The 47,501-nt window shown below is 58.6% G+C and carries 43 protein-coding genes; 34 read left to right on the top strand and 9 right to left on the bottom strand.

The annotated features are described in order from the left end of the window. Window positions 1–130 precede the first annotated feature (130 nt). Both KGL31_01685 and KGL31_01690 read left to right on the top strand, forming a co-directional pair. Entirely contained in the window at window positions 131–346 is a 216-nt protein-coding gene (locus tag KGL31_01685) for a DUF2283 domain-containing protein (GenBank protein ID MDE2320616.1), read from the top strand. 31 nt (window positions 347–377) lie between these two features. Beyond that, window positions 378–608: a YgiT-type zinc finger protein gene (locus KGL31_01690; protein MDE2320617.1), complete on the top strand. Its 231-nt coding sequence runs from the start codon at window positions 378–380 to the stop codon at window positions 606–608. A gap of 16 nt (window positions 609–624) precedes the next feature. On the opposite strand, the gene KGL31_01695 is transcribed toward KGL31_01690, so the two are convergent. Beyond that, the gene (locus KGL31_01695; GenBank protein ID MDE2320618.1) at window positions 625–1,059 is read right to left on the bottom strand and encodes a heme-binding protein; all 435 of its coding nucleotides are present in this window, start codon (window positions 1,057–1,059) and stop codon (window positions 625–627) included. Window positions 1,060–1,332: 273 nt separating this feature from the next. On the opposite strand from KGL31_01695, the gene KGL31_01700 reads away from it, so the two are divergent. Together KGL31_01700 and KGL31_01705 are read left to right on the top strand one after the other, a co-directional pair. After that, complete coding sequence (locus tag KGL31_01700; GenBank protein ID MDE2320619.1) at window positions 1,333–1,563, top strand: AbrB/MazE/SpoVT family DNA-binding domain-containing protein; 231 nt, start codon at window positions 1,333–1,335, stop codon at window positions 1,561–1,563. Further along, window positions 1,560–1,967: a type II toxin-antitoxin system VapC family toxin gene (locus KGL31_01705; GenBank protein ID MDE2320620.1), complete on the top strand. Its 408-nt coding sequence runs from the start codon at window positions 1,560–1,562 to the stop codon at window positions 1,965–1,967. Before KGL31_01700 ends, KGL31_01705 begins: the two co-directional genes overlap by 4 nt. A 97-nt stretch (window positions 1,968–2,064) precedes the next feature. Here KGL31_01705 and KGL31_01710 read toward each other — a convergent pair whose 3' ends face one another. Then, window positions 2,065–3,231: an IS4 family transposase gene (locus KGL31_01710; GenBank protein MDE2320621.1), complete on the bottom strand. Its 1,167-nt coding sequence runs from the start codon at window positions 3,229–3,231 to the stop codon at window positions 2,065–2,067. Between the two features lie 258 nt (window positions 3,232–3,489). Here KGL31_01710 and KGL31_01715 point away from each other — a divergent pair, with 258 nt between their 5' ends. Genes KGL31_01715 through KGL31_01725 form a run of 3 tightly spaced genes read left to right on the top strand, consistent with a single transcriptional unit; the run spans window position 3,490 to window position 6,885 of the window. Beyond that, window positions 3,490–5,406, top strand: coding sequence for a hypothetical protein (locus KGL31_01715; GenBank protein MDE2320622.1), 1,917 nt, complete (start codon window positions 3,490–3,492; stop codon window positions 5,404–5,406). Then, window positions 5,387–6,157: a hypothetical protein gene (locus KGL31_01720; GenBank protein ID MDE2320623.1), complete on the top strand. Its 771-nt coding sequence runs from the start codon at window positions 5,387–5,389 to the stop codon at window positions 6,155–6,157. The genes KGL31_01715 and KGL31_01720 overlap by 20 nt, the downstream gene beginning before the upstream one ends. After that, window positions 6,154–6,885: a hypothetical protein gene (locus tag KGL31_01725; protein MDE2320624.1), complete on the top strand. Its 732-nt coding sequence runs from the start codon at window positions 6,154–6,156 to the stop codon at window positions 6,883–6,885. Before KGL31_01720 ends, KGL31_01725 begins: the two co-directional genes overlap by 4 nt. On the opposite strand, the gene vsr is transcribed toward KGL31_01725, so the two are convergent. The 5 genes from vsr to KGL31_01750 all read right to left on the bottom strand — a co-directional run bounded on the left by vsr (window position 6,834) and on the right by KGL31_01750 (window position 11,335). Then, window positions 6,834–7,298, bottom strand: coding sequence for a DNA mismatch endonuclease Vsr (gene vsr, locus KGL31_01730; GenBank protein ID MDE2320625.1), 465 nt, complete (start codon window positions 7,296–7,298; stop codon window positions 6,834–6,836). The two genes, KGL31_01725 and vsr, sit on opposite strands and share 52 nt — an antisense overlap. Then, complete coding sequence (locus tag KGL31_01735; protein MDE2320626.1) at window positions 7,299–8,879, bottom strand: DNA cytosine methyltransferase; 1,581 nt, start codon at window positions 8,877–8,879, stop codon at window positions 7,299–7,301. It lies immediately after the preceding gene. Window positions 8,880–9,141: 262 nt separating this feature from the next. Further along, on the bottom strand, window positions 9,142–9,543 hold the full coding sequence (locus KGL31_01740; GenBank protein MDE2320627.1) for a hypothetical protein: 402 nt from the start codon (window positions 9,541–9,543) through the stop codon (window positions 9,142–9,144). Next, entirely contained in the window at window positions 9,518–10,270 is a 753-nt protein-coding gene (locus tag KGL31_01745; GenBank protein ID MDE2320628.1) for a hypothetical protein, read from the bottom strand. The genes KGL31_01740 and KGL31_01745 overlap by 26 nt, the downstream gene beginning before the upstream one ends. A gap of 96 nt (window positions 10,271–10,366) precedes the next feature. Then, window positions 10,367–11,335 carry a hypothetical protein gene (locus KGL31_01750; protein MDE2320629.1) on the bottom strand — a complete coding sequence of 323 codons (969 nt, stop codon included), beginning with the start codon at window positions 11,333–11,335 and terminating at the stop codon, window positions 10,367–10,369. 185 nt (window positions 11,336–11,520) lie between these two features. Here KGL31_01750 and KGL31_01755 point away from each other — a divergent pair, with 185 nt between their 5' ends. The 16 genes from KGL31_01755 to KGL31_01830 all read left to right on the top strand — a co-directional run bounded on the left by KGL31_01755 (window position 11,521) and on the right by KGL31_01830 (window position 31,333). Beyond that, a complete protein-coding gene (locus KGL31_01755; protein ID MDE2320630.1) occupies window positions 11,521–11,736 on the top strand; it encodes a transposase in 216 nt (71 codons plus the stop codon). 461 nt (window positions 11,737–12,197) lie between these two features. After that, the gene (locus KGL31_01760; GenBank protein ID MDE2320631.1) at window positions 12,198–13,196 is read left to right on the top strand and encodes a DmsE family decaheme c-type cytochrome; all 999 of its coding nucleotides are present in this window, start codon (window positions 12,198–12,200) and stop codon (window positions 13,194–13,196) included. A gap of 34 nt (window positions 13,197–13,230) precedes the next feature. After that, window positions 13,231–15,564: an MtrB/PioB family decaheme-associated outer membrane protein gene (locus KGL31_01765; protein ID MDE2320632.1), complete on the top strand. Its 2,334-nt coding sequence runs from the start codon at window positions 13,231–13,233 to the stop codon at window positions 15,562–15,564. Between the two features lie 445 nt (window positions 15,565–16,009). Continuing rightward, a complete protein-coding gene (locus KGL31_01770; protein MDE2320633.1) occupies window positions 16,010–16,516 on the top strand; it encodes a cytochrome c3 family protein in 507 nt (168 codons plus the stop codon). Between the two features lie 43 nt (window positions 16,517–16,559). After that, on the top strand, window positions 16,560–18,998 hold the full coding sequence (locus KGL31_01775) for a molybdopterin-dependent oxidoreductase (protein ID MDE2320634.1): 2,439 nt from the start codon (window positions 16,560–16,562) through the stop codon (window positions 18,996–18,998). A 13-nt stretch (window positions 18,999–19,011) separates the two neighbouring features. After that, complete coding sequence (locus tag KGL31_01780) at window positions 19,012–19,713, top strand: 4Fe-4S dicluster domain-containing protein (GenBank protein MDE2320635.1); 702 nt, start codon at window positions 19,012–19,014, stop codon at window positions 19,711–19,713. Then, entirely contained in the window at window positions 19,694–21,037 is a 1,344-nt protein-coding gene (nrfD, locus tag KGL31_01785) for a polysulfide reductase NrfD (GenBank protein MDE2320636.1), read from the top strand. Before KGL31_01780 ends, nrfD begins: the two co-directional genes overlap by 20 nt. Continuing rightward, window positions 21,037–22,278: a c-type cytochrome gene (locus KGL31_01790; GenBank protein MDE2320637.1), complete on the top strand. Its 1,242-nt coding sequence runs from the start codon at window positions 21,037–21,039 to the stop codon at window positions 22,276–22,278. Before nrfD ends, KGL31_01790 begins: the two co-directional genes overlap by 1 nt. Before the next feature lie 78 nt (window positions 22,279–22,356). Further along, complete coding sequence (locus KGL31_01795) at window positions 22,357–22,716, top strand: cytochrome c (GenBank protein MDE2320638.1); 360 nt, start codon at window positions 22,357–22,359, stop codon at window positions 22,714–22,716. Between the two features lie 199 nt (window positions 22,717–22,915). Then, the gene (locus KGL31_01800; protein ID MDE2320639.1) at window positions 22,916–23,371 is read left to right on the top strand and encodes a Rieske 2Fe-2S domain-containing protein; all 456 of its coding nucleotides are present in this window, start codon (window positions 22,916–22,918) and stop codon (window positions 23,369–23,371) included. A 5-nt stretch (window positions 23,372–23,376) separates the two neighbouring features. Next, a complete protein-coding gene (locus tag KGL31_01805) occupies window positions 23,377–24,465 on the top strand; it encodes a cytochrome bc complex cytochrome b subunit (protein MDE2320640.1) in 1,089 nt (362 codons plus the stop codon). 7 nt (window positions 24,466–24,472) lie between these two features. Next, window positions 24,473–25,741 carry a hypothetical protein gene (locus KGL31_01810; GenBank protein MDE2320641.1) on the top strand — a complete coding sequence of 423 codons (1,269 nt, stop codon included), beginning with the start codon at window positions 24,473–24,475 and terminating at the stop codon, window positions 25,739–25,741. Between the two features lie 142 nt (window positions 25,742–25,883). Then, window positions 25,884–26,261, top strand: coding sequence for a cytochrome c3 family protein (locus tag KGL31_01815; protein ID MDE2320642.1), 378 nt, complete (start codon window positions 25,884–25,886; stop codon window positions 26,259–26,261). A gap of 10 nt (window positions 26,262–26,271) precedes the next feature. Then, complete coding sequence (locus tag KGL31_01820) at window positions 26,272–28,437, top strand: cytochrome b/b6 domain-containing protein (GenBank protein MDE2320643.1); 2,166 nt, start codon at window positions 26,272–26,274, stop codon at window positions 28,435–28,437. Between the two features lie 14 nt (window positions 28,438–28,451). After that, window positions 28,452–30,647 (top strand): NapC/NirT family cytochrome c, encoded by a 2,196-nt coding sequence (locus KGL31_01825; protein MDE2320644.1) that lies wholly within the window; start codon window positions 28,452–28,454, stop codon window positions 30,645–30,647. Between the two features lie 77 nt (window positions 30,648–30,724). Next, the gene (locus KGL31_01830) at window positions 30,725–31,333 is read left to right on the top strand and encodes a tetratricopeptide repeat protein (GenBank protein MDE2320645.1); all 609 of its coding nucleotides are present in this window, start codon (window positions 30,725–30,727) and stop codon (window positions 31,331–31,333) included. Between the two features lie 73 nt (window positions 31,334–31,406). Here the strand turns inward: KGL31_01830 and KGL31_01835 are convergent, their stop codons facing one another. Beyond that, window positions 31,407–32,618 (bottom strand): MFS transporter, encoded by a 1,212-nt coding sequence (locus KGL31_01835; GenBank protein MDE2320646.1) that lies wholly within the window; start codon window positions 32,616–32,618, stop codon window positions 31,407–31,409. Further along, entirely contained in the window at window positions 32,587–33,093 is a 507-nt protein-coding gene (locus tag KGL31_01840) for an inorganic diphosphatase (protein ID MDE2320647.1), read from the bottom strand. Before KGL31_01840 ends, KGL31_01835 begins: the two co-directional genes overlap by 32 nt. 410 nt (window positions 33,094–33,503) lie before the next feature. On the opposite strand from KGL31_01840, the gene KGL31_01845 reads away from it, so the two are divergent. The 11 genes from KGL31_01845 (at window position 33,504) to KGL31_01895 (ending at window position 46,753) form a co-directional block, all read left to right on the top strand. Then, on the top strand, window positions 33,504–34,304 hold the full coding sequence (locus KGL31_01845; protein MDE2320648.1) for a response regulator transcription factor: 801 nt from the start codon (window positions 33,504–33,506) through the stop codon (window positions 34,302–34,304). A 279-nt stretch (window positions 34,305–34,583) separates the two neighbouring features. Next, a complete protein-coding gene (locus KGL31_01850) occupies window positions 34,584–36,779 on the top strand; it encodes a GAF domain-containing protein (GenBank protein MDE2320649.1) in 2,196 nt (731 codons plus the stop codon). Next, window positions 36,776–37,147 (top strand): response regulator, encoded by a 372-nt coding sequence (locus KGL31_01855; protein MDE2320650.1) that lies wholly within the window; start codon window positions 36,776–36,778, stop codon window positions 37,145–37,147. The genes KGL31_01850 and KGL31_01855 overlap by 4 nt, the downstream gene beginning before the upstream one ends. Before the next feature lie 212 nt (window positions 37,148–37,359). Then, window positions 37,360–38,139 carry a response regulator transcription factor gene (locus tag KGL31_01860; protein ID MDE2320651.1) on the top strand — a complete coding sequence of 260 codons (780 nt, stop codon included), beginning with the start codon at window positions 37,360–37,362 and terminating at the stop codon, window positions 38,137–38,139. A 136-nt stretch (window positions 38,140–38,275) separates the two neighbouring features. Next, window positions 38,276–40,888, top strand: coding sequence for a TIGR03960 family B12-binding radical SAM protein (locus tag KGL31_01865; GenBank protein ID MDE2320652.1), 2,613 nt, complete (start codon window positions 38,276–38,278; stop codon window positions 40,886–40,888). After that, entirely contained in the window at window positions 40,885–42,417 is a 1,533-nt protein-coding gene (locus KGL31_01870) for an Rne/Rng family ribonuclease (protein ID MDE2320653.1), read from the top strand. Before KGL31_01865 ends, KGL31_01870 begins: the two co-directional genes overlap by 4 nt. A gap of 5 nt (window positions 42,418–42,422) precedes the next feature. Beyond that, window positions 42,423–43,118, top strand: coding sequence for a PD-(D/E)XK nuclease family protein (locus tag KGL31_01875; protein MDE2320654.1), 696 nt, complete (start codon window positions 42,423–42,425; stop codon window positions 43,116–43,118). 43 nt (window positions 43,119–43,161) lie between these two features. Beyond that, window positions 43,162–43,401, top strand: coding sequence for a hypothetical protein (locus tag KGL31_01880; GenBank protein MDE2320655.1), 240 nt, complete (start codon window positions 43,162–43,164; stop codon window positions 43,399–43,401). Window positions 43,402–43,723: 322 nt separating this feature from the next. Beyond that, window positions 43,724–44,692 (top strand): quinone oxidoreductase, encoded by a 969-nt coding sequence (locus KGL31_01885; GenBank protein ID MDE2320656.1) that lies wholly within the window; start codon window positions 43,724–43,726, stop codon window positions 44,690–44,692. Beyond that, a complete protein-coding gene (locus KGL31_01890) occupies window positions 44,692–45,807 on the top strand; it encodes a sorbosone dehydrogenase family protein (GenBank protein ID MDE2320657.1) in 1,116 nt (371 codons plus the stop codon). Before KGL31_01885 ends, KGL31_01890 begins: the two co-directional genes overlap by 1 nt. Window positions 45,808–46,051: 244 nt before the next feature. Beyond that, entirely contained in the window at window positions 46,052–46,753 is a 702-nt protein-coding gene (locus KGL31_01895; protein ID MDE2320658.1) for a VacJ family lipoprotein, read from the top strand. The last annotated feature ends 748 nt before the right edge of the window (window positions 46,754–47,501 follow it).

The following is a 47,501-nucleotide window of genomic DNA, read 5'->3' on the forward strand; positions in this document are numbered from 1 at the left end:
ATGCTCCGGCTCTCGCGCGCCAGACCGTGGCAGGCGACCTTCCTCGCACATCTCTCGCGCCTGCTCCCGAAGGACGCCAACTGCAATGCAGTTCCGGTGACAGAGGCTAAGATATGAGTTCAACTGCAATATTCCGGTTGAAAAAACCAAGGTGCCTTTGGATTGGGAATATGATGAGGAGGCCGACACCCTCTACTTGAGTTTCGGTCAGCCTCGCGCCGCCGTGGGATTAGACGTGGGAGAAGGCGTCATTATCCGGTATGACGAGAAGGCCAGAGAAGTAGTGGGTTTGACGATTGTCGGCGTGGGACATCGGCTGGAGGAGTATCTGCGGAAGCAGTCATGATGTGCATCGATCACCGGAGACGGAGGTAGCCATGTTTACTTGTCATGTGTGTGGCCACACCGCCGCCAGATCCGAGTTCATGAGCGAGGTGTTCATGATCGACGGTCGGCGCGTTCTCGTGGAGCATATTCCAACGCAAGTGTGCCAGCGTTGCGGGGAGGCAACCTTTTCACGCGAAACCACGGAGAAGATTCGCCAACTCGTGCGAGGAGTAGGTCAGCCGATCAAAACGGTGCCGTTGGAGGTTTTTGCCCTGGCTTGAGCCTTGCCAATACCCGCTAGGTCCGCCAGGGGTGGACCGGGAGGTCGGCGAGGCCGATCGCTTCGACCCCGGCCTTGGCCACAAGGTGGTCGTGCTCCACGGTGCTGCCGCTGACCCCGATCGCTCCGATCAGGACTCCTTCCGTATTGACGATCGGCAGCCCTCCCGGAAAGGTGATGAGCCCTTCGTTACTGTGCTCAATCCCGTAGAGCGGGCCGCCGGGCTGCGACAGCTTACCGATCTGTCCCGTCGGCATCGCGAAGAAGCAGGCGGTTTTCGCCTTCTTAAAGGCGATGTCGATGCTCCCGACCCACGCATCGTCCATCCGGACGAATGCCTTCAAGTTGGCGCCTGAGTCCACGACCGCAATATCCATACACGTCCCAAGTTCTGTGGCCTTATCGATGGCTGCTGCGATTGCCTTCTCTGCCTGTTCAAGCGTGACGTGCATCTCACACCTCCTGCCGCTGGATGGACCCCTCGGGCCCTCACCAGACAGCAATCTCCTTGCCCGATGCTTATTGTCGGAATTCAGTGGATTGGTATGGTCATTATCCTCACTTTGGCGACGATTGACAAGAGGGAGCAGGGTAGTCGTATTTCCACCCCTAGGCAACGCATCTACTATGGGTATACTACAAGTATAACGTAAGAATAATATTTCATTGACTAATTATTTTATATATGGTATACACTTAGTAAAAGTATTCTTAAAGGAGGTTCCATGGACAAAGCGGTTGTCACGGTCAAAGGTCAAGTGGTGATCCCGTCGAGGCTTCGACGGAGGTTTGGCATTAAAAAGGGCACGCAGGTGTACCTGTACGAGCGGGAGGGGGAAATCGTTCTCAAGCCGATTACTGACGAATATATCCGGACGATGGCAGGCATGACCGGTACCAAGGGCAGACTCCTGAAGGCGTTAATGGAGGAAAAAGCAAAGGAGCGGGAGCTGTGAGGGCGGCACCTCGGGTGCTGGACTCGTACAGTCTCATCGCCTATCTGGAGGGTGAAGCCGGGGCGGAGAAGATGATCGAACTGTTTCGGCTCGCGCGAGATTCCGGGCGCGATCTCCTCGTGTCAGTAATCAACTGGGGCGAGGTGTACTACGTCACGCTGAGAGAGGCGGGACGTGAGCGGGCCGATGAGGTGGCTCACCTTATTGCGACGCTGCCGATCGAGGTTGTCCTTGCCGATCTGGATCTGACCCGACAGGCGGCTGATTTCAAGTCCAGCAAGAAAATGTCTTACGCTGACTGTTTCGCCGCAGCCTTGGCAAAAGCGAGGAAGGCGGAGTTAGTGACAGGAGATAAGGAATTCAGGCAAGTTGACGGGGAAGTGAAGATTCTGTGGATTAGCTAGTCTTTCAATCTGTCGTCGGCATCTTTTCCTCCAGTCGATTCGTCTCCGTCAGGACCTGACGACTGGATATCAAATATCGAGCACTACTGTCCCAACGTTAAATACGTAAAATCAACTGGTTATCGTCATCGGTCTCCGGCTCTTCGTAATCGAGAGGCGAAAGCGCCGGTAAAATGGGCGTTTTCTCGAAGAGTGACACGCTCAAAATCTGTAGAATTGTGTAGAGACTCCGATCCAGCTTCAGCCGTTTCTTGACGATGGCGACGAGCACGTACACGGAGATCGCGATCCAGATTTGGGTCTTGACGGCGTTCTCGGTCGTGCCATAGAACGCTTTGATCCGCAGGTGTTGCTTGATCCATTTGAAGAACAGTTCCACCTGCCAGCGACATTTGTAGAGCTGTGCAATCATCAGCGCAGACAGGGTGAAGTTATTGGTGAGGAACACCAGGCGCTTCTTGGTCTCGGCATCGCGGTACCGGATGCGCCGGAGCTTCTCGGGGTAGTCTTTCTGCGTGTAAAAGCCGGTGGCGGTAATCACCTGATCGACTTGCACACCGGTCGCTTTGTCCACCGGTTGGGAGTAGAGGCGCTTGAAAACGAAATTGCGCTTGGCCCGCGTCACGAAGAACGCCAGCGACTGATGCAGCCGATAGAGACGGCCAAAATCGACATACGCGCGATCCATGATGTAGAGCGCGCCCGCCTCGATCAGGAGGTCGTCGAGGATCTTGATCTCGTGCACGGTGCCGGGCGTAATGCGGATCATCGTGGGAATGCGGCCGCGCAGGTCCAACAGCGTATGGAGCTTCACCGCCGCCTTGCCCGTGCGGAACGTGGCCCAGGGGAACACTGACAGACACAGGTCGATGATCGTGGCATCGAGGGCGTAGACGGTGTGATCCAGGTCCAGTCCGAACGCCTCGCCCGCATACAGCGCTTTGGCCGTGCGGATCAGTTCCTGGGCAAAGTCGGCATAGATCCGCCAGTCGCGGGTCTCGTTGGCATGAGCCAGGGTGTTGCGCGCGACTCTGCCCCGGATGCCCATATGGTACAGCTTGGTCGTTGCCACACGCAGGCAGGCCTCGATATCGCGCAGACTCTCTCGATAGGTGAGTTGCGCAAAGGCCATGCAGAGGAACTGATCCCAGCAGGAAAAGCTCTTCACCTTGTAGTTGCCGTGGTAGCGCTCGACGCATTGCCGAAACTCGTAGCTGGGCACAAAGTCCATCAGTTGCGCAAACACGGTTCTCCCGATATGCATCGGCCATCTCCTTTCGCTCAGACGTTGCGGAAGTATGGCCTATCGGCAGAAAATAATTCAAATCGATAAAATGCATGTGGGGCTCACAGCTCATATTTGTCGCTGCGTTAGAACGCGCAACGGATTCAACGTTGGGACAGTAGTGAATATCGAGGGTAAATCAATTTATGGGCGTTGTGCTCTGCGAGGCGGGTACGGTGCTCGTGGAGCCTTCATGGCGAGTACGGCTTGTAACACCGAAAAGGAGAACAACTGGTCATGGCTTATCGGTGGCAGTTCAACACGGCGCGTCCGGCTTACAAAGCGCGAGAGCCCATTCACGGAGAGTTCTTTGCCACAGAAGCTGTCAGCGACCCTGGTGAGGCGCTCGTGCGGGAGGGGATTCAGAACTCAATCGATGCGCGGCGCAATGGCGAAAAGGTCATGATTCGAATCCGCGTCAGCGGAACCGGTGCTGCGGTGGCAAGAGATGCTGTCGCCCCTTTCCTGAACGGCCTTGACGAACATCTCAAAGCGCCTGGAAACGGGCTGCGGGAAATTCCCAACGACTGCGACGACTGCCCTATTCTCGTGTTTGAAGACTTTGGGACAACTGGGCTTCTTGGCGATCCCACCGAGTGGAAACCGGTGTTCGGTTCATGCAACCATTTCTATCATTTCTTCCGGGCCGAAGGACGTTCCGACAAACGTGAGAAGGATATCGGGCGCTGGGGTGTCGGGAAACAGGTCTTCCCGAGAGCCAGCCGGATCAACAGCATTTTCGGGCTGACGGTTCGAGAAAATGATAAAAAGAAACTGCTGATGGGTATGGCGGTCCTGAAATCCCACGATGTCAATGGGACGCGCTACGCTCCGGATGGCTGGCTTGGTCGTGCTTCTGAGGATGGTGATAATGCTCTCACTCTTCCTATCGAAGACTCCACCTTCATTGACTCCTTTTGCAAAACCTTCGATGCTCAGCGCGGCGACGATCCGGGACTCACCATCGTCGTTCCCTGGTGCGATCTCGAACTTACGGACGAAAACCTTGTGCGCGCTGTGTTGCGCGGTTACTTTTGCCCGATCTTGCGAGGGCAGTTGGAGGTAATCGTTGAAGCCAGAAGCATCCAGACGATCCTTGACGCCTCAACTCTAGAGAACGAGATTAGAAAGATCGGCAATGACCTGGAGCGGGAAATTCTTCCACTTGTCGAATTGACGAAGTGGGCGGATTCGCTTCACGAATCCGGCTTTGTCCGGCTGTCAAGCCCGGCTCCACAGCGAGCATGGCAGTGGTCGAAAGAACTTTTTCCCGAAGAGTCGCTGAGCGATATTCGTAACCGATACGAACGTGGAGACAAGATTGCGATCCGCGTTCCGGTCAGCGTGAGAGAGAAAGATCAATCGCCACGCGAAAGTTTTTTCGATGTATTCCTTCATCGCGACGGTTCGGAGCAGAGTGGCCGTCCCGTTTTCATTCGGGAAGGCATCAGCATTCCGGACGTTCGCGCTCCACGGACCCGTGGCGTGCGTTCGCTTCTCAATGCAGAGGATGGGCCGATCGCAGCCTTCCTGGGTGATTCGGAAAATCCGGCACACACCCAGTGGCAGAAAGACGGGGCAAACTTCCGGGGCAAGTATGTTTCCGGGGCATCGGACCTGCAATTCGTCGTCCGAAGCGTCCATGAAATAGTGAATATCATCTTCGAACGGGACAAGAAGCAAGACCGCACGCTTCTGGTCGATCTGTTCTCGATCCCCGCGCCGCCGGAAGAGCAGGAAAGCCGGACCCGCGAGCAAAAGAAGCCTAAAGACGAGGGCAAGGGGCCGGATGTGCCGAATCCCCCAGTATCTCAGCCAAGGCCATTTGTTATCCAGCGCGTAGAGGGGGGCTTCGTAGTGCGCGACGGCAATATGAACGCAGCGCTGCCGACGAGTATACTGCTCGTTCGCGTCGCCTACCAGGTTCGTCGAGGCAACCCCTTCAAGAAGTACCACCCCGCCGATTTCGATTTCTCAGAGGGCATGAAAATCCAACTCAATGGTGTAACGGCTCTTGAGAAGAAGGAGAACAGGTTGCGGGTTAAGATTGACAGTAACGATTTTCGCATCGAGGTTACAGGCTTCGACCCGAAGCGCGACGTGCGCGTGGAAGTCAGACGCCAGGAGGCCGACAATGCCGGTTCGGACGCTTAACTATACCAATCGCCAGCGCATACGGCGCGAAGACGCGCGTATTACCATTCGCGAAGAAAAAAGCGAGAACTTATTCGACGCCGGTCTGAGTCTGTCGGGTTACAGTTTGCCGGGTGAAGCACGCATCTTCATCGAGGCTTATCGCCGGACTCACTACATGCGATTCGACTTTGGTCAGGTGGGTGCGATACGAATACCCGAAGACCGAACCCTGCGTGACTTTGATTCCACCGAAGGTATCCTGTTTCGTGTAAAGGTTGTCACCAGCGCCGACCCTCACGGCCTGCTCCTGGCTGAGGCTGATCAGATCAGGCCACGCAAGTTTACCGATGAGGATGAAAACCGGATTCCGCTTCTACCCGTGGTGCCCGACGATAATATGGGTGATGAAATCTGGCAACTCGAATTCGATGACCAGCAAACGCTGCTTAAGGTAAACTCCCGACTGGGTGACTGGCGGGCGCTGGCCCGCGATCCCGTCTTCCACTCCCTTGTCTATCCCTCGGTGATCCGCACAGTGCTCTGGCGTATCCTGCTGAAGGAAGAGCACTGCGACACCGAGGACATGGAGAACTGGTGCTCGCGCTGGCTTCGCTTCGCCGTCAGCCTTCCAGGCGTGGGCGATCCGCCGACTGAAGTTCACGAGTCCCGCGTAGAAGACTGGATCGACAGCGCGACGTCAGCATTTTGTCGCCGCCACAACATTAGGGCGACCTATGAACGCTATTGGACAGGAGCACAGGAACAATGAATCTCAGACGACTGAATGAACAGGGCATGTTGCGGTTCACTGAGTTCCTCGATTCTCTCACGGGCGAAACACCCCTTCCATACCCGTTAGCGCTGTTGTCCGATCTCAAGGCAACCGAAGAAGTCAGTCCACCCATCGTGATTGAGCAGCGTACGTTCGGCAGCCGTTATGCTTCCGCTGAATATCTTTACAGTCTCTTCAAGGATTCCGGTCTGAACGATATCGAGCGCGATCGTGGCCTATGGGCTTGGCTCTCGCTCTTCTACTTCGAGGAACTTTGCCCAGCGGATGGGAAAGGCCGACGCAAGCCAGGAGAACATGCGAGGTGGATACCGGAAACCGAAGTATCGTGGCGATACTACCGTCACCTCCTCGCCGGGCCATATCGCATCTACAGCGGACACAGCGACCGCCCTGATAAAGTGATGCTCGTTCTCTGCGGCGCTCTGCACCAACCGGGTGAAATTGTTGAACAGATTGTGTCTCGCCAGGAAATCATCACGAACGTTGGAGTTATGGAGGCAGCCTCAAGTCTGTACTATGATCAGTCTTCAAGCAAACCAAAGCGCGGAGCCGCTACCAAAGAAGGCAGGGGCACTATCCGACGTTTTACGGATATTCTGAACCAATTCGACGTTACGTGGGATCTGTACAGTCTGGAAGCAGTAGATGTGATTCAGATGTTGCCGGATGAGTTTTCACGGTTTCGTAAGGCGATGTCTGCCTGACGTTCTGACTCCGCGAGGAAACGGATCACTCGGTTGGCAAGGGCCTTCTTATTCGAAAGCTGGCACTCCCATGCCAGCAGGATTCGCCATCCTCGCTTCCGAAGGGATTTAAGGGCCTGCTTATCGCGCGCTACGTTATCGTCAAATTTTCGTTGCCAGAATTCGATGCGGGTTTTCGGCGTATATGCGTATCTGCAACCCTTGTGTCGATGCCAGTAACAGCCATGAACAAAGATCACTGCGCGAAGGCGTGGCAGGACGATATCCGGCTGTCCGGGCAAGTCTCTGCGGTGAAGTCGAAAGCGGTATCCAAGTCCATGAACAAGCGACCGCACGGTTTTTTCAGGTGACGTATCCTTGCCGCGAATCCGCGACATGTTCCAACCGCGACGTTCTTTTGATAGGCGGTCCATTTATTCTGCTAGCCCACATTCCTTCAGGAACCTGAACACCGACGCGGCTATCTGATTCGCCAGCAGTGGCGGTACCGCATTTCCAACCTGAATGTACTGCGCTGTCCTCGGCCCGCAAAAAAAATAATTGTCCGGGAATGTCTGCAGTCGTGCTACCTCTCGGACAGTCATGCTTCTGCACTGGCTAGGGTCAGGGTGAATAAAGTAGTGACCATCTTTCGCCAGATGGCTTGTTACAGTTGTTGAAGGGCGATCAGATATCTGCACACGGAAACGATCGTCAAACGCGCCATCTCGTATAGACTGATTTGTGTTCTTATGTTCTGGCAGCAATTCTGCCGGAAAGTCCCTCAGTTCGGGAGATCGATTCCGTATTCCGGCATAGCATGCGGCATAGAGGTAGCGGTGCAGGTCTGCCGGGATATGCAATCGGGTCGTATGATTACATACCCCCTGAAGTCTGGGGTCAACGAACCAGTCCGGGCGGTACTGCGGGTGCGGCCTGCACGTCACAAATTCCCCACCGCGAGATAACTGCTTTATAGAAAGAGATTCTACGGCCTCTTTAACTGCTTTTATGACCGAGTGCCCCTCTGCTACGGCTTGGCCGTTCATGAATGGGGAAGAGCATATTTGCCGGACGCTCTCACGCCAGCGACCAGGAGCGTCCTCCTGTCTGGACAGGCCGCTGCGAACTTGTGGTAAGTCTGAAATTACCTCCTTGACCGTGATTGGATTGCTTTCTGGCAACGCGGCGACGTTTTCTGCGTTAAGGTCGCTCCTCACCCCGAGGATTATCAATCGGTGCCTTGCTTGGGGTATTCCGTAGCGCTCCATTCGAATGATGAACCTGTGCAGATCTTCTGTGTTACCATTTCCGGATTGGACCAGTGAGAGCAGGTTGTATCGCGTTCTGTACCTGCCATCTGCAAGGCTGCGTCCTTCTCTGGCAACGGCTTCACAAGGGGACCGGAGGTCCTCCAGTATCCGCTCAAAAATGCGCTGATTCTCCAGTGTGGCAGACAGCAGGCCTTTTACATTCTCCATGATAAAGATCGCTGGATGATGATCGGCGAGTACCTGGAGGTATTCCACATAGAGCCGCTGGCGCTTATCCTCAGTTGCGTTGTACCCAGGGTTCCCACGATTACGGGACCGACCCATCACGGAATAAGCTTGGCATGGCGGTCCGCCCAGGAGAACAAAATCGGTGTAGCCGTGAAGGGAACGGTTTATACGCTCTCGAACAGCGAGCCCATCCTCTACACCCAGTTCCGCAAATAGAGCGGTATCTGCAGCTCGTCTGGCCTGTTCGGGATACGCATCAAAAAGACGGCTGCGCCGGTGCGGTTCAGGTTCATCTGCCTTTCGGAGGTACACGTAGTACTCTTCCGGCACAGCCTCTGGCGGGAAATGCCGAAAGAAAGATCGAAGAACCAGCGTCTGGTGGGCGTATGTGTCCTTTTCGATGGACAGGGCGATCTTGAAGGGCTGGCAGCCGTCAGCCGTCTGGAACGCCGCGAAGCCTTCGCCAAGCCCGCCGGGACCAGCAAACAGATCGATGATCGGAATTGTCTTCATATATGCCGTGCCCACGAGTCGGCTCAGCGTTTTCTGCAATATCTGTGCATCTGTACCCGGCTCCACTCGTGGGCCGTGTTCTAAAGTTAATTATATCCAGAATGGCATGAGCCTGAAACGGTTTTATGCCTGAAGGGCCGATGGCCGCAACGCGAAGAGCAACAGCAGGACGGAGAGGCCAGCCAAGGCCGCGCCGACAGTGAAGGCTGACCCGGCGCCGAAGGACTGATAGAAAAAGCCCATCAGTTGGCATGGGTAAGAGTCAGTCGGTTGAGTCTCGTCTTTCGACCTTCTCGAGGTGATACATCTTCATCGGCTCGTTGAGGGTGGCCTTGATCCGGTCTCCTGCCCTTAGCCTATATAGCAACTTGCTTTGCTCCCCGCCTACCTCCCTGATTGTGTAGACGCGGTCCTCTGGGGCCGTGATTTCAATTTCAACGCTGGAATCATGGGGGTTGATTGCCATGATTTTGCCCTCAAAACTGAGGAGATTCGCCAGACCTTTCGGTGGGGTCGGATCAAAAATCCAACAGCACTTAGGTCCGCTGGGGTTTGGTGGAGCAGGCTGTGGAGTAGGCGCAAGTGGAGACATTGACTGCCCATAGGAGTTAATCCCCAAACTCATCACAAAGGTAAAGCTAAGCAGGCCAGCTCTGATGTTCATGTTTTCCTCCCATCCTCATCTGGAGCTCCGGCTCCATGGCAGTTACCAAATTGGAAATACTATCCTGGAACGTTCTTACTTCCTGTTCTCCAATCCGTACCTCTCGCGGGAGGCTGTTGTATGACATTCGGAGGTTGTTAGTCGCGTCTTTCGCCTTATTTCCAAAGTAGAGCGGAATCTCACGCAACAAGCGGGCGATCTTGGGTTCAACGTCGAGGCGAGCCCTAGTCCACTCTCGACGAGCCCTTGTGGCCCCCTCAACTAAAGCATCACTGATTCCGGGTGTACCTTTGAATGTCTGCTCTTCGGCAATAGCATCTTGAAGATGAAGCATCAACTGCAAGAATTGGGTAAATAGTTGAGCTGAATCCGAATAAAGCTCTATCATCTTAGTTGTCTTAGCCTTCTCCGTTTCGAACTTCTTTTGTCTCTTCCAATATAAGTGGTTGGCATAAGGAACAGCCCCCGCCAGTATCAATATTCCAGTCAGTAAGGGTGACGTTAGTAAATCGGACCAGGAAATCCTGCCTCTCATTTTTTCGATCGCGGCAAGTAGATCGACTAACGCTTTTCGCCTATCGACTTCTTCTTTTGACTGTATTGTCACGTTCTTTAGTGACTCTATTAGAATCTCGTGCTCTAATTGTTGTGTTTGTGCCAAAGATGCGGGCGTCATTGGACCTCCCAGCAGAGCGATGATCACTACGAATACTACCTTTTTAACCATTTGCGTTCCCCTTAAATCCACGGGGGTTTCATAGTATCAGCGCAGGATACCCCCAACTTGCTGCGGGGTAATTTACTGCTCATGAGTTGTACCCGACTAGGGAAAGATCGGGAAGAACCGAATGAAAGCAAGATAGCAAAGAATGGCCGCGCTGGCAAACCCTGCGCTGATTAAGAGCTCGGGGAGGCCCAGGGGCGCGGCCGGGCCTTTCCAGAGCGCCGGGACGACGAGTACGTACCGCTCCACCCACATACCGCCAGCGATCGCCAACCCCATCGGCAGCAGGGCAAAGGGGTCCTGCTTGGCGCGGCGGCTGAAGAAGACGACCAACGGTCCTAAGAATCCCGCCATCAGCGCGACCCAGGAGAAGAGTGCCCACGGGAGCACCTGCGTTCTCAGGATCACATACTGGGTCTCCTCAGTGATGTTGCCGTACCAGATGACAATGTACTGCGCCCACACAAGGCCGATGACCAGCATATCGAAGCTAAACAGGAGCTTGCCCAGGTCATGGAAATGGACAGGGGTGATCCACTGCTCCAGTCCGAGGGTCATCCGGAGTACGATGGTAATGACAACGATCCCGGCGAGGCCCGAAAAGCGGGATCGCATGCAGAAGAGCCGAACCGGCTTTTCCTCCCCGGCCATGCGGACCCAGGCCGTGCCCCAGTCAACCTCCGCCTCCCGGGCGATCTCCGGGTCTAAGGGCAGGACTGCCGTCACCGTGTGCCATCCCCGCCGTGCCTTCTGCTCCCGCACCCATCGCCTGACCGTCGACTCCGCGCCCGTAAACCCATACTCGTCGACCAGCCGGGTCCAGATCCGGTGGGCGGTGTGGCGCTGCTTCGTGGGGGCCTCCTGATCTGTCTGGAGCCAGCCGTCGATAATGGCGGCGACTGGCGCCATGACTCGGCAGCCCGGCTCCTGTCGCCGTCGGTACTTCGGCTCCCACCCTGCCAAGACCTTGCGGACGGTTTTCCGGGTATGGCCGGTCTCCCGCGCGATCTGCCGGATACTCTTCTTGTACACCCTGGCCGCCGTCCTGATGAGTTCGTACTGATCCATCCCTAACACTCCTCTCCCTCCCTGTCTCCGGTGTGGTCTGACCTATACACACGAGCAACAGCGAGCGTATCAGGGTGGGTCCCTTTTGCTCGATCATTTCCGCCTCAGGTGGGTCCCTTTTACGTTATCGAAATCAGCCTTTCGACAGCGACCCCCCGCCGCCCGACGCGCCGGTCATCGCGCAGATGCGACACACACTGCAGACCGTTGGCGGACAGGCGATCTACGCACTGCGTAAGACGATCGTCGAACCCGTCTTCGGCCAGATCAAGGCCGAACGGGGCTTCCGGCGCTTTGCGTCTCGGGGACAGGCCAAGGTGACTGCGGAGTGGCTGCTGATCTGCCTCACGCACAACCTGCTCAAGCTGTTCCGATCGGGGTGGACCCCCCAGCGGGCGTGACGGGCATGGCCAGGGGCGCTTCACGACCGAAGCTCGTCGCGCTCCATGACTGCTGGCGTGCACCCGCAGTCGGTCGGGACCCGACGCCTTATGCTGTAACGTGAGTCGCAACGCTATTTCTCCGATAGGCTCCTGGCAGCGCCTTAATGGTGTTGAGCTGCGCGGTTCGAGTGAATATCCTATCTCTAATGACGCCGCCGATCGCATGCATCTCCCCGAAGCGACTCTTGTCGGTAAAGGCGCTCATGAAGGCGCCGTCTCAGAGCGTGGAAAGGATCTTCGACGCGATCTCTCCAGAATGTCATTGCGGGTGTAGCGCAGCAATTGAGGCTCCTGTCGGCTCGCCACCGACATGAGACAGATAAACACTTGACATTCCACATAAGCAGTCCTATAGTTCCCCCACTACTGGAAGTCAGGGTCGCGTTTCCATTTGCGTTCCATACCAAGAGGGTTCAAAGATGAAGAAGCGTGACGCTGTCACCGCCCTGTTGCCCTTACTGGCTGCGGTTCTCCTTGTTGGATGGGCTTGCAGTCGATTCAGCTCACCGCCATCCGGCCCCGAAGGTCTTCATGTCCAAACGGCATCCGCTACGGGCACCGATGCGCCTCGGCCTCAGTGGACCGGTCCCCCACCGGGCGCCAAGTATGTAGGGAGGGAGTCCTGCCTGGAGTGCCATCAGGAGTCGGACCGGCGCTTTCACAAGACGAAGATGGGGCGGATCATGTCTGTGAACCCGCGCACCCCCCAAGAGCGGCGAGACTGTGAGTCGTGCCATGGTCCGGGGGGCCCGCACGTGGACGCGGAGGGCGGCGCCGAAGACACATTGATCACGTTCAAGAAGGGGGCAGAACCGGTCGAGGTGCAAAATGCCGCCTGCGTGAATTGCCATGAAAAGGGTGAGCACACCTTCTGGAAGGGGAGCACCCACGAAGTACGGGGAGTAGCGTGCGTATCCTGCCACAAGGTGATGGAGTCGGTGTCAGACCGGTACAACCTGGCGAAGCCGACTGCGATCGAGGTCTGTTCGCAGTGTCACCAGACCCGGCGGGCCCAGCTCCAGCGCAGCTCTCACATGCCGCTCCGCGAGGGGAAGATCAGTTGTACCGACTGCCACAACCCGCATGGAACTGCGACGCAGGCGATGCTCCGCGAGGACTCCGTCAATGAGAACTGCTACAAGTGCCATGCCGAGAAACGGGGGCCGTTCCTGTGGGAGCATGCGCCCGTCGTCGAGAGCTGTACGAACTGCCACGAGCCGCATGGCTCCACCAATCCGCGGCTCCTGAAGATCAGGATTCCCCGCCTTTGTCAGCAGTGCCATATCGAGACCCGACACCCGACGAGTCCATACGATCCAAGAACCGGAACGAGATTCGTCATCAATCGGGGCTGCATTAACTGCCACCAGAAGATCCATGGGTCAAACCATCCCTCAGGGCATCTCTTCACAAACTGAGGTGACGATCTGCATCAAGCGGAGGATGTGGGCCATGGGCGCATTGCTCGGAAAAAGAAGGTTTGGTCAAGCACTGCTACTCGCCATAGCCCTGCTGCTGGCAGCCCCGGCACCAGGCCAGGCTCAACAAGCGCAGTCGGAGGAGGCTCTCCCGTGGTGGGTCAACTGGCTTAACGATCGGCTGCCGTTCAGCCTCGGCGTGACCGGAGTGGATATCGAGGGCGGCTATCGGACGATTGGCGGCAATCGGAGTTCGGCCAAGTTTCAGGAGTACCGGGTCCTTGAAGAGAGTCCCTTTATGGACCACCTTCGTCTCTCTCTGGAGACCAAGGACAAGAAGCAATACGTCGAGTTCTCGACGATAGACAGTTTTAAGCAGGATCAGAGCTACCTGTTTCGAGCAGGGCAGTACGGCGGCTATGAGGTGGAGGTCTTCTGGGATCAGGTCCCGCATCTGTTGAGCACGACGGGGCGAACCCTATTCAACACAACGCACGAAGATAGCACCGTGAGTCTGACCCTGCCACCTGGCGTCGCATCGACGGTACAGGCCGCCACGCCTGCGACCAGAGCCTCCGTACTGGCAGGTTTTCTGGCCAATGCCACGCCGGTTGATCTCAGCTTCCTGACCTCCAAAGCGGGATTTGGGCTGAAGTACAACCTGACCGATTCGCTGGATTTCGGTGTTCGGTACACGTTCACGCAGAAGGATGGGACGATCCCTTTTGGCGCGGGGTTCGGCAGCCCCGGCGGTAATGTGGTCGAGCTTCCGGCCCCCCTCTTTAACCGGACCCACCAGATTGAGGCCAAGACGCAGTATGCTCGGCCCGGCTGGAATATCGGCCTCGGTTACACTGCTTCGTTCTTCGATCAGGGCATTGATAATATCACGTTCGACAACCCCCTGTCGGCGACCAACAGTCCGACCGCTGCAGCCCGCGGCCTGACCACCATGGACCCGAGCAATCAGGCTCATAACATATTTCTGACAGGCGGCCTCTCTCTCCCCCTTCAGACTCGGATCACCGGCAAGGTGTCCTACGGGTGGCGGCTTCAGGATGAATCGTTTGTCTCTCATACTATCAACCCGGCTCTGGCCGCCGATCCGCAGTTGGCGCTCCCAAGAAACAGCCTGGATGGAGATATCAGGACGACCCTCGTAACGCTCAACGCGACGAGTCGTCCGCTTGCGGCGTTACCGCTGACGCTGAATAGTGGCTACCGCTTCTACGATTTTAATAACCGAACGCCCGAGATCGTATTCCCGGCGACCACAGTCCGGGATACGTCATTGGCGGTCGGTCCAGAGGTCAGCACGCCCTTTTCCTACAGGAAGCACAATGCCCATCTGGACGCGGGATATCCACTGCTGAGCGACCTCCATGTTAATCTGGGCTACGAGTGGGAGCGTTGGGATCGCGATCCGAACCAACGGGAGGTGCCGACCAGCGACGAGCACTTCCTGAAGACCAGCCTGGATTACACACCGATCGACTGGCTTCTGCTTCGTGCCGCCTACCGTCGAAGCTGGCGCAACATCGGCAACTACAATCCTCAGGCCCATGACGCCCACGTCACGACGAATATTGAAGGGGAAGCATTCGTGCCGGATCCGCTGGGGCAGTCGATCCTGCTCCGAAAGTTTGACGAGGCCGATCGGACCAGAGACAGGGTAGAGATTCTGGCGTCGATCACGCCGATCGAGACGCTGAGCTTTACGGCTACCTATAGCCTTATTCGAGATGATTTTGGCTTATCCCCGCTCGGGCTGCAGGACTCGAGGGGGTGGAGCCTGGGTGGCGATCTGACTTATAGCCCGCGTTCGTGGCTTTCGTTCTTCGTGAACTACGTGAGGGAGGAGTTCAACTACGATCAGCTCTCTCGCTCCAGGGCGGTGGTTGGCGACACAGTCTCTGACTTTTCCGATTTCAACTGGAGGAGCATTAACAGAGACAAGGTCGATACCTATGGGGTCGGCGCCGACGTCAGTCTGATCCCCAAACGCCTTAATTTTCGGCTGACCTACTCCTTCTCGGATGCCGACACGATCATCAACTCATTCAACCCGGTGACGCCGACCAGTGGCACCGTAGCCCAGCAAGCGACCGCGACCGCCGTTCGCTATCCCCTGTCGAACACGAATCTGCACACCCTTATCGCCGCGCTTCGCTATAACCTGACCAGGAACTGGAGCCTCAAAGGCGAATATCGATTTGAGCAGTTTCGGGAGAAGGACTGGGCGACGGATGCGATCGGGCAGTCGGGCCTGACGAACCTGTCGCCGACGACCGATACCTTTTTAGGCGCTCGGTTTCTCCAGAATTACGACGCCCATATCGGAGCGTTCACGCTTCGGTACCAGTTCTAAGCGAGCCTCACAACAGAGAGAGAAAAGAAACAAAAACCTTGTGTGCCGCATGTGAAGCGGATATAAAGGGCGTGGGTGACCACAGTCCCGTTCACCCACAAGGTGAGGCTCGTGAACGACAAACGGTGTTGCCCTTCAAGATCGAGGACCGGCGAGACGTTACCCGTCCAATAGGGGGCTCTTTGGGACGGATCCGTGTCTTGCAAGGGCAGAAGGCATCGTGTATAATGTGCAAGATTGTGAAGAATTTCTCGAACTGAGGGCACGTTCATGGCCGATGCCATGCGCGCGCAGGTTGTGTAGAAAGCTACGATTTGTTGGGGGCTCCGGGGATGATAGCGCGCCTCGGAGCCTTCACTGTGATGTGCGTGCCCAGGCGCATCCAAAGACATCTATTCGGAAGGAAAGCGGTTCTCAGCGGTAGGTGACGATACAGGGAATCTTCGTGAAGAATCTTCGGTTGATCTTGGTCACTGGAATCCTCGTCGTTGCGTCTGCTGGCGTCTATGTGCCCGGATCTGGAGCAGTAAGCCAGCCGATACAATTCAGCCACAAGGCCCACGTCAAAGAGATCAGATGTCTGGCCTGTCATCCCTACTATGAGCAACAAGCGTCCGCCGGGTTGCCGAGACTTGCAGATTGCCTCGTGTGTCACGTGGGAACGCAATCCAAGAAGCCTGAAGACTTAACGGAAGAGAAGAAGCTCGCCGAGCGCGCCGAGAAAAAAGAGGAAATCCGTTGGGTCAGGCTCTACCGGCTTCCCGATCATGCGTTCTTCTCTCATAGGCGGCACGTCGTCTTGGGGAAGCTTGAGTGCGAAACATGCCATGGTGACATTGCAGCGATGGACGTGCCGCCGGAGAAGCCTGCACAACCGATCAAGATGGGGTGGTGTGTCTCATGCCACCGGATGAAAAATGCCAGCACCGACTGCAATGCCTGTCATCACTGAGCCCGGAGCGTACGGTCGCTCTGTCGTGTAATGGATAGTTGAAATGGACTTAGATCGTCGGGATTTTCTGAAGGTCTCGACAGCGGCCTGCGCGGGATTGGGTCTGTCGGGATGCGTGCTCAAGAAGCTGATCGAGAGCGAGGAGGCCGAAGCGCCGTGGCCGCCTGGCCCCGAGAGTTGGGTTGCTTCCGTCTGCCAGCAGTGCCCTGGGGGTTGCGGTATCCAGGTACGGGTCATCGACGGAACGGCAGTTAAGATCGATGGCCTTCCGTTTCACCCGGTCAACCGTGGCCGGCTGTGTGCCGTGGGGCAGGCGGGGTTGCAGGTTTTGTACGATCCCGACCGGATCAAGGGACCGATGAGGCGGATGGGCGGGAGGGGATCCTCGAACTGGCAGAGCCTAAGCTGGGATGAAGCGATCCGATTGGTGGCCGAAAAACTTGCCGAGATCAGGAGGCGCGACGAATCGCACACCGTGGCGATCCTGGCCGGCCAACCCCGTGGTCTCATGGACAGGCTCTTGGCCAGGTTCCTGGACGCGTACGGCTCTCCGAACTACATCCGTAATAGCTGTGATGGCACCGCAAAGGCCGTGCTGCTCACACAAGGAATCGATACCCTGGTTGGCTACGATCTCGAACACTCCAACTTCATCCTGTCCTTCGGGTATAGCCTGGTAGAGGCGGGCTGGTCGCCCGTTCTGGCCCATCGGATCTATGGGTACCTGAGGCAGGAGCGGCCGGGCGTCAAAGCAAAAATCGTTCAGGTGGAGCCCCGTCTTTCCATGACGGGGGCCAGGTCGGATCAGTGGATTCCCATTACGCCTGGCACCGACGGGGCCCTGGCCCTTGGACTTGCGTATGTCATTGTCCGGGAGGGACTCTACGATAAACGATTCGTCGAAGAGCAGACATTCGGCTTCGAAGATTGGCAGGACGGCAGCGGGGCTTCTCACCTCGGCTTCAAGTCCCTTCTCCTGAAGGCGTATCAACTGGAGGAGGTCTCCACAATTACCGGCGTGCCGGTGGAAACCATCATTAGGTTGGCCAAGGAGTTCGCAAGGGAGAAGCCGGCGGTGGCGCTCGCCGAGCGCGGGGCCAGCATGCACACCAACGGCCTCTACACCAGGATGGCGATCCACTGCCTGAACGCGCTGGTCGGGAGCATTAATGTCCCCGGGGGGGTGGTGTTGTCGGAGGAGGTTCCCCTCACACCGTGGCCGCCGGTAGAGGGCGACGCGCTCGGCCTGAAGGGACGCCTGATGCCTCGAATCGACCACGCCGGCACCAGCCGGTTTCCCATCGCCTCTCATGTGTTCTCGCAGGTTCCCCGCAGCATTCTCCGGCAGGACCCCTACCCGATCAATGTCCTCTTCCTCTATTACACCAACCCGATCCACTCCGCGCCTGATGCGATGGGGTTCGCGAAGGCCTTCGAAAAGGTTCCCTTCATCGTGAGCTTCTCTCCATTCATGGATGAGAGCGCGCAGCAGGCCGATCTGATTCTTCCCGACCACACCTACCTGGAGCGATGGCAGGATGATCCGGTTAACCCGATGATGAAATATCCGGTATTGGGGATCCGGCGACCGGTTGTGAAGCCGTCGTACGACACCAGGAATACCGGCGACGTGATCATCGGGATCGCAAAGGCCATCGGCGGAAAGGTCGCCGCGGCGTTCGCCTGGGACGATTTTGAAGGGATCCTGAAGGATGCCGCGAAAGGGATCTTCCATGCTGGCGGCACCCTGTTCACCGCTCCTTTTGAGGAAGCGCAGGTCAAATCACTGGAGGAGCGCGGGTGGCGTCCCCCCAGATACAAGTCCTTCGACGAGTTCTGGGACCAGCTCGTCGAACGCGGTGGGTGGTGGGACCCGGCCTATCAATTCGTTGGCGGTCGCCGGCTCTTCAAGACCGTCTCCGGCAAGTTCGAGTTTTACTCGCAGCATCTGCGTCGAACCTTGGAGCGCGTGGCGGCCGGGAAACCGGTGAGCGAGTTGCTCAGGGAGCTGAAAGTAACCGCGCGGGAGGACCAGGCTTACCTCCCTCATTACGAGCCCGCCCGGTTCATCGGTGAGGCCAAGGACTATCCGTTCTATCTCAACACCTTCAAGTCGGCGACCTATGCCGGAAGTCGTGGTGCAAGCCAGCCGCACCTCCAGGAAATATCCCGGCTGCCTATCGGTCTGCCATGGGATTCGTGGGTCGAGATCAACCCGCAGGCTGCGAAGGGACTCGGGATCGCCGATGGCGACTGGGTCTGGGTGGAGTCGCCGCTGGGTAAGTTGAAGACTCGAGCCAGACTCTACCCGGGGGCGATGCCCGACGTCGTGAATATGCCGGTGGGCCAGGGGCATAAAGCGTATGGCCGATGGGCGAAAGGGAGAGGGGAGAACCCCAACCGGATCCTGGGCGAAGAGCGCGACTCCCTGGCCGGATTTACAGCCTGGTACGCGACTCGAGTGAAGCTTTCGAAGGCTTGAAAGAGAGGAAGGAATGGCGCGCTGGGGGATGGTGATCGATCTGGATAAATGCGATGGATGCCAGGCCTGCGTCGTCGCCTGCCGGGTGGAGAACAACGTTCCGGTTGTCGGGCCGGAACAGACAGAGATGGGTCGAGCGATCTCTTGGATCGAGGTTCTCTCTGTGATCGAAGGGGAGTACCCGCACGTGAAGATCCGTTTCATTCCTCGGCCCTGCATGCATTGCGATCGACCTCCTTGCACGGCGGTCTGCCCTACAGGGGCCACGTACAAGAACGATGAGGGACTGGTTGCGCAGATCTATCCTCGGTGCATCGGCTGCCGCTACTGCACCAATGCCTGCCCGTATACAGTGAAGTTCTTTAACTGGTTTAAACCTGAGTGGCCGCCGCAGGTGCATGGTTTCAACCCGGACGTCGCCATAAGACCGGTCGGCGTCGTGGAGAAGTGCACGTTCTGCCATCATCGCCTGCAAAAGGCCAAGGAGCAGGCGAAGATCGAAAAGCGAGAGCTGCGGGAAGAGGATTATGTTCCCGCCTGTGTACAGACCTGTCCGACCAAAGCGATGTATTTCGGCGACCTCGACGATCCCGAAAGTACCGTCTCTCGCCTGTCCAGGAGCACCAGAGCCTTCCGACTGCTGGAGGAGCTGGGAACCGAGCCGAAGGTGTACTACCTCTCGGAAGGGGAGTGGTATGGGGGACATAAGGGATAGTCACGAGTCCGATCTCGCCCTTTTCCAACCGATCCTGCAGACCGGGCGCTGGTTCACTATTACCGCGGGCGCGCTCGGGGCGGTAGTTGCCTGGGCGATCTTCGCCTGGCTGTATCAACTCACGCACGGCCTCGGCGTCACCGGTCTGAACCGGCCGATCTACTGGGGTCTCTACATTACGAACTTCGTCTTCTTCATTGGGATCAGTCACGCCGGGACACTGATCTCCGCCATCCTTCGCCTGTGCCAGGCTGAATGGCGACGCGCGATCACGCGATCGGCCGAAGTGATCACTGTCCTCGTCCTCTTTTTTGGGGTGGGGAACGTGGTCCTCGATCTCGGGAGGCCTGATCGCGCCCTCTACGTCCTCTGGTACGGCAATCCGCGGTCCCCTCTGCTCTGGGATGTCACAAGTATCGCCACCTACTTAACCGCCAGCACGATCTATCTCTATCTTCCGCTGATCCCCGATATCGCACTCCTACGGGATCGCGTCCCGAAATGGCGTGGGCTCTACCGCCTGCTGGCCCTCGGGTGGACGGGGAGCGAGCGGCAGCACCGGCGTCTTGAGACCGCTATCTCGATTATGGCGGTCATTGTGATTCCGATTGCGGTATCGGTCCATACGGTCGTGTCCTGGGTTTTCGCCATGACCATCCAACCGATGTGGCATAGCACCATCTTCGGCCCATACTTCGTCGTCGGAGCGATCTTCTCGGGGATCGCAGCCCTGATCATCGCCATGGCGATCATCAGGCGGGCCTACCATCTCGAGGACTATCTCAAGCCGGTCCATTTCAATAACCTCGGCCTGCTGCTCCTGGTCATGTCCCTCCTCTGGTTCTACTTCACGTTCGCCGAGCATCTGACCACCTATTACGGCGGCGAGCCGAGGGAGATGGCGGTCTTTTCTGCCAAGCTGTTCGGGAAGTATGCTCCGTTTTTCTGGGCTATGGTGGTGACGAACTTCGTCGTCCCGCTGGTCATCCTCAGCAACAGGAGAACGCGGACGGTTGCCGGAACCGTTGTGGCGTCGGCTTCGGTGACGGTCGGGATGTGGCTGGAGCGCCTTACGATTGTGGTTCCGTCATTAGCGAACCCTCGGCTGCCTTATGCCAGAGGGCTGTATATGCCGACATGGGTCGAATGGTCGATGATGGCCGGATTTTTTTCGATGTTCATCCTGCTGTACATGTGCTTCACGAAACTGTTCCCGATCGTTTCCATTTGGGAGATTCGCGAGGGGAGAGAGAAAGGGCTAGCGGAAACGCGCGAAAGAATCGAAAGCTATCTCCCCCCTGGCGAAGGGGTCAGCAGGGAGTGATGAAGCCGCAATATGGACACTTGGGCCTAAATCGGGTCGCTGTCGTGGTGATCCTATTGTCTTTTATCCTCATTGGGGAAGCTGCCGGCCGGGTTCCGGTCTCCTCCGGTCTGCCCGAGAACCCGCTGGCGGGGGCGGTCGTCTTCGAGCAGAAGGGGTGCGGAAGATGCCACGCCATCTGGGGTTCCGGGGGAACCCTTGGTCCGGACTTGGCGACGGTTGATCAGGGTTGGAGCGTCGTGGAGTTCGCGGGGGTCCTGTGGAACCATTCGCCGAAGATGATGGAAGCGATGAAAGAGATGAAAATCTCCAGGCCGCAGTTAACCCCGGAAGAGATGGAGGCCCTTACCGCCTACCTCTACTACCTGAATTTCTTCGACAGGCCAGGGGACGCTTCCAGGGGTGAGAGGCTCATATCGAGCAAGCGGTGCATCGAGTGTCACGCATTAGGCGGCCGGGGAGGCAAGATCGGACCCGCCCTTGACAAGTACGGCCATTATATGTCGCCAATCTTTCTTGCCACAGCTATGTGGAACCACGGTCCCAAGATAGCGGAAAAGTTGCGTGAACACCGGATGGCGATGCCTCAACTGTTCGGCTCCGATATCGCTGACCTTCTGGCCTATATCAACAGGGCGGCGAATGGGGAGGCGTGGCGCGCGACTTCCATGGTGACGGGAAGCCCGAGGCGCGGGGCGGAGCTTTTTCGTGAGAAGCGATGTGTCGCCTGCCACGCGGTGAGAGGCGAAGGCGATCATGTAGGACCCGACCTGGCTCAGAAGCGACTGCCCAAAAAGGCGAGTGCGGTCGCGGCGATTATGTGGAATCATGGGCCGCAGATGTGGGCCAAGATGGCAGAACATGACATCCCGATCCCGATCTTCGCAGACAACGAGATGGCCGACATCATCGCGTACCTTTCCTTTCTAGGCTACTCCGATGAGCCGGGCGACCCGACGCGTGGCCGGAAGGTCCTCCGTCAGAAGGGATGTGTGCGATGCCATTCGATCAGGGGAGAAGGGGGGGGTGAGGGACCGGATCTGGCGAGGTCGAAAGGACTCAATTCTTCGATCGGCCTGGTGACGGCGATCTGGAACCATGCTCCCAACATGGAGGCGGAGTTTAAGAAAAGAGGGATCGCATGGCCGGATTTTCGGAGCACCGAGATGGCTGACCTCGTAGCCTATCTCCAAAGGATGCGTAGTCAGCCTCCGAAAGAGAAACGAGTTGGGGGAGGATAACGATTCCTAGACAACACAGCGGGTTAGAAGCGCGTGATCGTGTCGCGAAATAACTCAGGCGAGAATGAGGAGGATCGAATGAGAACATCGGGCAAGGGGACCGTCTTGATCGTGTCTATCATGGCGCTGTTGTTGGTTGGAGGCACGACATGGGTCATCCCTGCGTTTGGAGCTGATGTGGCGAAAGGGAAGAAGGTCTATGCGGACAAGTGTGTCGGATGCCATGGGGAGAAGGGGAAAGGCGACGGCGTTGGCGCAAGGATGTTGTCGAAAAAGCCCATCGACTATACCGATAAGAAGGCGATGTCCAAGTTGACTGATGAGGACATGAAAAGGACCGTGAAACAGGGGAAGGCCCCGATGCCCGCGTGGGGTACGTTGCTGACAGACCAAGAGATCGACAACGTGGTCGCCTATATCCGGACGTTCAACAAGTAGCGTGAAGGTCCGGGATGTCCGCTGGAAGCAGGAGCGTAGTGCTCTAGTCCATACAGAGAGAGAAAAGAAAAAAATCTTAAAAAGCTCTGCAGGCGCCTCGCTGATGTGGTAGCATGTTGAAAGCGAAAGCGGCATATAAGCCATCCCGTTGGGGGCCGTCTAACGGGCTGGCTTTTCATGTTTAAGACTGAAGGAGGGAATGGTTGTGCAACAGCAGGATGAACAGGTCGATCGCGGGCGACGAGTAGTGAATTGGCTTTTGGGGAGTTCTCTCGCCGTACTCTTCGTATCTATTTTTTACCCGATCGTCAAATACCTGGTTCCCCCAAAACTTGCCGAGCCAATGACATTCAGCGTGACCCTTCCCTGGAAGCTCGCGGAGCTGAAGGCGAACTCGGGGCGGATCTTTCGCTTCAGGAGTCTCCCGGGCCTCTTGGTAAAGACATCGGGGGGCGAGTTGCGAGCCTTCTCTGCCGTCTGCACCCACCTGCAATGCACAGTGCAATACCGAGAAGATCGGCAGGACATCTGGTGCGCTTGTCATAATGGCGTGTACGACCTGAATGGGAAAAACATCAGCGGCCCGCCGCCGCGGCCCTTGGAGCCCCTGAAGCTGAATGTCAGGGGAGATCAGATTATCGTCATGAAAGGATAAGTCAGGTGACAGGGGTTCGAATCACAGCGTGGCTTGAAGAGCGGATCGATCTCTGGCCGCTCAGGCATTTCATCCAGAAGAAGGCCATCCCTGTCCATCGTCATACCGTCTGGTACTATTTCGGCGGAATGACGCTCTTTCTTTTCGGGATCCAAGTGGCGACCGGGATCCTGTTGACCCTTTACTACCGGCCCAGCGGTGAAGAGGCGTACGAGAGCGTTCAATTTATCATGACCGACGTCCAATTCGGTTGGCTCGTACGTTCGATCCATAGCTGGTCGGCCAATCTGATGGTGTTGACCATGATGATGCATCTGTTCAGCGTCTACCTCACCCAGGCCTACCGAAAGCCACGAGAGCTGACATGGGTGACCGGCATGTTGCTGTTCGGCATAGTGCTTTGCTTCGGATTCAGCGGGTATCTGCTGCCTTGGAATGTTCTGTCGTATTTCGCCACCAAGGTCGGCACCGAGATCGCCGGGCAGTTCCCGCTTGTGGGTCAGGTTCTGATGCGGCTTCTGCGAGGCGGCGACGAGGTCACGGGCGCGACGGTGTCTCGCTTTTACGGTTTCCACATTGCCATCCTGCCGGCGACAATTACCGTGATCCTCGGCCTCCATCTGTTCCTGGTCCAGAAGCAAGGAATGAGCATTCCTCCGGCCGTAGAGCGAGCGCACAGGGGGCAGCCGCTCAAGACCATGCCGTTTGTCCCCAATTTTCTATTACGAGACCTCTTTGGCTGGTTTGTCGCCCTCGGGCTTTTGGCCGCCTTGGCCTCCCTGTTCCCCTGGGAGCTTGGACAAAAGGCCGATCCATTCGCGCCGGCGCCTGCCGGAATTCGACCGGAATGGTACTTCGTCTTCATGTTCCAGAGCTTGAAGTATATCCCGGCCAAGATCGGTCCATTTGAGGGTGAGGTCCTGGGGGTTCTAGGTTTCAGTCTGGGCGGCCTATTCCTCCTGCTGGTCCCATTTCTGGACAAACGGTCAGCCTCGGGAGAGCCAAGTCCGCTCTTTCGATGGATCGGGATCGGCATCATTGCGTACATCGTGATATTTACCGTGTTTGGATATGTCGCGCCGGCCATGAAATGAGGACGCCGTGAGGATTGTGCTGCGCGTCGCATGCTTCGGCCTCCTCCTGGCCGCGGCTTGGCTGATCCGCGTCCCCTTCGCGATGGCGGAGAATGCCTGCATTGACTGTCACAAGGCATTAAAGGATGAGCGCCTCAACCGTCCGGCTATCAAGATTAAAGACGATTACCACCTGGCGCGGGGACTGAGCTGCCACAACTGTCATGGCGGCGACCCCACCGCGCTCGACAATAAGGCGCAGGCCCACAGTCCGGCCAAGGGGTTCCTGGGCAAACCGAAGCGGCGCGCGATCCCTGAAGCCTGCGGGAAGTGCCACAGCGATCCACGCTATATGCGGCAGTTCAATCCATCCATTCGGACCGACCAGGTCAAGGAATACTATACCAGTGTTCACGGCAAACGACTTCGCGAGGGAGATCAGAAGGTCGCCGTCTGTATCAGTTGCCATGACGTGCATGCCATCCGTGCCGTCAAGGACCAGATGGCTTGGACCTATCCTACGAACGTCGCTGAGACCTGCAGCCGATGTCACGGTAACGCTGAGTATATGAAAGCGTACAAGATCCCCACCGATCAGTTCGAGAAGTACAAACAGAGCGTTCATTACGAGATGTTGACGAAGAGGGCCGACCTCGCCTCTCCGACGTGCAGTAGCTGCCACGGCAGCCACGGCGCCGCCCCTCCCGGTGTCGATTCGGTTGCGAATGTCTGCAGTCACTGCCATGTCGCGACGGCCGAGCTCTTCGCCAAGAGCCCGCACAAATCGGCATTTGCCGATCTGGGGATGCCGGCGTGCGTGACATGCCACAGTAATCACGACATTACGAAACCGTCAGACGCGATGCTGGGCGGTGGAGAAGGCACCCCTTGCGCGACCTGCCACGAAGCTGGCTCCGCACCTCTCAAGAAGGCCGCCGAGTTGCGAACCATGATTGAGGGTCTTTCGAGCCGGATCGATCAGGCGACCACAATCCTCACCAAGGCCGAGCGCGCAGGCATGGAGATCGGCGCTCCTCGATTCGAGCTCATCGCGGCAACGGAGTCCTTAATCAAGGCCAGATCCGCAATACATTCACTCGAAGTGGGACAGATCAAAGCCGCCACGGACTCCGGATCGATCGTCGCGCAGAAGAGTCTCGAGAGCGGCCAAGGCCTCCTGGCCGAGGTGCAGTTCCGTCGTAAGGGGCTGGCGGCCTCCATGCTGGTCATTGTCGCCGTCCTGGTCGGCCTCTTCTTCAAGATCAGGGACGTTGATCGGCGGGGAGGGCCTGATTGACCACGCCGCCGGCATTGACATGCATGGGGAGAGCGACTATAGTCCGCATAACAGCCGGCTTGCATGGGCCATCGGCGTAGGACTCGATGAGACTTTTAAGATTCGGGATATCTGCCCGCAGAAAGGAGAACGTATGAAATCAGTGATCGGAAGGAGCGCAACGCTTGTGCTCGCGTGCCTCCTGCTTGTGAGCTTCACACCGTCTCGTAGCTTCGCCCAACCAAAGCCCAAGGTTCCACCTCCCTTCGCCTTCGAGCAGAAGACCAAGGATGAAGAGGGGAACTCGAGCCCCGGACGGGTGACGTTCGATCACAGCGCGCATCTGGCGAAAGGGCAGAAGTGCCTGAACTGCCACGGTAAGGATAAACCTTTTAAGACTAAGATTGGAACCTCTCCGAACCTCAACATGAAGGCCTACAATGAAGGAAAGGCGTGTGGTACATGCCATAACGGGAAGGTTGCATTCTCCACAAAGGAGATGGGCAACTGCCTGAAGTGCCATAAAGTACCATCATCATAGTTCCGTACCTGTGCAGCACCGAGACGCGGCGGCCGGAATCGTTTTCGTTGTCTGGGTGTTTCTGGCGGTAGTTCCGAATGCCTTCGCGGCCGTTTCGAGGTCGACTTCCACTTCTCAGGAGTGCCTAGCCTGCCACAACGATCCCGACCTGAAGAAGGCGACCGGCGGGGGACGATACAGATCGCTGTTCGTAAAGCCGGCCGACTTGGTTCAATCTGCGCACGAAAAGCTTGCCTGCGCCGACTGCCATAGCGATATCCCAGAAGGGCCCCATACTGAAACGCCCCGCCTGGTCCGTTGCGGCGCATGCCATCGCACGCCTCATGACAAGGTTGCGGAGAGCACTCATAATAAGCTGGGTGGCAGCGGACCCAGCGCTGATTGCATCGCCTGCCATGGCACTCACCGGATTCGGAAGATAGCCGCGGATGGCCATGTCGTCTGCGCTTCGTGTCATAGCCGTCAGGCAAAGCAGATGGCGGCCGGCATTCATGCCGACAGTCGTGAGGAGAAAACCCGGCACCTGCCTACCTGCGTGACGTGCCACGGCGCCCACGCCGTCACATCTCGCCGCGACCCCGCATCGCCTACCCATCGCTCGCACATTCATGAAACCTGTGCCCGCTGCCATGCCGATCCGAAGGTCATCGCCCGGGAGCGGATCGCCAGGCCGCGGGTCGTGGCGCTCTTCGAGCAGAGCATCCACGGCCAAGCCATCCTACAGAAAGGCAATCTTACTGCCGCAACCTGCACCGATTGCCATGGCGCCCATGAGATCCGGCGAGCTGCCGATCCCGCCTCAGCCATTTTCAAGAGGAACGTGGCGACAACCTGTAGTCACTGCCACAGCGACGAAGCGGCGCAGTTTCGGGATAGCGTCCATGGGGAAGCCGTCTCGCGCGGGATTTTTGCGGCGCCGACATGCACGGATTGCCACGGAGAGCATGGGATCACCGGCACGCGCGCGCCGGGATCGCGGGTGGCGCCGCTGACGGTCTCCAAGACCTGCGCTGCCTGTCACGAGGCGGCGCCGGTGGTCGAGGAGTTCGGCCTCGCGCCGCGCCGCGTCGGGACCTTCTTCGAGAGCTTCCATGGCCTGGCGGTGAGAGGCGGATCGCCCGTGGTGGCCAACTGTGCAAGCTGCCATGGAACCCACAACATCCGGCCATCCTCCGATCCTCGTTCGACGGTCAACCCGATGAACCTCTCGCGAACCTGCGGGCAGTGCCACCGAGGCGCCGGCATGCAATTGGCCGGTGTCAGGATCCACGTGGCCCCCGGGTTTGGCGAGCACCCATGGGTGACCCTGGTCCGACGGATCTACCTCGTGATCATCTTTGTCGTCATCGGCGGGATGAGCCTGCACAACGGCCTTGACTTCCTGGCGCAACTGCGGGAGCGTTGGCGGGCAGAGGGGCAGCGGGAAGAGCCATCCCGCGTGCCTTCCGAGGTGGCGCGCCGACTCTTTGAGCGCTTCACGCTCAACGAGCGGATTCAGCATATCGCGCTGGTGGCGACCTTCACGATCCTGGTGATCACCGGCTTTGCGCTGAAGTTTCCTGATGCGTGGTGGGCGCGGCCGCTGGTCTGGATCGAAAGAGGGTACACCGTCCGAGCCTGGCTACATCGGATCGCCGGCGCTCTGATGACGCTGGCGGCAGGGTATCATCTGGCGTATCTCTTCGGCACAGCGCGTGGTCGTACTCAGTTCCGGTTGATGCAATCCTGCCGCCGGGACGTGCGCGAGGCGTGGGACATGGTGGTCTTCAATCTGGGTCTGCGGCCGCACCGGCCCCGTTTCCACCGCTTCACGTACGTGGAGAAGCTGGAGTATTGGGCGGTCATTTGGGGAACTGTTGTGATGGCCGGCACCGGGTTTATCATGTGGTTCCAGACTGTTGTGCTGAAGCGCTGGCCCCTTTTGGTGATTGACCTGGCAACCGTTATCCATTATTACGAGGCTTGGCTTGCCACACTGGCTGTCCTGGTCTGGCACTTCTACAGCGTTATCTTCCGGCCTGATATCTATCCGATGAGCCGAGTCTGGCTGACAGGGACGCTCACGGGGGAACAGATGGCCAAGGATCATCCCGCCGAACTGGAGGAGACGCTCGCGGCGGAAACCGCGCCAAGTCCATTACCGGCGGACGAGATAACGAAACCGTCGGCGAGCTGAGGCGAGAGGATCTGATGGCCGAACAGCCGCCCATCCGACGCCGGCGCATGCGCTTCTTCCTGCTCGCCGCGGGTGCCTGCGTCGTTGTTGGAGGTCTCGCGCTGGGCGGGCTCTATCGCCTCAGCTCGAGCCCGCTTCTATGTAATTCCTGCCACATTATGAAACCGTATGTTGAGGCCTGGAGAGCCTCCAAACACAGCAACGTCACGTGTATCGATTGTCATTATCCTCCTGAGCTTCGCGGCACCATATGGGTCAAATATCAGGCGCTGGCGCAGGTGGCGAAGTGGGCGACGCAGACCTACAGCTCGAAGCCGTTCGCCGAGGTTGAGGATGCGAGTTGTCTTCGCGCGGGGTGTCACACGAGTCGGCTCTTGGAGGGGAAGGTCACCTTCAAGCGGGGGATCATCTTTGACCACGGTCCCCACCTGAAAGAGAAACGTCGGGGGCGACAGCTCCGATGCACAAGCTGTCATTCCCAGATCGTGGTGGGAACCCACATCGAGGTGACCACCACCACCTGTTACCTCTGCCACTTCAAGGGAATGAAGACCTCGCGGGAATTTCACCCCCTCGGCGGCTGTACTGTCTGCCACACGGCGCCCAAGGCGGACATTCAGATGGGGACCATCACCTTCAATCACGAGTCGATGGTGAAGCGCAATGTCGGATGCGAGAAGTGCCACCTCAACGTGGTTGAGGGGGATGGTCAGGCCCCAAGAGAGCGCTGCTACACCTGCCACAACCAGCCGGAGAAGCTTCAAAAGTACGCCGACACCTCATTCATGCACGAGTTTCACGTGACCGGTCATCATATCGAGTGTACCCGTTGCCACAGCGAGATCAGCCACAAGCTTCCGCCGCCCATCGGCCTGTCCGTGAGCCGGTTATGGCGATGGTTATCCGGACCTACCAGCGCCGAGGCTGCTGAGAATGACGCCCAAGCCCAGCCCAAGCGCCTCTTCCAGCCACCGCCAGTCACGATGCCGGAGGTGCACCCTGCTGCTCGAGATCGGGAGCTTGATTGCAAAGCCTGCCATCAGGCCACCCACCGCGGTGTCCTCGAGATGTATATCGGCATGGGAGGAAAGGGAACGCCGATGATCCCCGGCCATATGTTCCAGGTTCGGGTAGAGTGCGTGGCCTGTCATGTAGAGCCTGGGAAGGATAAGGCCCTGGAGAAATTTTCCGGTCGGACATTCAGACCCTCCGAACGCGCCTGTCTGGGCTGTCACGGTACGCGATATAAGGGCATGCTGGAACGCTGGACGAAGACCATCAATACCATGCTCACGGCGGTCAATGCCAAACTTCTGTTGGCAGAGCAGGCATTGCAGACGACTGGTCGGACTCACCCGCAGTTTACGAAGGCCAGGCAGTTGGCCGCTGATGCGCGGCACAATGTGGAATTCGTTACGCATGGAAAGGGTGTCCACAACGTCTTTTTTGCCGCCGACCTGCTGAAGGTCGCGGCCGGTTACCTGGATCAGTCGATGGCCGCTATCGGGCAGTCGCCGCCGAGCGTTGCAGACGAGACCCTCGTCCGGGGAGGCTATTGCGCGGTGCTGTGTCACAACCAGGCGGGGGTACGGGCACCGGAGGATGTGACATTTGGGGCTGAGACGATCCCGCATATCCGCCACGTGACTGATTTCGGTGTTACATGTACGGCATGCCACTCGGCAGAGCAGCACAAGGCGGTGACCGCCACAAAAGAGACCTGCTTGAGCTGTCATCACCGCGCAGGCAACAACAACGAGCGGTGCATCGCCTGCCATAAGCTCCAATACGCCTTCTTTTCTGGTACTATTGAGATTAAAGGCGTTGAGCCGGCCCCCAGCAGTCACGCGCAGCTTACCGACTGTGTGGGATGTCACAACGTTCAGGCAAAGCATTCCCGGCAGGCGGTAGCGGGGCGCTGTCTGGGCTGTCACGACACGACGTCCCTTAAAGCGTTAGCGCAGTGGCGGAAGGATATAGGTCGAGGTGTAGAAGAAGCGATGCGCCCCCTGAGGAAAGGCGAGTCCAGCCTGCGCCATGCCCCTCAAGACCCAAGAGCGCCTGAGGCGCGCCTGCTCCTTCAGGCGACAAAAAGAGACCTCGATCTGGTCGTAAAGGCCGGAGGTGTGCACAATCCCGATCTGGCAAAGGCGATCCTGGTCAAAGCGAAGGAATCGGCCGAGCGGGCCGTGAGCCTCTTGAACCGATAAGCGTCAGTGTCAACATCATGAACCGCCTGCCGACGGCAGGCCGCAAAGATTTGAAGGAGGTTGCGACTGATCGAGCTATGGCACACACTGTGAACTCAGAAAAGATCATGGAAGGAAAACGGTCGACCGGCAGGATACGTCTCGCCATCATGTTGAGCAGCACGTTGGCCGTAGGCTTTCTCCTCGGCTACCTGGCCTCAGCCTTTGTTCCGCTCGTCCGACCGCCACAATCGCCTGCCTCTTCGGTATCAACTGATTCCAGTCCCCGCCTCTCACCCTCCGAGATTGAGTCGGCCCTGAAGGCGGCCCACGCCTCGCTTGACGCCGGTGATCTCCAAGCAGCCTGGGAGAAATACCACCAGATTCTGCTAACCGATCGGAGCCAAGTCGAGGCACTGACTCACCTCGGAATCATCCTGATGGCGAGCAACCGGCCGGATGAGGCCATAAAGCTGTATGACCGCGCGCTGAGCCTGAACCCACAATACGCCCATGCCCTGTTCGACAAGGGGCAGGCCTTGAAAAAGAAGGGAGATGCGAAGGAGGCCACTGAGGCGTTCCAGCGGTTTCTCACCCTGGTGCCGCCGGACTCAGACGATGCCAAGCGGGTCAAGGGATGGATAGCGGAGTTTGGCCGCTCCGGTCGTCCCGCACAGAACAACGGTGACGGGCCTGGGAAAAAGTAGAGTTACTGCCCACCATGTTGTAGTGTTCGCGGTTCTTTTCTGCGGTGAGTCAATCGCAATCCCTGGCTGGTATTCATGTCTGGGGAGATCCGGGTCGGAGCAGGATGAGTAGCAGGAGGGCTGACAGGCCGGCCAGGGCGGCGCCGACGGTGAAGGCCGGCCCCGCGCCGAACGACTGATAGAGATAGCCCATCAGCAGACTGCTGGGCAGGGCAGCGATCCCGATGCAGGAGTGAAAGAGGCCAAAGGCGGAGGCCTGGCGATCCTGGGGAACCAGGTCGGCAATGAGCGCCCGTTCACCCCCTTCGGTCAGCCCGAAATACAGGCCATAGAAACCCATGAGCACCCAGATGTGCCAAGGCTGGCCGGCGACACCAAACCCCAGGTAGGCGAGGGCGTACACCAGCCATCCGGCGATGATGGCGCCCCGCCGCCCTCGAAGGTCCGAGAGCATCCCGCCCGGCATTCCTGTCATCGCCTTCACCAGGCTGAAGAACATCCAGAGCAGCGGCAGGTGGATGGCTGCGATCCCGATCTCCTGCGCCCGCAGCAGGAGGAAGGCGTCGCTGGAGTTGCCGAGTGTGAACAGCGTCACGACCAGCAGGAAGCGAGATAGTTGACTATCCGGACGGCCGGCGCCCGGCGTCGCTTCTGGGGCTGCCGTAGAAGTGACCTGAATGTCCCTCACCTTCAGAACAAGAATAAGGACCGAGAGGATACCAGGGATCGCGGCCAGCAGGAAGAGCGTCCGGAGCCGATCCCCCAGGAGCAGCAGGATCGCATAGGCCAAGGCCGGGCCGCCAACCGCCCCCAGGTGGTCCATCGAGCGATGGAACCCATAGGCCCGTCCGCGGATAGCTACGTCGGTGGAGCCGGCGATGAGGGCGTCCCTGGGCGGGGTCCGCAATCCTTTGCCCAGGCGGTCTGTGAACCGGATCATCAAGACATGCCAAGGCGCCAGGGCCAACGCGACGAACGGGCGACTTACGGTGGACAGGGTATACCCGGCGACCACCAGCCCCTTGCGCCGTCCAAGCCGGTCAGACAGCCACCCTGACAACAGCTTGGTCAGGCTGGCCGCGCTCTCGGCGATCCCCTCTACGAGTCCAACAAAGGTCTGGCCTGCCCCCAGCACGCTGGTCAGAAACAGCGGCAACAGCGGATAGATCATCTCTGAGCTGACATCGGTCAGCATGCTGACCAGCCCAAGAGCCACCACGTTCCCGCTGAGGCCGAACAGGCGAACCCCCCGATTATCTGACACGGTAGGTGTCGATGCGCTCATGGGCTGCGCCTCGACCCAGCCAACCGGATGTCAGGGTCGTTCGCCCTTCCAGTTCTTTGTATACGTTAAAGAAGTGTTCGATCTCTTTTAATACATGGGGCTCCACGTCGGCAAGGTCATCAATCCGCTGATAACGCGGGTCTCTGTGGGCTACGGCCAGGATCTTTTCATCGATCCCCTTGTCGTCGACCATGTCCAGCATCCCGACGGGGCGAGCTTCAACCAGGCAACCGGGGAATGTGGGCCGCGAGATCAGGATCAGGATGTCGAGCGGGTCGCCGTCCTGGCCGAGCGTACCCGGGATAAATCCGTAGTCGGCCGGATAATGCACCGGCGAGTACAGCACGCGGTCCAGCTTGAATACGCCCAGGTTGACGTCGTACTCATACTTATTGCTCGATCCCGAGGGGATCTCCACAACCGTATTCACGATGGCCGGCGCCCCTTCGCCGATCGGTAAGCCCTTGTAATTCATCGTTGCGCCCTCCTTTGAATTCGTTTCATTATCGCACGGTGAGACTTGTCGCGAAAGCCAATTTGACGTTGCCGTGCGCCCGGATGAGAGAGTGGGGGAATGGGTGACGTGTGAAAGTGTTCTGTTAAGTACTTGGAACCTTCCGCCCTTCCAGATGCTTCTGGTAATAGGGGAGTCAGGCGACGTGTGGTGGGAGATTCCTATCTCTAGTATACTAATACTCAAAAGCTATAAGTACTTATACGCTTGCATTTGGAAGATACAAACCCCCAAGATAGCACGCGGTCCATGACTGTTCCATCCAGTTCGGGCCAGCTTGTGTCTTCGATTCGATCCATTCGATCCATTCCACACGGTGCAATCGCAAGAGCGATTCTTGGGGGAGTCGGTCTGCTGGAACGAGTTCAAGAATGAGAGACGGCAAGAAGCGTGTGATTCTGATGCCTAGTGTTCGCGGCAAGAACAGCCAGCGATCGATTTGTCCGCAGGCGCTACTGACCAGAGGGCTGGCGGGCGTGATCCATGCAGTCACAAGACAGATCCACCCTTCGGTTTTTCAAGACATCGTCCGCGGCGTAGGGGCGGAGCACGGCGGACTCGCAGCGTCCGAGTGGCGGCTGACGCATGGCACAGTAAGACTGTATGACAGCCATACCGGCGTTCAATGCCTGAAGGCGGTAGCGCAGCAGTGTGGGTGGAAGCTTCAGGTAGCGGTGGAGTCCGCTGACGTGCTGCGTATTACCATACTGGAGTGCCGGTACACGGAGCCGCGTGAATCCGGATGGTACCTGTGCGAGCTTGCTGCAGGGCTCTTTGCCGGGGTTGTGGCGGAGACGATCGGTTATGCAAAGGTCTCTGTCGGCCCATGTTCAGAGACGCCGCCGCTCGACTGCGCTTTTACGATCTATCTCCGGGAGTCCGAGGAGCATCCGGAGATACCCGACATCGTCCATCCGTACATCGAAAAAAAGTCGGTCCTGTTTAAGGAAAGAGCACTGAACGGCGTCCTGGATGAGCGTCTGACGCCGTGCGAGTTGCAGGTCCTCCGGCTCATTGCTCAGGGTCTTTCCGACAAGCAGATCGCCGCATCCCTTCAACGATCCGTTCGGACCGTCGAGAACCATGCCGCGCGAATCCGCCAGAAACTTCGCATCGGCAGCCGTACCGGGCTGGTCCGATTTGCGTTTCGCACTCGTCTGATCGAGCTATAAGGCCGCAGAGGGGGCTGTAGCCGCTCCGTGCGCAGTCCTGCTATATACCCCGCGCCTCTCCCATCACCCCACACGACCCCTCCTGTTACCGCCATCTTTGCGAGGCGAAACTGAAGCCATCGCACAGTCTTTCGGAACGTTCCTACGCATGGGTGCGCCGTATAAATAAGTAATTGCATACGCATTATAGGTGGTAGTACTCTTGCATTGGATTCAGAAATGTTATAGAAATAATAACGGGAGCATAGAATGTCAAGTAAACACGTGTGACAGCAGGCCATGCGCGATCAAATCGACACTCGTCAGCTCACATCGCAATTGCGGTGGATTCCACAAGCTGCAAGCGCGGGTGCGGTCGTAGTCGGCGGTCTGGTCCTGGTCGGCTGGTGGCTTGACGTTGCTACCCTCAAGAGCCCGATGCTAGGGTTTCACGCCATAAAGGCAAATACGGCGCTCGCCTTCGTTCTGATCGGCCTCTCTCTCTGGTGGTCGCAAGCAGAGTTTACCAGTAGGTGGAAGCGGGGAGTCTCCCAGGTCTGCGCAGCGATCGTCGCCCTCGTCGGTCTGCTCACGCTCAGCGAATATCTATTTGGGTGGGATGTGGGGATCGACCAACTGATGGCCAAAGATCTCCAAGAGATCACTGAACCTTATCATGTGTCGGGCCGGATGGCGTTTGTGAGTGGGCTGAACTTTCTTCTGCTCGGCAGCGCCCTTCTGCTGCTGGAAGTCGAGACACGCCGCAGCTATCAGTACGCTCCGGTCCTTGCGGTTGTGGCGGCCGCATCCGCTGTCTTGAGCCTTGTGGCGTACCTCTACGGCGGGGCCGCGGTGCATCAGGTCTATCCTCGGGAAACAGTCGCTCCCCACACGGCCCTGCTGTTCCTCGTGCTTGCCGTCGGCATCCTGTTCGCTCGATCGCAGCATGGGATCGTGAGTTTCGTAATGAGCGATACTGCCGCTGCCTCCGCCGCGCGGCGCCTGATGCTCATCGTGATCGTGCTCTCGGTTTTCCTCGGCTGGATGAGACTCATGGGCGAACGGCTGAACCTCTTCGGCACGGAGTTCGGGCTGGCGCTCATCGTGGTGTTCGGTATCCTCGGGTTGACAGGGAGCATCTACTGGCAGGCGAAGTCGCTGATGCGGGCGGAACTGTATCAGCGCGGGATCAATGAGATGTCCGCGGTGTTGGGGCGGTCGCTGCAGCTTGAGGAGATCTATCCCGCCTTTGCCGAGGCGGTCAAGGCGGTCCTTCCCTACCATCGGATCTCTGTCGTGGTGCCGGATGGGGAGTCGCTGGTCGCAGTGCTCTCGGTCGCCGAGTCGCCCCTGCAAGCCTATCAGCGAAAGGTGTGGCGTCGGCGGTCGGATACCGCCGTCGAGTGGGTCATCGCCCACAAAACCCCTCGTCTGATCCGGGACCTGACGCGGGAGCAAGGTTTTGCCGATGAAGCGTTCGTCGCGCAGGAGGGGGTGCGCGCGACCCTGATACTGCCCCTTGTCGCGGGGGGCGAGACGGTAGGAGTCTTCGTGATAGACAGCCGGACTCCGGGTGTGTATTCAGAAGGCCACGAGGATCTGGTGGGCCTCATTGGGAAGCAGCTTGCGCTCGCCATCCAAAATGCCAACCTCTACGCTCAGGTCAAGCGCCACGCCGTAGAGCTGCAGCAGCAGGTCGATGAGCGGACGCAGCAACTCCAGGAGGCCACTCGCCGGGCAGAGGAAGCCTCCCGCCACAAGTCTGTCTTCCTGGCCAACATGTCCCACGAACTGCGGACGCCCCTGAACGCGATCCTCGGTTTTTCCGACCTGCTGCGCGACCAGGCCTTTGGGTCGCTCTCCGCTAAGCAGGCTCGCTACGCGCACCATATCCACACCAGCGGCCGCCACCTGCTGACCCTGATTAACGACCTACTGGATCTGTCCAAAGTCGAGGCGGGTAAACTGACCCTGCGTCCCGAGCCCTTTGCCCTCTCTGAAGCGCTGACCGCCGCGCTGCAAGAGATCCACCCCCTAGCCGACCCGAAACGGCTTACCCTGACGCTGGACACCGACACGGTGCCGGCCGTCCTCACCGCCGACCCGATCCGCTTCAAGCAGATCGTCTACAACCTGTTGTCGAATGCTGTCAAGTTCACCCCAGAGGACGGTCGGATCACGGTCACTGTACGGATTGTGTCAGACGCCGGGCATCAGGAGGCAGGAGGTGGGTGTGAGTTCGTCGAAATTGCCGTGACCGACACCGGGATTGGGATCGCGGCGGAGGATCTCCCCAAGCTCTTCGGGCGCTTCAGCCAGCTCGAGACGACCAAGCAGTCCCAGGGGAGCGGCTTGGGCCTCGCGCTCACCCGGCAGTTGGTCGAACTGCACGGGGGGACGATCACGGCCGCATCCGCCGGCCCAAGCCAGGGAAGCCGTTTTACGGTGCGGCTTCCGATGGCGCCGGCCGCGAGTTCGGAGCCAAGAGCGCGATGACACAGGCAGTGATTCTGATCGTGGAAGATAATCCGCTCGGCCGGGAGCTGGCGAAGGAGATTCTCGACGCGGCGGGGTATACCGTCCTGTCGGCAGAGGATGGCGTCGGCCTATTGGAACGGGTCACGCGTGAGCGGCCGGATCTCATTCTTATGGACCTGCAACTCCCCGATATCGACGGCTTCTCGCTCATCCGCGACCTCAAGGCGCATGACGAGACCCGCCAGATTCCGGTCGTCGTCACAACCGCGTATTCTCATCCGGAGGCGCAAGCCAAGGCGATCGAGACCGGCTGTGCCGCCTACCTCACCAAACCCCTCGATTCCCACGTCCTGCTGAGGACCGTCGCGGACGTACTCGCGCGCTGAGTTGCGTATATTCTGATTGACCGGCTCAAATCCTTGAAGGGGAATGGCCGTTTGCTCATCGCCCCCTTTTGTTCTGGGAGACTGAGGCTGGCGTACCGACAGTTATTGCCATATATTACAACATTGTGGTAGTTTACGAACCAACATAGATCTTGTCATATGGTGCTGTATATTTCTTTGGCAGGTGCAAAGATAGGTCAGGTGAGCGTAGCGTGGCGCGTGGTGGTCGTAACACGGGCGGCCAGCAACCGATCCCTCGGCAGACATTGCTGATGAAGGCGCTGATCGGGCTGATCCAAGCCGCCGAGAGGCAACTCGCCCCTTCGGCGCTTCAAGCGATGGTTCGGGAGGTCGGGGCGCAGTTGGGCCGGCAGGCGGTGTCCGAGTACTCTTTGACGCGCAACGGGGGTGAACGGCTCGCCGGTTATACCTGGGCCGAGTGTCTGAAGGAGATCGGGGAGCAGTTCGGGTGGACGCTTGAGGTCTCGGTCGAGTCGGGGGGCGTGATTCGCGTCACCGTGCTGGACTGCCGGATTGCGGAGCGGGATGAATCCGGATCGTATCTGTGCGAGCTAGGCTCCGGACTCTTTGGCGGGGTCATGGCGGAGGCGTTTGGCGACGTCAAGGTCTGCGTGAGCGGATGCTCGGAGACGCTGCCGCGCAATTGCGTCTTTGCGATCTACTACCGCACGTCCGAGGAGAGCATGGCGGCATTCGGGGTCGTCTATCAGCGTATAACCGATCAACCGGCGGCCCAGCGTGCCGAGGGGCTAGTGGAGAGGAAACTAGGCGTGCGCCTGACATCCCGCGAGGCGCAGATTCTCCAGCATATCGCGCTCGGTTTATCCGACAAGGAGATCGCTGAGAGCCTCGGACTGTCCGTTCGGACCGTCGAGAACCACGCTGCGCGAATCCGCAAGAAGCTCAACATCGGTAACCGCGTCGCGCTGGTCCGGTTTGCGCTTCGCACCGGTCTGGCCGATCTGTCCTAGCGCAGCGGATTCGACCCTTCGTGTTGATTGTCGTCTTGATGTACCCGCCTCTTTTGCCTAAAGATTGCCTTTCAGACGGCCTTCGTGTATGATCTTTCCGACGATGTGAGTCGCACGAGAACAAGGAGAGGCACTGGTGCGTAGCTTCCGACAAGCGATAGCGGACGAGATTCTTCCCGGGGTCAGCAAGCCGTCTCGCTATATCGGAATGGAGTGGAACGCCGTCAAGAAAGACCCAGCCACGACACCCGTCAGGGTTGCGCTCGCCTTCCCCGATACCTACGAAATCGGCATGTCCCATGTCGGCCTGAAGATCCTGTACCAGATTCTCAACCGGCGGCCGGAGTTTATGGCCGAACGGGTCTATGCGCCCTGGACCGATGCGGACGCGCTGCTGCGGCAGCGGCGGATTCCCCTGTGTACCCTTGAATCCGGTTACAGCCTGGCCGATTTCGACCTGATCGGCTTCACGCTGCAGTACGAACTGTCGTACACCACCATCCTGAACATGCTGGACCTGGGCGGCGTCCCCCTGAAGAGCGGCGACCGGCGGGAGGGCGACCCGTTTGTGATCGCGGGCGGGTCGGTCGGATTCAATCCCGAGCCGATTGCGGAGTTTATCGACCTGTTCGTCCTGGGCGACGGCGAGGAGGCCATCCTTGATGTCTGCGAGGCGACGGCCGCGTGGAAGGCCTCGGGCGGTCGGCGTGACGCGCTCCTTGAGGCATGGGCTGGGATTTCCGGCTGCTACGTCCCGGCGCTCCATCAGGGCGAGACCATCCGCAAGCGGACGGCGATCCATCTGAGCGGGATCGACTACGGCGCCTTTCCGGTCCCTTTCATGGAGATCGTCCACGACCGCGTCAGTATCGAGGTGATGCGGGGCTGCACCCAGGGGTGCCGGTTCTGCCAGGCGGGGTATCTGTATCGGCCGCTCCGGGAACGATCGAGCGAGGAGATTCAGCAATTGGCCTTACAGGCGGTCCGGGAAACAGGATACGAAGAGGTCTCGCTCGCGTCGTTGAGCATCGCCGATCTGACGGTCCTGCCCGATGTGGTGCCTTCACTGATGGATCAGCTCCTGCCGGACAAGATCTCGCTGTCGCTTCCCTCCCTTCGGGTTGAAACCCTGAATCGGTTTCCGCAGGTGGCTGAGGAGATCAGTCGGGTTCGGAAGACCGGCTTCACCATCGCGCCGGAGGCCGGCAGCGCGCGGCTTCGAAAGGTGATCAACAAGGAAGGATTCGATGAGGAGCAGATCTATACGGCCGTTCGGAACGCCGCCAGGTCAGGGTGGGAGTCGGTTAAGTTTTACTTTATCATCGGACTGCCGACGGAGACGCAGGAGGACCTGGACGAGATCGTACGCATCACGCGGGAATCGGCGCGGATCGCGCGGGCCGAGTCGGCAAGAGGCTTTGGATTGACGGTCAGCACCTCCTCGTTCGTCCCGAAGCCGCATACGCCCTTCCAGTGGTGCGCCCAGGAACCGATGGAGATGCTCAAGGACAAGCAGGACTACCTGAGACGAAAGCTGCGGGAGATCAGGGTCTCGTATAAGTGGCATAACGTCCAGTCCTCGTTTCTGGAGGCGGTCTTCTCACTGGGCGACCGTTCGCTTGGACGCGTCATTCAGCGTGGCTATGAGCTGGGGTGCCGGCTTGACGGCTGGACCGAACATCTGAAGTTTGACCGGTGGATGCAGGCCTTTGACGAGACGGGGATCGATCCGAAGGTATTTGCGAATCGACCGCGTAACGTGGATGAGCCGATGCCGTGGGATCATATCGACTCCGGGGTCGACAAGTCGTTCCTGCAGCGGGAGTACAAGAAGGCCATGGAGGTTCGCGGGACGCCCGATTGCCATACATCCACCTGCACCGCCTGCGGCGAGATCTGCATGCCCAACTGGCCGACCTGGGCGGCGCAGGTCGGAATGGACGTCCGAAGTGCAAAATCCCCCCACGGGGGGATTTTGGAGCCAGAGTGCGTTAGTCCTGCTGCCGAACCAAACCCCCAACCCCCAACCCCCAACCCCCAAAGCGAAGCGCCCGTACAGCGCATCCGGTTTATTTTTCAGAAGATTGGTGTGCTCCGGTTTCTCTCGCACCTGGAGTTGATGAGGGCGCTGAGCCGGGCGCTGCGGCGGGCCGGCATCGCCGTGGCGTACTCGCAGGGGTTCAACCCTCAGCCGAAGTTGTCGCTCGCGCTCGCGCTGCCTGTGGGGGTCGAGGGGCGGCAGGAGTTGGCGGACATCGAACTTCGTGCGGCCATGGCCCCTGAGGAGTTGGTGGCGCAGGTCAACCGTTGCCTCGCTGCCGAACTTCAATGGCTTCGGGCGTGGGAAGTCCCGTTGACGGCGCCATCGCTGACGGCGTTGGTGCGGGAGACCGTCTATCGCGTCTCATTGCCGCTGAACGGCTTGGCGGAACAGATCGGCGAGCGGCTCGGCACTCAGGCGCTGTGCGACGAGTGGCTGGACCGGCCCGGCATTCCAGTGACCGTGGAGCGGAAGGAGGGGCGGAGAGAGGTCGATGCCCGTCCGCAGATCCTGGGGTTGACGGCCGAGCGGCAGGAGGAAGGGACGCTCTGTTGGGACCTTCGTTTGAGGACAGGACAGGGCATTGGCGTGCGGCCACAGGCGATTATGACCAGCTTGCTGCAAGAGACGCTTCATGGAGAGTACGAGCGGTGGGACGCGAAGCTGCGCGTGGCGAGAACAGCCCTGATCCTGGACGGCGACCAATGAAACGCGAGATTATCGTCAACTCTTCGATCGTGGAAACCCGGGTGGCCGTCCTGGAGGACGGCGTTCTGGTTGAGTTGCTAATCGACGACTCGAAGAATAAGAGCATCGCCGGCAACATCTACAAAGGGCGCGTGCTGAAGATTCTTCCAGGAATGCAGGCAGCCTTCGTCGATTTAGGTCTGGCAAAGGACGCTTTTCTGTACGTCCGGGACATCTTCGAGGATGTGGAAGAGTATGAGCAGTTACTGACCATCGGGGAGGAGGGCGAGCCTGCCGAACCTGTCTCCGAGGAGCCGAGGCCCAGCTTCTCTCGAGGTCGCCGCCCGCAGGCCAGCATCGAGGAGTTGCTCAAGGAGGGGCAGGAGATTGTCGCGCAGGTGGCCCGAGAGCCGCTTGGGACCAAGGGCGCTCGCATCACTTCGCACATCACGCTGCCCGGACGCTATCTGGTCTACATGCCCACCGAGCAGCACGTCGGGGTCTCGCGGAAGATTGAGAACGAGGCAGAACGATCTCGGTTGAAGGCGATCATCGAAGAGATCAACCCGGAGCGGGAGGGGGTCATCGTTAGGACCGCCGGAATCGGCAAGGAGAGAGCGGAGATCGAGGCCGATCTCGAGTTTCTCCGATCCCTCTGGAAAAAGATCAAGAGTAAGGCTGAAACACTCACCGCCCCGGCATTGGTCCAGAAAGACCTGGACCTGATCTTCCGGATCTTCCGCGACCTCTTCACGAAGGAAGTGGTTCGCCTGGTGGTGGACAGTCCGACCGAGTACGAGCGGTGTCTGGAGTATGCCGAGTCGCTGCATCCCGAGCTGAAATCGCATCTGTTTCTGTACACCGAGGACGAGCCGATCTTCAAATCGTTCGGTATTGAACGGGAGGTCGAGAAGGCGCTACGACACAAGGCGTGGCTCAAATCGGGGGGCTATATCGTGTTGGAGGAGACCGAGGCGCTCGTCTCCATCGATGTCAACACCGGTAAGTATGTCGGCAAGCATGATTTTGAAGAGACGATTCTCAAGACTAACCTGGAGGCGGCCCGGGAGATCGCGCGCCAGGTGCGCCTGCGAGACTTGGGTGGGATCATTATCATCGACTTCATCGATATGGCTCGCCAGGAGAGTCGGGATCGGGTGCTGCAGGACCTGAAGGAGGCGCTGAAGCCCGATCGCTCGCCGACCAATGTATCGCTTCTGTCGGAACTGGGCCTGGTTGAGATGACACGGAAGCGGGTCCGTCAAGGATTGAATAAGGCCCTGAGCGCGTCCTGTCCAGAGTGTGGCGGTCTTGGCTACATCCGTTCAACCCCCTCCATCGCCCATCAAGTCCTTCGAGAGGTAGAGTGGCGGCTGTTCAGCAAGCGGATCCCGCTGGTCCGGATCCGGGCCCACCCCGACCTGATCGGCTGGTTCCAGGCGGAGGACGGCGAAGTGATCGAAGCGCTCCAACAGACCTATGGCGGGGAGATCGTTCTGGTTCCGGAAGAGTCGTTGGCTCCAGGAAAATACCAGTTGCTGGAGGGGTAGGGCGCGTGAAGCGCCTCACCTTATCCAATAACCGCCTGGGATTGTATACCGAGTGTCCCCGTTGCTTCTGGCTGGAGATCAACGCCGGAATCAGGCGCCCGGAAACGATCTTTCCGAGTCTCCCTGGCGGGCTGGACCTTCAGTTCAAGCGATACTTTGATCAGTTCAGGGACCGGGATGAGCTGCCTCCTGAAGTGAAAGGCAAGCTTCCGGGAAGACTGCTATCGGATGCGCAGACTATGGATCGTTGGCGTGACTGGAGACGCGGGATCCGCTCTGCCACGGTCTGGGCTGACGTTGAGGTGATGGGGGCGCTGGACGAGTGCCTGGTGGATGAGGCCGGCTTCTACTATCCGCTGGACTACAAGACCCGGGGGTATGCCCCGAAAGCCGACACCCACGTATTTTACCAGGACCAGATGAACCTCTACACGCTGTTGCTGGAAGGCAACGGCCACAAGACCAAACGCCTCGCATATCTGATCTACTATCATCCCGTGAAAGTGAAGGAATACGGCCTCATTCGGTTCCAAGTCGACGTCCATGAGGTGGCAACTGACCCCGCAGCCGCCGAAGCGCTCATCAAGGACGCCGTGGTGGTCCTTCGCGGCCCTGCGCCAGCCGGCTCATCCTCATGTGGATTTTGCAAGTGGAACAGCGCGGTCCAGGAGTGGGAAGCGACCCCGCGACTTGACCTGTGAGTCGGAAGGGGTCTGGTGACTAAAAGACAGAATGGAGAGAGCGATGGCGAGATTACTGATCACCGCGACTTACGGGTATGACAACTCTACGCGGGCGACGATGCCGTTCTTTGTGGCGAAGGGCGCGAAGGAGTCTGGCATCGACGTCGGCATTGTGTTGGCGCTCGATGCCACGGTTCTGATCAAGTCGGAGTTGCGGCAGCACGTCAAGCCCTACGGACTCCCGCCGCTCGACGAACTGTTCCAGTTCGCCGTGGACCATCAGATCCCGATTTACCTCTGAGGGGGGTGAGCCCAGACCCGTGGGGTCTTGGATGAAGACCTCAAGCGTGTGTCGGTCGTTCAGAAGATCGATATCAAACGGTACGCCCAACTGCTGGTAGAGTACGACCGATCGGTTACTTACTAATGCAAACGCAGAAAGTCATGTGTCATCGCGAGGGAGCGAAGCGATCGAAGCGATCTCACGCACGGCGAGATTGCCACGCTCCTTTCAGTCGCTCGCAATGACGATGTAACAGGAGTTAGTGTGTGTATGAGGTGTGACTTGTGTCGGTGGGTGGCTTGCTTCGGAGAAGCGACACACGTAGGACAGGAGGTAGCGTATGCGCGCGATTCGCATACATGAGTATGGCGATCCTGACGTGCTCCGCTGTGAGGAGGTGGCGCTCCCCGAACCCGGCGCTGGCGAAGCGCGGGTTAAGATCGACGCGGTCGGGATCAACTTTATCGATATCTACCAGCGGAAGGGCCAATACCCTGACCCGCTGCCGGTGATCCCGGGCAGGGAGGCGGCGGGCGTTGTCGATGCAGTCGGCCCTGGCGTATCGGAACTCACGCCGGGAACCCGTGTCGGCTACGCCATGCAGGTGGGCGCCTACGCGGAGTATGCAATCATCCCGGCGCGAAGGCTGGTGCCGATTCCGGACGCAGTAGAGACGCGGCAGGCCGCAGCGGTGATGCTGCAAGGACTGACCGCGCACTATCTGAGCCACAGCACCTATCCGCTGCAGCGAGGCGACAGCGCGCTGATTCACGCGGCGGCGGGCGGCGTGGGTCTGCTCCTGGTCCAGATAGCCAAGCGACGTGGCGCTCATGTCATCGGGACCGTCTCAACCGAGAAGAAGGCGCGTCTGGCGAAGGAGGCCGGCGCCGATGAGGTCATCCTCTACACGCAGACTGACTTCGAGGCGGAGACCAAGCGCCTGACAGACGGTAAGGGCGTGCACGTGGTCTACGACTCGGTCGGACAGACCACCTTCGATAAAAGCCTGAACTGCCTCAGACCTCGCGGCTGCATGGTCCTCTACGGCCAGTCCAGCGGGCCAGTGCCGTCGCTGAACCCCCAGGTGCTCAGCGCCAAGGGTTCAGTCTATCTGACCCGTCCCAACCTGATGCACTACACGCTTGACCGGACGGAACTGCTGAAGCGGGCAGGGGACCTGTTCGACTGGATCATAGCCGGGACGCTTACCGTACGGATCGACGCGACCTTCCCGCTTGCCGAGGCCGCACTCGCCCATCGCCGTCTTGAAGCGCGCCAGTCTACAGGGAAACTATTGCTGATCCCCTGATGCGCGGCTTTCGACGCGGTCTGTCCTTACTCGTGTTGCTGACAGGATCGGTGTCTTGCGGCAGCGTAAACGGCGCGCAGGAGTTACCGCTGCATCAGATCCACCTGCCGCCCCGGTTTGGGATCAGCGTATATGCGAGCCATCTCCCCGATGCCCGGTCAATGGCCCTCGGCCCGAACGGTACGCTGTTTGTCGGCACTCGCACGGCGGGGAATGTCTATGCCGTCCTGGATCGCAACCAGGATCAGAAGGCGGACGAGGTTGTCACGCTCCTGCGGGGCCTGAATATGCCGAATGGCGTCGCATTCCACAACGGGGCGCTCTACGTGGCCGAGATAAACCGGATCCTGCGGTACGATGATATCGAGAGTCACCTGAAGGACCCGCCTGCGCCGGTAGTGGTGTACGACGGCTTTCCCCGGGATCGCCATCATGGCTGGAAGTTCATACGCTTCGGTCCCGACGGTTGGTTGTATGTTCCAGTCGGCGCGCCATGTAATGTCTGCGAGCGCGAAGATGCGCGCTACGCATCGATCACGCGCATGAAGCCGGACGGGACCCAATTGGAGATCTTCGCGCGGGGCGTCCGCAATACGGTCGGGTTCGATTGGCATCCGAAGACGCATGAGCTCTGGTTTACGGACAACGGACGAGATTGGATGGGTGACGATCTGCCGCCGGACGAGCTGAATGTTGCGCCACGTCCGGGACTGCATTTCGGCTTTCCCTATTGCCATGGGCGAACTATTTCCGATCCCGGGTTCGGGAAGCAGCGGAGGTGTGAGGAGTTCACCCCGCCGGCGATGGAACTCGGGCCGCACGTGGCGGCGCTCGGTATGCGCTTTTACACAGGGACGATGTTTCCGGAAGAGTTTCGGAATCATATTTTCATTGCGGAACACGGATCGTGGAACCGGAGCGCGCCGATCGGGTATCGTGTCATGCTGGCGCGGGTTGCTGACCGGCGCGCGCTGACGTATGAGGTGTTTGCCGAGGGCTGGTTGCAAGACGGTCACGCCTGGGGACGCCCTGTGGACCTGCTGGTCATGCCGGATGGGGCGATGCTGGTGTCGGATGATCAAGCAGGTGTCATTTATCGGATCAGCTACAGATAGTAACCTATCTAAGATTTCAGCAAGAAAGGTTTTCGGATGAAAGTCGGGTTGCATATTTTGCGCGACAAGAAAGAAAATTCATGGTAAAGATGATAGACCTTTTAGGGAATGGGGAAGGGGCGTCGATAAGCGATTCCAAACATCGGCTTTGACCAAGGAAAGGAGCGAGAGGGTGGGACACAGGGCCAGGAAATCATTGCCGTGGATTGGTGCATTGGCCGTTGCTGTGACAATTGCAGGCTTGATGGGTGCGTCGAGCGTCATGGCGGCGGATCCGCAATCGACCGATGAAGGCGCTACCCGACAGATGGAAGGCGCGGTATCGCTGGAGAAGGAGCAGGTTGAGGAGTACGACCCCTGGGAGCCGTATAACGAGAAGATGTTCAACTTTAACCACGATATGGTTGATCGGTATGTCCTGAAACCCGTGGCCACCGCCTGGGACAAGGTCCTACCTACTGAGGTGCAGCAGGGCTTCAGCAATGCGTTTGACAACATAGCCGTACCGAGGCGGGTGATCAACAATGCGCTCCAGGGCAAATTCAAGCGGGCCAGCAACGAGGTGTTTCGCTTCCTGTTCAATACCATCTTTGGCGTCGCAGGGTTCTTCGATGTGGCGAAGGCCTCAGGGCTTGAAAAGAGCGATGCGGACACCGGCCAAACACTGGGTAAATGGGGGGTAGGTCCAGGTCCCTATGTCGTCTTGCCGTTCTTGCCCCCGCTGACGGCGCGCGACGGGGTTGGGCTTGCAGCAGACGTTGTCATGGATCCGATGAGTTTCGTAGCCCCGCTGGCGTCTACGTTCGGCAAATGGGGTGGGGAGGCCGTCAATACCCGGTCACAGAACCTGGAAATGTACGAGAGCGTTGAAGAGTCGACCGTTGACCTGTACAGCGCGGTGCGGAACGCCTATCTGGTACGGAGGCAGCAGGCCATCGAGAAGTAATCGAATACTCTCAACTCTTGCGCCTTTATGACGTGAAGCGCCTGTCAATACTCCGGATACCGTGAGCCCTCACCAAAGAGTAATCCTCCTCTGAGGGTGGTCTCTCGCCGATTCATTGCCTTCGCCTCTGACGGCAGGAGATGCAACATGGCCTTCTGCAGGCATAGCTTCATGGCCGAGCCGGTCTCGGCGTCTTTTGCGCCGCATTCGGATTGACGGGCCAGACCGTTCCGCTGGCTCCATTGATTGTTATGTTGGTGTCATTGAGCCGGTCGTCATTGTCGGTCTCGATAGCCGTTTGTCGATTTAGAACTAGATCTGCACCTCAGCAATCCCCTCGTGAACCAGCTCGCCGTGCGTACTATTGCTCACGCCAATGGTATTCCGTCCCGGCCGGACATCGGTGAGGAGATAGTTCACCCGCAACCGGACGCTCGGGTTGACATACCAGTTTAGGCCGAGGGTGCCGGAACGCGCATCTTCATCGGCCGCAGCCGCTGCATCTCCCGCTGCAACTGCTGGAGCGACCCCTGCTGCGTCTCAAAGGCCGGCTCGAGCTCTGTGAGCTTGTCAGCCCAAGCCCACACCACCTTCTGTGCGCCATAATCCGGAATATTGCAGTTGAACTCATATCTTAGCCTCTGTCACCGGAACTGCATTGCAGTTGGCGTCCTTCGGGAGCAGGCGCGAGAGATGTGCGAGGAAGGTCGCCTGCCACGGTCTGGCGCGCGAGAGCCGGAGCATCGGC

Source organism: Candidatus Methylomirabilota bacterium (genome assembly GCA_028870115.1).
Classification (GTDB): domain Bacteria; phylum Methylomirabilota; class Methylomirabilia; order Methylomirabilales; family Methylomirabilaceae; genus Methylomirabilis.

Excerpts from the sequence above, each read along its gene's own strand:
- KGL31_01690 (MDE2320617.1), top strand. The coding sequence starts at position 378 with ATGTTTACTTGTCATGTGTGTGGCCACACCGCCGCCAGATCCGAGTTC.
- KGL31_01695 (MDE2320618.1), bottom strand. The coding sequence starts at position 1,059 with ATGCACGTCACGCTTGAACAGGCAGAGAAGGCAATCGCAGCAGCCATC.
- KGL31_01700 (MDE2320619.1), top strand. The coding sequence starts at position 1,333 with ATGGACAAAGCGGTTGTCACGGTCAAAGGTCAAGTGGTGATCCCGTCG.
- KGL31_01710 (MDE2320621.1), bottom strand. The coding sequence starts at position 3,231 with ATGCATATCGGGAGAACCGTGTTTGCGCAACTGATGGACTTTGTGCCC.
- KGL31_01715 (MDE2320622.1), top strand. The coding sequence starts at position 3,490 with ATGGCTTATCGGTGGCAGTTCAACACGGCGCGTCCGGCTTACAAAGCG.
- KGL31_01720 (MDE2320623.1), top strand. The coding sequence starts at position 5,387 with ATGCCGGTTCGGACGCTTAACTATACCAATCGCCAGCGCATACGGCGC.
- KGL31_01725 (MDE2320624.1), top strand. The coding sequence starts at position 6,154 with ATGAATCTCAGACGACTGAATGAACAGGGCATGTTGCGGTTCACTGAG.
- vsr (MDE2320625.1), bottom strand. The coding sequence starts at position 7,298 with ATGGACCGCCTATCAAAAGAACGTCGCGGTTGGAACATGTCGCGGATT.
- KGL31_01735 (MDE2320626.1), bottom strand. The coding sequence starts at position 8,879 with ATGAAGACAATTCCGATCATCGATCTGTTTGCTGGTCCCGGCGGGCTT.
- KGL31_01740 (MDE2320627.1), bottom strand. The coding sequence starts at position 9,543 with ATGAACATCAGAGCTGGCCTGCTTAGCTTTACCTTTGTGATGAGTTTG.
- KGL31_01745 (MDE2320628.1), bottom strand. The coding sequence starts at position 10,270 with ATGGTTAAAAAGGTAGTATTCGTAGTGATCATCGCTCTGCTGGGAGGT.
- KGL31_01750 (MDE2320629.1), bottom strand. The coding sequence starts at position 11,335 with ATGGATCAGTACGAACTCATCAGGACGGCGGCCAGGGTGTACAAGAAG.
- KGL31_01755 (MDE2320630.1), top strand. The coding sequence starts at position 11,521 with ATGCGACACACACTGCAGACCGTTGGCGGACAGGCGATCTACGCACTG.
- KGL31_01760 (MDE2320631.1), top strand. The coding sequence starts at position 12,198 with ATGAAGAAGCGTGACGCTGTCACCGCCCTGTTGCCCTTACTGGCTGCG.
- KGL31_01765 (MDE2320632.1), top strand. The coding sequence starts at position 13,231 with ATGGGCGCATTGCTCGGAAAAAGAAGGTTTGGTCAAGCACTGCTACTC.
- KGL31_01775 (MDE2320634.1), top strand. The coding sequence starts at position 16,560 with ATGGACTTAGATCGTCGGGATTTTCTGAAGGTCTCGACAGCGGCCTGC.
- KGL31_01780 (MDE2320635.1), top strand. The coding sequence starts at position 19,012 with ATGGCGCGCTGGGGGATGGTGATCGATCTGGATAAATGCGATGGATGC.
- nrfD (MDE2320636.1), top strand. The coding sequence starts at position 19,694 with ATGGGGGACATAAGGGATAGTCACGAGTCCGATCTCGCCCTTTTCCAA.
- KGL31_01790 (MDE2320637.1), top strand. The coding sequence starts at position 21,037 with ATGAAGCCGCAATATGGACACTTGGGCCTAAATCGGGTCGCTGTCGTG.
- KGL31_01795 (MDE2320638.1), top strand. The coding sequence starts at position 22,357 with ATGAGAACATCGGGCAAGGGGACCGTCTTGATCGTGTCTATCATGGCG.
- KGL31_01800 (MDE2320639.1), top strand. The coding sequence starts at position 22,916 with ATGGTTGTGCAACAGCAGGATGAACAGGTCGATCGCGGGCGACGAGTA.
- KGL31_01825 (MDE2320644.1), top strand. The coding sequence starts at position 28,452 with ATGGCCGAACAGCCGCCCATCCGACGCCGGCGCATGCGCTTCTTCCTG.
- KGL31_01830 (MDE2320645.1), top strand. The coding sequence starts at position 30,725 with ATGGCACACACTGTGAACTCAGAAAAGATCATGGAAGGAAAACGGTCG.
- KGL31_01835 (MDE2320646.1), bottom strand. The coding sequence starts at position 32,618 with ATGAGCGCATCGACACCTACCGTGTCAGATAATCGGGGGGTTCGCCTG.
- KGL31_01840 (MDE2320647.1), bottom strand. The coding sequence starts at position 33,093 with ATGAATTACAAGGGCTTACCGATCGGCGAAGGGGCGCCGGCCATCGTG.
- KGL31_01845 (MDE2320648.1), top strand. The coding sequence starts at position 33,504 with ATGAGAGACGGCAAGAAGCGTGTGATTCTGATGCCTAGTGTTCGCGGC.
- KGL31_01850 (MDE2320649.1), top strand. The coding sequence starts at position 34,584 with ATGCGCGATCAAATCGACACTCGTCAGCTCACATCGCAATTGCGGTGG.
- KGL31_01855 (MDE2320650.1), top strand. The coding sequence starts at position 36,776 with ATGACACAGGCAGTGATTCTGATCGTGGAAGATAATCCGCTCGGCCGG.
- KGL31_01870 (MDE2320653.1), top strand. The coding sequence starts at position 40,885 with ATGAAACGCGAGATTATCGTCAACTCTTCGATCGTGGAAACCCGGGTG.
- KGL31_01880 (MDE2320655.1), top strand. The coding sequence starts at position 43,162 with ATGGCGAGATTACTGATCACCGCGACTTACGGGTATGACAACTCTACG.
- KGL31_01885 (MDE2320656.1), top strand. The coding sequence starts at position 43,724 with ATGCGCGCGATTCGCATACATGAGTATGGCGATCCTGACGTGCTCCGC.
- KGL31_01890 (MDE2320657.1), top strand. The coding sequence starts at position 44,692 with ATGCGCGGCTTTCGACGCGGTCTGTCCTTACTCGTGTTGCTGACAGGA.
- KGL31_01895 (MDE2320658.1), top strand. The coding sequence starts at position 46,052 with ATGGGTGCGTCGAGCGTCATGGCGGCGGATCCGCAATCGACCGATGAA.